Origin of the sequence: Marinobacter sp. F3R11, assembly GCF_003318275.1 — a bacterium.
In the GTDB taxonomy this organism is placed as follows: domain Bacteria; phylum Pseudomonadota; class Gammaproteobacteria; order Pseudomonadales; family Oleiphilaceae; genus Marinobacter.
On sequence record NZ_QOCH01000017.1, the window covers coordinates 55,498 to 97,741 of the forward strand.

Below are 42,244 nucleotides of genomic sequence, written 5' to 3' on the forward strand. Positions count from 1 at the left end.
ACGCACGAGCTCTGAGCCGAGCCTGCCACGGACACGGATCATGTAGTCTTCGAATTCCGGCATGTTCGGAGGGCTGTACAGTGCAGCCATTTTGTAACGGGATGAGAAAAACAAGCCTGCCAGTTCCCAGTTTCCCAGGTGGGGCGCGAGCAGGATCAGTCCGCTGCCGTCAGCCATTGCTTCATCTATGAGCTCAAGGCCTTCTGTTTCCCGAACCAGATTAAAGCATTTTTCAACCGGCCACTCCCACATCAAAGGGACTTCAAGCATTGTCATCCCCGTATTCATCAGGGATTCTTTTGCCATGGCGGCGTGATCGGTTTGTGAGAGTTCTGGAAAGCAAATGGAGAGGTTAATGTCAGTAACCTCCCGAGGCTGGGTGGGGAACCTCCACATAAGCAGGCCCACCAGTTTGCCTATTCTCTGGGCATTAGCGAGAGACAGCCAGCCCGCCATGCGAAGAAGGCCTGCAACAACAAAGTATTTCAGCTTGCTCATTTTCTGCCGTACCGGTCTTCGTATCTGACGATGTCATCTTCGCCAAGATAGGAGCCTGATTGCACTTCAATCAGTTCCAGATCGATAACGCCCGGGTTTTCGAGAGAATGTATCTGGCCTATGGGAATGTATGTGGATTGGTTTTCCGTAACCAGATAGGTTTTTTCACCATTGGTTACTCGTGCGGTACCACTGACGATAATCCAGTGTTCGGCGCGATGGTGATGCATCTGAACGGATAGCTTTGCGCCGGGCTTTACTGTGATTCGCTTCACCTGGTAACGCGCACCGTTGTCTATCGAGTCGTAGATACCCCAGGGACGATAAACTTCCCGGTGATTCATATGCTCATGTCTGCCATCACTGCGTATTTGCTCCACCACAGCTTTCACGTCCTGCACCTTGTCTTTGTGCGCGACAAGTACCGCGTCTTTGGTCTCGATTATCACGAGATCATCAACTCCGATCGTCGCCACCAGACGACTGTCAGCGCGAACAAGGGTATTGCGGGTTTGGTGGGCTATTACGTCGCCGTTCAGGCTGTTTCCATCGGAATCTTTTTCGCTGACATCCCAAAGCGCCGACCAGGATCCAATGTCACTCCATCCTGCGTCGAGGGACACTACCGCAGCATGATCGGTTTTCTCCATGACCGCGTAATCCACAGATTCAGAAGGGCATTTCTCGAACAGCTCTGAGTTCACCCGGATAAAGTGAAGATCCGCATGGGTGTCTGTCATAGCTTCGCGACAGGCCGTCAGAATATCGGGGCGGTGTTGCCCGAGTTCTGCCAGATATTGCCGCGCGCTAAACAGGAACATGCCACTGTTCCAGAGATACTCTCCGGATGCGAGATAGTTCTTAGCTGTCTCAAGATCAGGTTTTTCCACAAAACCATCAACGGAATAACAGTCAGCCGCAAGTTCCCTGCCGCGATGTATATAACCGTATCCGGTTTCCGGTTGCTGGGGAACAATTCCGAAGGTTACAAGTTTGCCCTCGTTGGCCAGAGGTACAGCTTTTGCCACGCCTTTCTGGAAGGCATCTACATCGGTGATCAGATGATCGGCTGCAAGTACCAGCATGAGCGGATCTTCGCCATTCGCATTTTCGTACAACTGGAGCGCCGCCAGTGCAATAGCCGGTGCAGTATTGCGTCCGCAGGGTTCAAGAATAATGCAGCTATCCTCGTGGCCGGATTGTCGCATTTGTTCTGCAGCCAGAAAACGATGCTCTTCATTACAGATCAGGAGTGGCTTTTGTACCTCCATTCCATCAAGCCTGGCCACTGTAGACTGGAGCATCGAGAGCGGGCCGTCTGTCAGTTTGAGAAACTGTTTGGGGTTCAGTTGTCGTGACAGCGGCCAAAGTCGCGAACCGGTGCCGCCAGCCATAATGACGGGGTGAATCATGAGCATACTCCGGGCTTGAGTGTGTGGAGGCTTTTGTAAACAGTTGGCTGAAGTGCGGAATCTTACCATATGGATTGATTATCAACAGCGAGCCCGCACCGTATTGCCGTGACCCTGAAAGACTTACAGCCGTTGTGATGCTTCCCAGCTCTCTTTTTTGTCGCTGAGCTCCCAAGTAATACGCTTGTAAAAGCGCCTGATTCGCCGCGATATATAACGTTTTCGCCAGGCTGGAATTGTTGACAGACTGTTCTGCATATTGGGCGCCCCGAGTCCATCGACCAGAAAAAGTTCCGGTTGGTTGTTGCGTTCGACTACAACCAGATTGTGAGGCAGGAGGTTTCTGGTGAGTATGCCCGTTGCTTCAAGCCAATCACAAAAGCGCGCTGAAGCCGCCTTTATGGGTTCGTCAAAGCCGTGGTTTTGCAGATAACTCTCAAGCGTTTGGGCAGGGTTGCCCTGGTCATCCACAAGCACTTCGCTTTCGTTTGCGATGCCCAGGGATGTCGGGGTTTCGCCGTAGAACCTGGGGAGGTGTTGCCAGACGGTGCTTTCATGGCCCTGGCTGATTAACGATACAACCGCACTCTGCTTATGTGCGAGCTGTTCCTGCTTATTGTCGTTCAGTCTGGATTTCCCCAGGATTTTCTTGAGGGGCTGTTGCCTCTCGTACCTGGCTTCAATGTTCTCCGGGCGGATTACCTTGAGGCATCGGCCGGGATTTTCCGGGTGCCAGTAGCAGTGGCGGTTGTAGCCAGAGGCAAAGGGCTTCTGTTCTGAAAGGTCGATCACGGCAGAGCTTTTTCTCCAGGTGTTCTATCATGGTTGCCACTGTTTAATGCTTAACCGTTCTGATAGCGGCAGGAGCTTGATGCAATGAGTGTAATGATGGCCGGTAAAGGTTGTGTGGCGTTTGGAGATTGTAACACAGAGGGTTTCCGGACCCTTGAAGGGCCTGTGTGGGCTCAGCATGTTGCAAGCGCACTGAAGTTGGAGCTGGAAAATTGTGGTCATACCATGAGCACCACCCGGGAGCTGCTCGAATACGCCAGAGAATTTCCGCCGTCGGCATACCCCTTTGTGTTCATCCAGTACGGGCTGGTTGACTCATGGCACACTTTTCGTGGTGCTCCTTACGTTCTTTACTACCCGGACAGTCCACGCCGGAAACTGGCAAGAAAACTGGTCAAGAAGCTGAAAAAATGGGCGCGTCATCTCAAGCTCCAGAAGAGGCTGGGGGCTGTCGAAGTAGTGCCTTTAGATGAGTATATTGAAAACATAAGAGTCGTGCTCAGGTCAGCACCGGAGAGTCAGTTTGTTCTTGTGGCGACGGCGCCGAATCTCGATATTTCCCGGAACCCCGGAATTCAGCAATATAACGAGGCTCTTTCCACTCTTGCCAGCGAGGAGCATAACGCAACCTGTGTCGATGCCTGGGATGATCTTTGGGGCCAGGCGGAGGCCTGTCTGATGGAAGACGGTACGCATCTGACATCCCGGGGCCATCGCCTTATTGCTGACAGGGTGCTGGATGCGCTCAGGAGTGAGACTTCCCGTTGAGAAGCTCGAAATAGAAAGCTTCTGTCCGGCTCGCCATTGCCTCCAGTGTCAGCTCTCGCGAGGCATATTCAAAACATGCAGCCTGGCTCGTTTTCAGTTCTTCCAGGTCTGACAACTGTTCTGAAAGCATTGTTTTCAGTGCGCTCAGGTCTGTTGCCTTTGCAAGACTCTCTGCGGGAAGGAGGTCGATCGCCCCATTTACCGGCGTCGACAATACCGGGCACCGGGCAATCAGTGCTTCTATCAGCGAATAGGGGAAACCTTCCCGTTGGGAACTGACCACACATACAGATGCACGGGTAAGCCAAGCGGCCGGATTTTGCTCATAACCGGGGAGCTTTATAAAGTGCCCGGCGCCAAGCTCCTGGATCAGGGCCTTTAATCGGGGAGCTTCCGAGCCCTCACCCAGAATATAAAGTGGTATTGGCGGTTTGATATATGCCCATGCAGAGATAAGGTTATCAAATTGTTTGACGGGCTCGAGGCGTCCTATGGCCAGCGCAAACACAGGCACTTCGGGAAGCGGGAAGGTGGTTTCAGCGCCTATGTTCTGCGGTTTGATTCCATTGTAAATGAGTTTTGCGTTGAGGGGCTGCAGCGTCTGGCAGATTCCTTTACTCACGGCGATCACGCCATTAAGTTTACGGAAGGCTTTGTGACTGGATTTGGTTCCGTGGACAGTGCCAACCTTGATGCTCCGGGATTCCCTCGTGCCAGACAGCAGTGCTGCTGCCTTGTTGCCCTGGGCGTGAACCACGTCGGGAGAGAGCTTGTTGAGCGTTTGCCTTAAGCGTAAGGCCAGCCAGGGGTTTCGCCGCCCCAGGTGGAGCGGTAAAGACTGAAAGTTCACAGTGGCGGGAAAACGCTGTTGGTAGTCCGGATGCGCAAGAACATGCACCCTATGGCCGCGGCGGGCAAGCTCCCCGGACAGGTCCGCTGTATGCTGCTCCATTCCTCCCCAGCCTTGGCCGGGGGTAGCAATGATCAGAACGATGGTGAGTCTGCGCGGAGTGGTCATTAAGGCATAGTCGAGGGCTTAGGATGCGTCAGCTGGGGCTTTCCCAGCACTTTCCGGTAGACCTCCAGCGTCGATTCTGTTTGCGCCTGAAGGCGAAACCGGAACGGGATCTCGATATTCGATGTTTCTGCATTCAGCAGTCTGAGCGCAACCTGGGCGAATTCATGGGTGTCATCCGGCGTTACAAGGCCGTCCCGGAAACAGGCCTGAAGTGTTTCTGCTGCCCCTCCACGGTTAAATGCAACGACGGGCGTACCGGATGACAGGGCTTCGGTAACTGTGCGGCCAAAGGGCTCCGGTTTTGTCGACATGTGGCAGACAAGGTCAGAAAACAAGTAGAGCTCTGCCATGTCATCCCGCTGCCCGAGGAAGGTAACTTTGTGGGCAAGCCCAAGCCTGGCCCGGTGCTGTTCAAGCTCTTCCATAAAATGCTCTTTGCCCGGTTCTGCACCGCCGACAATGATGCCGTGGCAGTCGGGTTTTTCGCGGGTAATTTCTGCCATCGCCTCAAGAAACTGAAGTTGGCCTTTCCATCGGGAAATGCGCCCGGGCATCATCAGGATATGCTTGTTCTCAAGCTCCGGGAACTGTGTAACCAGTGCCTGCTGCCAAACTGTGCTCAGTGCCCGGTGCTGAAAATAATCTACATCTACGCCGCGCTGTATCACCGTCAGGTTTTGTTCCGGAACCTGAAAATTACGCAGTACATAGTCACGAACACAGTTTGAAACCGCAATCACGTGATCTGATTTCGCCATGATGGCGCTGTATGGGTTAACGGAATACATACCGTGAAAGGTTGAAACTATCGCAGGGCGTTGATGCATGGGTAAGCCTTTCCATGCGAGGCGTACAATCCATGCAGGCATGCGAGAGCGTACGTGAATAATGTCTGGCTGCAGATCCCGGATCAGCTTTCGCATAGGCAGGATCTGACCGAACGATGCGGGCGATTTACGGTGAATTGGCATCTGGATATGAGTCGAGCCCTGTTCTTGCAGGCGCTTTGCCAGCGGGCCACCGTTGGACACCACAAACGATTCATGGCCGTGTCGTACCAGATCAGATGCAAATTCCACGGTTCCTCTTTCCACTCCGCCACTGTATAGGGCCGGCAGTGCCTGAAGAATTCTCAAGTAGTCTTCCTCTTTTGTTCTTTTCGTTTTTTACCTGCATCCGGAGAGAACCAGCGCTGGATTACCCATTGCGCCGCCCGGTCCGCCTCCCATAGAGCCTTCTCCTGGCCGAGTTTTCCGCCCATTACCGTAGCATGATCACTCCAGCGCGCCACATAGCCGGCTTCGACCAGGCGTTGGACGCCGCTTGCAACCCGGCTGCCTGACCGTTCAGGTAGCTGGAATAGTCCAGTGGGCACACCGGATGTTGCGGCTTCACACACCATAGACATGCTGTCCGGTGTTACCCAGATGGCCCTGGATGCAGCAACGCGATGGCTGAGCCAGTCTTCATGGGTTCTGTCGGGGTCTGCCACGGTGATCCGGAGACCTGCAAGTTCATTCAGTCTTGCTCTGAGAGCTTCCGGTGTTCGTCTTGAGCCACTGATTGTCCAGCGCCACTGGGGGTATTCGCCAATCAGGTGAGTGATCTGTCCGAAAACAACGTCATCGTCCCAGTCAAAATGCGGCGAGGGCCCGCCCAGTAACAACAGGGCCTCGGGTTTGTCAGTGATTCTGGCCAGGGGGGTGACCGTGTTGATGACGCCTTCTGTAACAAGAGTATCCGGGTTCTGGGCTACCCCGTCATGGGCTGGAATAATTGCGCCGTCGACCCAGATGCGCGGGAACCCTGGTTTCATAATGACCAGTGATTTTGCCTTCTTCAGTCGTCTTAACGCTAGCAACAGCCGGTGAGTGCCGGTACCGGCAGCGATGATCAGATCCGGGTGGGGAAGTGTTTCATCCAGTGGGGGCGGTATGGCCAGTAAAGCGCGCCACAAGGGCACGCTAATGTCGTCAGCATTGACCCAGAACAGGCTGGCACCGGCTTTGACCCGCAGCCGGTTGCCCAGGCCTCTTAACTGATTCCGGTGCCCGGGTTTATTGTCTGTGAGCAGCCAGATTACGGGTGCTGCTGATGCTTTATTTGTCGCCATAAAAGCCCGGGTCGTCCTTGTCCGGTCGCGTTTTAAAGCGCCGGTGCATCCAGAGGTACTGGTCTGGGGCGCGCCGTATCTCCCGTTCAATAGTCTCGTTGATCACAGTTGCGTCCTGAAGATCATCACCACTGGGGAATGATTCCAGCGGGGGATGAAAATAGATATCGTAACCGGGTTTGTCTTCTCGCCGGAAGTGGCTGAAAGGCACAACCTTGCAATGGCTCCGTGCTGCAATTCGTGATGCAGCGGTGATTGTACCTGCCGGAACGCCAAAGAATGGCGCAAATACAATGTCCTTACGTCCATAGTCCTGATCAGTCGCATACCAGACAGTGCGGTTGTTCCGCAGGCTTCGGAACAGGCCGCGAAGGTCCCTTGCCCCCAGGACGGTTCCATACCGGCGCTCCCGTGCGCGGGTCATGACGGCATTCATCAGTGGATTGTTGTGGTCTCGCTGCATTACATCTGCGTCAATGTACTCGGTAACCAGGCTGCCGCCGAGATCCAGTGTGCTGTAGTGGCCTCCCAGCAACAGGACACCACTGCCTTCCGCAAGAGCCTTATCAAGATGCTCCTTGCCATGAACTTCCGTAATGCCTGTGAATTCCGCAGGATTCCGGAACCATGCAATTCCGAGCTCAACCAGGCCTATGCCATTTGCGATAAAAGTCTTGCGAACCAGAGCATCCTGCTGCGCACGGGTAAGCTCCGGGAAGCACAAGCGGATGTTCACTTCGGCGATATGGCGGCGCCTGGGGGCAAAGCGCCAGGCCAGCATGCCTGCCAGCTTGCCGAGCCACCATTGAAACCGGATAGGGAGTTGAGCCACGCACCACATAACTGCAATCCCGGCCCAGGTTGGCCACCAGCGCGGATGGCGATAAGCAGAGTAATCGGTATTGCGTGGCTGCCGGCGGTATTTCTTTTTCACTGAAAGCAGATCCCGGGAGGTTAATGAATGACTTGTCTGGCTATGGTGCCCGGCAGGGTCAGTCAGAAGCAAATCAACAGGGTTTAAGATATGATAGCGCACTGGTTTGCCGGGAGTCCTGCGTGCTTCAATTTATCTATTCACAGCTTATACGGTTGCTTCTGCCATTTATTCTGTTGCGTTTGTGGTGGCAAGGCCGTCAGGCCCCGGAGCTGCGACGGAACTGGCAGCAGCGTCTTGGGTTTATTCCCAGAATCAGTGGCACAGTGGTTTGGGTGCATGCGGTGTCGGTTGGCGAGACCATTGCTGCTGCACCAATGGTGAGGCGCCTGCTTGCCCGCAGCCCCGGAATTACTATTCTGATGACTGCCATGACAGATACAGGCCTTACACAGGCCATGAAAATGTTCGGTGATCAGGTGCAGTATGCATACGCACCCTACGACACTCCCGGTTCGATCCGTCGTTTTCTGAATAGGGCTAATCCTAAAATTCTGGTTATCATGGAAACCGAAATATGGCCGAACATGATACGCCAGAGCCGCTCCCGGCGTGTACCCGTATTTCTTATCAATGCCAGGCTTTCAGAGCGCTCTGCCCGGGGTTATGAACGGGTTAAAGGTCTCGTTGCTCCGATCATGCGCAGTATCAGTTGGGTGGCAGCGCAGGCTGACAAGGACGCGGAGCGGTTTCGCAGGATTGGTGTTGCCGCCTCGAAGGTGGCGGTTACGGGAAGCGTGAAATTTGATGTGGATATTCCTGAAACTGTCCGGGAGGCTTCGCAAAAACTCAAAGTATCTTTTGCCTCACGTCCGGTCTGGGTTGCCGGCAGTACCCATGAAGGTGAGGATGCACAGATATTGGCTGCCCACCGGCAGCTTCTTAATGATCATCCGGATGCTTTGTTGATTCTGGTACCTCGTCACCCGGAGCGTTTTGAACCAGTTGCAGGCAAAGTGACCAAGCTGAAATTTTCTCTGGCACGAAGATCCCTTGATGAGGATCCCTCAGGTGCGGAGGTTTATCTTGGGGATACCATGGGTGAACTGATGATGCTTTATGGCGCCGGCGACGTGGCATTTGTGGGTGGTTCGCTGATTGAGCGGGGAGGGCACAATCCGCTGGAGCCTGCAGGCTGGGGAATCTCCGTTATCTCCGGGCCCCATGTATTCAACTTTGAAACCATTTATCAGCGGCTTCTCGACGATCGCGGGGTGACAATGGTCGAAGGTGCTGATGAATTATATCGTCGCCTGCTGGTTCTGTTTAATGATGCGGATGAACGCGAGGCCAGCGGTCAGCGTGCACTGTCTGTAGTCAGCAAGAACAGGGGAGCGCTGGACAGGGTGGTTGACGGGATTATCGAGAGGATCTGAGGCGGTCAGCTCTTTAATGGTTAAGAGCTGGCTCCGGGTGAGGAAGTTCACTCCTCACCCGGTTTTCGCCACTCTGCCGGTATAAATCAGCGACTGGGATCTTCCAGGGTCTCCTGGTCATTGGCCAGAGCTTCTATGCCGGGGGCGGTGGCGCTCAGCCAGTTGTTCAGTTCAATCAGATCTCTCGGGCTGAGCGTGCCCGCAGCCTGCTTCAGCTGAAGCGAGTTGTTCACATAGTCATAACGGGCGTTGGCGTAATCGCGCAGTGCTACATAGTAGGCCCGTTCCGCATCCAGCACCTCAACGATATTCCGGGTGCCGACATCGTAGCCCGCACGGGTGGCATCCAGAGCACTACGGCGGGAAATAATGGTGCGCTCCAGAGCCGATGCGGTTTCAATGTTGTTGTTAATGGTCAGGTACAGGCTACGGGTGTTAACCCGAACGTCGCGACGAACGGTGTTCAGGGACTGCTCTGCGACGGTTACCTGTGACCGCTGCTGGCGAACACCGGCCTGGATGCCGCCACCGGCATATATCGGGACACTCAGGGTCAGGCCGACGCTGCCCTGAGTGCCGTCGAACTGACTGGTGGTACCGTTAGCAATGCTGGTATCACTATAGGAAGCACTCAGATCCAGAGTCGGATAATGCCCGGCTTTGGCTTCTTTCAGGAGGGATTCGCTGGCATCAAGCAGGTGTAGGGTAGACTGAATTGACCAGTTCTGCTCCAGAGCGGTGGCTTCCCAGGCGGCAGGATCCATTGGTTCCGGGTGACTGAGAGGGAAATTCTGGCGTAGGTTTTCAAGTTCCTCCGGGTACTCACCAGTCAGCCTTGCCAGTTGTTCCCGGGCAATGTTCAGCTGGTTCTCCGCTGCAATGCGCTGGCTTTTGCTGTCGTCGTAACTGGCTCGCGCTTCGTACACTTCGGTGATGGCGATCAGGCCCACATCAAAGCGTTCTTGTGCCTGTTCGTATTGGCGCTGGATGGCGGCTTCGGTGGCACGGGCTGTGGTGACAGTATCCTGGGCCCGGAGCACGTCGAAGTAAGCGGTTGCTACATCCAGAATGAGCTGCTGTTGCGCGAGGTTATAGTCGGCTCGGGCTGATTCCGTCTGAAACTGGCTGGCGTCATAGCGGAACCAGTTGCCAGCGCGGAATACGGGTTGGGTCAGCTGAATGCCGTAGGTCAGTTCGCGGTAGCTGTAATCTGCAGTAGGGCCGCCGTCGAGGTCAACCATGTTTCCTTCACCATAGGCGCTGATCTGAGGTAGCAGGTAGCTCTGGCTGACGTCGCTGGCTGCTTGCTGGGCCTCATAGCTCGCGCGGGCCGCAGCAATGCCAGAGTCATAAGAGAGTGCTTTCTCGTAGGTCTCTACCAGGTTCAGGGAAAGGGCCGGCTGTGCCGTCAAGAGGCCAATCAGTCCGGAAAGCAGTCGTTTCTTCATCATTACTCCTGAATACATGTGCGCATCTGCGCCCACCCGGGGCGCTGAAAAGGAATGCCGGATCGCTCCTGGTGACATGGAGGCGATACCATTGGTGGCATGAGTAAGTCGAGCCGGCCGAAACAGACCCGTCATTATGGCCAATTATCGCTCTCAGCTCTACAGTTGCGAGCAGCATTCGTGTAGTTTGCTACATTGTTCGAGCTCGTGCTTGCAATAAATGACTTCAAGCGGCTATCGTTCGAAATCCAGTTGTGGTCAGGATGAATGATGATCAAGCCGTTTCAGTTCAAAGCCAGTGATGTCACAGTCGAAAAGCGCGAAACCGTTTTCCGGGGTTTCTTTCGTATGGATAAGCTGTGGCTGACGCATCCGCGCTTTGATGGCAGAAATATGCCTGTGTTTACCCGCGAGCTTTTCCTGCGCGGCGATGCAACCTGTGTCTTGCCCTACGATCCCGAACGCGACGAAGTTGTTCTGCTCGAACAGTTCCGGCTCGGCGCGCTGGGGCGCGACCAGTCTCCGTGGTTGCTGGAGCTCGTCGCGGGAATGAACGAAAGCGGCGAGAGCAGTGAGGACGTTGCCAGGAGAGAAGGACAGGAAGAAGCCGGGCTTAGCTTCACAAAACTTGAAAAGATCTGTGATTATCTTGTCTCTCCGGGCGGGTCCACCGAAATGATTTATCTTTATTACGGCCAGGTCAGTACCGAGGAAGCCGGTGGTCTATATGGCCTCGAGCATGAGCACGAAGACATCCGGGTTCACGTGGTTTCGGCAGATGAAGCTATCGCTATGGTCGGTGATGGCCGTATCAATAATGCTGCGGCTATTATCGCCATTCAATGGTTGCAGCTTAACCGGGCCAGATTACGTGCAGGGTGTCAGTGATGGGTGACTGGGCAATGAAACCCAAACGATATGTTCCGGATTTGCGCCAACTCGGCGCCCTGTGTGAGGGTAACTATCATCGTCTTCGCAGATTGCGCCAGCTCCGGGTTGATGGGCAGCCCGTGTGCGAAATTGAGCTGCGCCGGGAAAATGAGTACCTGGGCCGGGTGCGGGTCCAGGTGCTGCAAACCGCCCGGTTTACCGATACCCTCCTGCTTGAGCAGATTCATAACAGCGGCCGCTGGCTCAATAATCCGCAGATGACCGTTCGGGTATACCACGATGCGGTCATGGCGGAAGTTATCAGCTGCTACCGGGACCGGCAGATTGCGCCGGTCAACGACTACCCCAATCGTTTTATGCACCATCCTGACGAAAAAGTGCAGGTTAACGGTTTCCTTGCTGACTGGCTTGAATATTGTCTGAAATTTGGTCACTTGCCACTAGAGCATGCAGCCTGGACTGCCGGTGGGAAAAACGAGCCTATTTGTTAAATGATGCAATATTTCTCCCGATAGCTCTCCAGAATGTGACGTCGGTTGCAAAGGAAAGAGATAGATCCGGAAGCTGACAACGTACACTGGTCTGGAATCATATAATTTAAGTTTCACAAGTGATGGCAACGGGTAAAACAAGAGCATCATGACTTCAAAGGTAACAGCCCGGCCATTCCGGGTTCTGCAGTTAACGGATCCGCACCTGATGATCAGTGCGGATGGAGCGTTGCTGGGTGTAAATACCCGTGACAGTCTTGATGCTGTTATTGCAGAAGTGCTCAAGTCCCATGGTCAACCCGACCTGATTCTTGCCACTGGAGATATTGCCCAGGACGCTACGGAAGAAGCCTATCATGTGTTCGGTGATCGTCTTGGTGCTTTCACTGCCGGGTCGGCCTGGATTGCCGGGAACCATGACCATGCCGGGCGTCTGGCCAAAGTTGCAGCCTTCTATGGTTCTGATCGCCGGCACATTGTTGAGGGCGGCTGGCAGTTTATTCTTCTGAATTCTTCTGTACCGGGGGAAGTATTCGGGAATCTTGCTGAGTCAGAGTTGGAATTTCTGGCAGAAATGCTGGAGCAGCATCCGGATTTGCCCACGCTTGTTGCGTTGCATCATCACCCGGTTGATATCAGTGCGGAGTGGATGAGAGATATCGGGCTGAGGAATCGTGAGGATTTCTGGCAGGTGATTGATCGGTTTCCGCAAGTGAAAATGGTGCTATGGGGTCATATTCACCAGACCCATGAGAGGCAGCGAAATGGTGTGCAGTTGCTGGCGACTCCTTCCACCTGTATTCAGTTCACCTCTGGATCACGCAAATTTTCTGTAGAAGATCTGGCGCCGGGATACCGTTGGTTTGAACTTGAGGCTTCCGGCAACTTCACCACTGAAGTGTGCCGGGCCATGGATTTCAAGTTCGAACTGGATCAGAACAGTTCCGGTTATTGAGCCTCCGCAGCAAGTTCCCGTTCTGAAGTAGTGCCCTCGGTTTTTTGTGCCCGTAATTCCCTGGCCGCAGAAACCATGGCTTTGAGTGCTGGAATAACTTCCTCCCAGCGTCGGGTTTTCAGTCCGCAATCGGGGTTTACCCACAGGCGGTCTGCCGGAATTCGCTCTGCTGCCTTGTTCATCAACGTCGTCACCTGCTCCATTTCCGGAATGTTTGGGGAGTGAATGTCGTAAACCCCGGGGCCAATATCATTGGGGTACTCGAAACCTTTGAACGCATCAAGCAGTTCCATGGCAGAGCGAGAGGTTTCGATGGTAATCACGTCTGCATCCATGCGGGCGATGGCATCAATGATGTCGTTGAACTCCGAATAACACATGTGGGTATGTATCTGGGTGTCGTCCTGCACACCATTAGCGCTTATACGGAAAGCTTCAATGGCCCATTCCAGATAACTGTTCCAGTCTGACCTGCGCAGAGGCAAGCCTTCCCTCAGGGCGGCCTCATCAATCTGGATGATACCTACGCCGGCTTTTTCCAGGTCTTTCACTTCTTCACGCACGGCCAGCGCCAGCTGCAGGCAGGTATCCCTGCGTGGCTGATCATCCCGTACGAAAGACCAGTTCAACATGGTTACGGGGCCGGTCAGCATGCCTTTCACCGGCTTGTCTGTCAGCGACTGGGCGTATCTGATCCAGTCGACAGTCATAGCACTCGGTCGAGTAATGTCTCCAAACAGAATAGGTGGCTTTACGCACCTTGAGCCATAGGACTGTACCCAGCCGAAGCGACTGAATACGTAGCCTTCCAGTTGCTCGCCAAAATACTCCACCATGTCGTTACGTTCTGCTTCGCCATGCACCAGCACGTCCAGGCCAAGTGCCTCCTGTTGTTCCACGCAGTAGGCAATTTCTTCATGAATCCGCGCGGCATAGTTCTGCTGGCTCAGATTTCCCTGGCGGTATTCTTTGCGAACCTGGCGTATTTCGGGGGTTTGCGGGAAGGAGCCAATGGTGGTTGTAGGGTAGTCGGGAAGCCGGAACCTCTCGTGCTGCAGTCTGGAGCGGGTGCTGAAGGGGCTCTTACGTTCACCGTGTTCCGGGGTTATGGATGACAAGGCCTGTGCAACCGCCGGGTTGTGGACCCGGGGAGATGTGCTGCGGCTGTCTACTGCACACTGGTTGTCTGCCAGCTCTTGAGCAACGGCTTCCCGGCCCTCGTTCAGTGCCGTCGCCAAGGTGTTTAATTCCTGTAGTTTCTGCCGTGCGAACGCCAGCCAGTTGCGGACTTCAGGGTCCAGAGTGGTCTCACTTTCGAGGTCAACCGGAACGTGCAAGAGTGAACAGGAGGGCGCGAGCCACAGGCGGTCGCCGAGTTTCTGCGCTATCGGCTCCAGCCAGTCGAGCGCAGCGTTCAGGTCCGTTTTCCATATGTTGCGCCCGTTGATAACGCCCAGAGACAGAATCTTGTGGGCTGGCAGCCAGTCGGCCAGTCGTGGAACTTCCACGGGGGCGCTGACGGCGTCGAGATGAAGTCCTGCCACCGGCAACTCGCAGGCGAGTTGAAGGTTCTCCCGCAATTCACCGAAGTAGGTTGTCAGCAGCAGCTTAACAGGTGCCGTTTTAAGTTCGTGGTAAGCAAGTACAAACGCATGACGCCAGTCAGCATTCAGCTCCGTGACCAGCGCGGGTTCGTCGATCTGCACCCACTCCGCTCCGGCGGCTGCGAGCTTTTCCAGCAGCTCGTTGTAAACCGGGAGCAATGTTGGCAGCAGGTCCAGAGGATTTGATCCATCTCTGGCCTTGCCCAGCCAGAGGTAGGTGACCGGGCCGATGATGACGGGTTTGGTATTTACACCTAGTGCATGAGCCTCGGCGAGTTGCTCCAGCAGGCGCTCGGCATTGAGGCTGAAGCTCGTGCCGGCACTGAATTCCGGCACAATATAATGGTAGTTGGTGTCAAACCATTTGGTCATTTCGCCTGCATGCACGCTGCCGCAGGCGCTGTCGTTGGGGGAGCGGCCCCGGGCAACACGGAAGTACTGATCCAGTGCAGTGCCTTCACGGGCACGGGATCGCTCGGGCAGATTTCCGAGCGTGGCGCTCATATCCAGAACCTGATCGTACAGTGAAAAGTCGCCCACAGGCGCGAACGTCAGGCTTGCCTGTTCTTTCCAGTTCCGCTCACGTAGCTCAGCGGCAGTTTTGTGCAGTGTGTCTTCACAGGAATTACCATGCCAGAGGGATTCCAGTGCAAATTTGAGTTCCCTGCGGGGGCCTATGCGGGGGTAGCCAAGGCTGTGGGTTGTAGTCATCCGATACTCCTGATTCTGTATCTTGTTTATCGTTGAAAAGAGCGAACAGATTAGCTGTCAGAAAACATGAAAAATAATGGTATTATTTCAGGGTTCCATTAATTTATTTCATAGGTTGTCAGATGATTGAACGTAGTCACCTGGAAGTTCTCCGGGCTGTGGAGGCGGAAGGTTCGCTAACGGCAGCAGCCAGCCGGCTTCACCTGACTCAGTCCGCGCTCAGCCATTCGGTTCGTAAACTGGAGCAGCAACTCGGAACGCCACTCTGGTTGAGGGAGGGGCGCCAGCTTCGGCTCACGCAGGCGGGTAATCACCTGCTGGCGCTGGCCAATCGCCTGTTGCCCCAGTTCGAGCACGCTGAAATGCTGATTGAGCAGTTTTCCAGAGGGCAGGCCGGTACCCTGCGTATCGGAATGGAATGCCATCCATGCTATCAATGGCTGCTGAAAGTCGTCGGCCCCTATCTTGAGCTGTGGCCGTCAGTGGATGTGGATGTGAAACAGAAGTTTCAGTTTGGTGGTATTGGTGCATTGTTCGGGCATGATATCGACATGCTGGTAACCCCTGATCCGCTGCACCGGCCGGGCCTGGTGTTTGAGCCTGTGTTTGATTATGAGCAGGTGCTGGTGGTTGCAGCGGATCATCGCCTGGCCGGCAAGCACTGGGTTGAAGCTGAGGATCTGGAGCGGGAAACCCTGATTACTTACCCGGTGGCAATCGAACGGCTGGATGTATTCAATCACTTGCTGGTTCCGGCAAATATGCGCCCGGCCCGGCACAAAACCATCGAGACCACGGATATCATGCTGCAAATGGTGGCCGCCGGTCGCGGAGTGGCGGCATTACCCCGGTGGCTGGTAAATGAATACAGTGAACGGCTGGCTCTTGTTCCCGTAAAACTGGGAAGGGACGGTGTTTCCAAACAGATCTTTCTGGGCTGCCGTGAGCGTGATGTAGGGGTAGAATACATGGATTCGTTTATGAAGCTGGCACGAGAGGTTCGCTGGCGCTAGTCTCTTCGGTTAAACTGCGCAAAAATTTATCAGGAATTACCCTCATGAGCGAAATCCCTTCAGATCTCAAGTACATTGAAACGCACCAGTGGGTGCGCGTGCACGCTGATGGCACTGCGACTATCGGCATCACTGACTTTGCCCAGGAGCAGTTGGGTGATGTGGTGTATATCGGCGTTCCCGAAGTAGGGGAAATGGTTACCGGTGGCGAGGAGGCCGGCGTTGCTGAGTCGGTAAAGTCGGCGTCTGATGTGTTCAGTCCGGTAACGGGAGAGGTTCTTGAGGTCAATGAGAGCCTGGAAGATGAACCTGAAAAGGTCAATGAGGCCCCATACGACGATGGCTGGCTGTTCAAGGTAAAACTTGCTGATGAGGGTGAGATTGATGGCCTGATGGATGCCGTGGCTTATGCGGAGCATGTAGCGGCCGCAGAGTGAGTCGATCAGGGGCTGTCGAGCACAGCTTTCCAAAACACGCTCCTTGCGGCACATCCATGTGGCGCTGGGGCTCCGCCATCCATGGCTCCGCACAGTTTTGGAAAGCTGTGCCCGACGGTTCCATACTCCCGGCTCAGGTGCGCCGGCATTCCCTTCATGTATAATCCCCGCCCTGAATTTCTTTCCTAGGTGGTCGCAATGAATTTCCCGGTTTTATACTTACGCAAAGGCGCAGAGCGCAGGCTTCGGGCTGGCCATCTGTGGGTTTACAGTAATGAAGTGGATATTCAGCGCTCACCGCTGGCGCAGTTTGAGGCCGGTACTCAGGCAGAGCTGAGGGCGTCGAACGACAAGCCGCTCGGAGTGGTTTTCGTGAATCCCCACGCTCTCATCTGCGGTCGCCTGATCAGCCGTGATGCAGCACAGGGTATGACGCCAAACCGGTTGACTCAGCGTATGGAAACGGCACTGGCGTTGCGGGAGCGGCTTTTTGATAAACCCTTTTATCGCTGGGTATTCGGCGACAGTGACGGGCTTTCAGGGTTAGTAGTGGATCGGTTTGGCGATACTGTGGTGGTGCAGATTTCCACTGCTGGTATGGAACAGATGAAGGAGTCGATTGTTCGGGCGATTCAGCGGTTGGCTCATCCTGCGGCCATTATCCTGAAGAACGACGGCAAGATGCGGAAGGTTGAAGGGTTGGACACCTACGTTGAGCAGGCTCATGGCCCGGAGGCGACCTTGCTTGAAGTGGAGGAAAATGGTGTTCGCTTCGAAGTGCCTCTTGAGGGCGGCCAGAAAACCGGTTGGTTTTACGATCACCGCATGAATCGTCAGCGTCTGCAGGCCTATGCGCCGGGCAAGCGGGTGCTGGATGTGTTCAGTTATGTCGGTGGCTGGGGTATTCAGGCAGCATGCGCAGGCGCGACTCAGGTTACCTGTGTGGACAGCTCCTCTGGGGCAATTGACTCGGTACACCATAATGCCAGGTTGAATAGTCTGGACAATGTGGAAACCATTGAGGGTGATGCATTCGAGGCATTGAAAGCGCTGGCGGACGAAAAAGAGAAGTACGATATCGTTGTGCTGGATCCGCCTGCGCTCATCCCCCGCCGCCGGGATCAGAAAGCCGGTGAGCAGGCGTATGCGCGCCTTAATCAGCTTGGGTTACGGTTGCTGGAGCGGGATGGCATTCTTGTTTCTGCATCATGTTCCATGCACCTGTCACAAGAAAAGCTGATTGATATCATCCGGGGTAGCGGTCGCAAGATTGATCGTTTTGTGCAGCTCCTTGAGCAGGGGCATCAGGCGCCGGATCACCCGATTATTCCGGGGATTCCGGAAACGGATTACATCAAATCCTGTTTTGTTCGCTCGTTGACCGGCTTTATGTAAAGGCAGGCGTCCCTGGCTTCAGGGCCGCCTGCCTTGCGCGGATCACCCGCGAAGGCTGATTACCTGCCACCCCTGTTTTCTTGCGTGTTTTTCCAGCTTCGGATCCGGGTCGACCGCAATCGGATTGCTCACCTTTTCCAGTAGTGGCAAGTCATTGTGTGAATCACTATAGAACCAGGAGCCGTCCAGGCTTTCACCGTTGGCCGTCAGCCAGTCGGCCAGCCGTGTGACCTTGCCCTCCTGAAAGCTTGGCGTACCTGCAACAGCTCCCGTGTAGCGGCCGTCAATCATCTCGGGGTCGGTGGCAATCAGATGCTCAATGCCCAATGCCTCTGCGATGGGCTCGGTCACAAAGCGGTTGGTGGCCGTGATGATCATCAGGGTATGGCCACGCTCCCTGTGCCGTTTCAAAAGTTCATCTGCCTTTTGTTGCATCATCGGGCGCACTTTCTTGTCCATGAAGACGTTGCGCCATTCGAGCAATTCATCCATGCCATGAGTTGACAGGGGCTGAAGTGCAAACTCAAGGTAGTTCAGTATGTCCATCTCGCCATTCAGGTACTCCTGATAGAACCGATCGTTCGCCTTGCGATAGGTCTCGGCGTCCACGATGCCTTCTTCTACAAGAAATTCACCCCATGCGTGATCACTGTCACCAGCCAGCAGAGTGTTGTCGAGATCAAAAATTGCGAGCGTCAAGCGGTTACCTCCAGAGACACGGAACTTCGGGAAGGACAACATCTTATCATGGGTACGGCTGTGCAGCTGCGTTTGCCGAAGCCTTGGGATTCTGTAAGAATGAGCGCAACTTGGAAAAATCCGACCGGTAAATATCTGACCGGTCAGCCGACTTTATTAAGAGGACTGTGCCGTGATCGATTCAGACGGTTTCAGACCCAACGTCGGAATCATTCTGGCCAACCACCAGGGAGAGGTTCTCTGGGCAAGACGAATAGGGCAGGACTCCTGGCAGTTTCCCCAAGGCGGTATCAATAGTGAAGAATCGCCGGAAGAAGCACTGTACCGGGAGCTTGGAGAGGAGATTGGCCTGGGTGCCAATGATGTCGAAATCATCAGTTGTACCCGGGGCTGGCTGAGATACCGCCTTCCCAAAAGGATGGTACGGCATCACTCGCACCCCGTCTGTGTGGGCCAAAAACAGAAATGGTTCCTGCTGAGGATGTTATCACCGGATGCGCGAGTACGCGTTGATGGTACGGATTCCCCGGAGTTCGACGGTTGGCAGTGGGTAAGCTACTGGTATCCGTTGGGTCAGGTGGTTTCCTTCAAGCGTGAAGTGTATCGACGTGCGCTGAGAGAACTTGCGCCGCGCCTGTTCTATAACATGGAACAGTGGCACAGGGGCGAGCATAACCGGCGTTTAAAGGACCAGGCGAAATGACGGACTGACACCCCCATGCTGAGTATTCTGCGAAGTCTAGTACAAGAGGTAAACGGTGCCCGGGACCTTCATGAGGCACTGGGTATCATTGTTTCGCGCGTACAGAAAGCCATGGGGACCGAAGTCTGTTCCGTTTACCTGCTGGATCCGGCCTCCAACCGCTATATTCTGATGGCGACAGAAGGTCTGTATCTGAAGGCCATAGGCAAGGTAAGCCTTGCCTATTCCGAAGGGCTGGTCGGTCTTGTCGGTTCACGGGAGGAACCGATCAATCTGGAAGATGCCCCGTCCCACCCCCGTTATCGTTATTTTCCCGAAACTGGCGAAGAACGCTTTCGCTCGTTTCTTGGGGTCCCCATTATTCACCATCGCCGGGTGCTTGGTGTTCTTGTAGTCCAGCAGCGTGAGAGCTCCAGGTGCTTCGACGAAGGCGAGGAGGCTTTTCTGGTCACGGTTTCTGCGCAGCTCGCTGGTGTTATTGCGCACAGTGAAGCGACGGGCGCGATCAGTGGCCTTTCGATTACCGGTGAAGAAGCCCTTGATGTCAGCTTTAACGGGGTGCCTGGTTCCCCTGGAGTAGCTATAGGTCACGGTGTGGTTGTGTATCCGGCAGCTGATCTGGACGTGGTTCCTGATAAGCCGGCTGAGAACATCGAGCAGGAGCTGGAGCTTTTCCGGTCGGCTGTTCAGGCAGTCTATGAAGACATCGAGCAGGTTGCAAAACGACTGACATCACGGCTTCGTCCTGAGGAGCTGGCACTGTTCGATGTCTACCTTCGCATGCTGAGCGACGGGGCTTTGCCCGGAGAGGTTAACAACCGTATCCGCGAAGGCCTCTGGGCCCAGGGTGCGCTCAAACAGGTAGTCCAGCATTACGTTCGTCACTTTGAAATGATGGATGATCATTATCTGCAGGAACGAGCCGTTGATATTCGGGACCTTGGCCGCCGTCTGCTTTCCTATTTGCAGGAAGGCGAACAAAAGGATCTGAATTATCCCGAACGTACGGTTCTGGTCAGCGAGGAACTGACTCCTGCCATGCTTGGAGAGGTTCCCCGGGGTCAGTTGGTCGGACTGGTTTCGGTAAAGGGCTCCAGTAATTCCCACGTTGCGATACTGGCCCGGGCAATGGGCGTGCCCACTGTTATGGGGTTGGTTGATATTCCGGTTAATCAGCTTGATGGAAAGGAGCTGATTGTTGATGGTTTTGAAGGGCAGATTTTTGCTTCTCCATCAGCGGACCTGCGTGCGTTCTATCAGGAAATCTGTGATGAGGAAGATGAGCTTGACCGTGGGTTGGAAGCGCTTCGGGACAAGCCTTGTGTAACAACGGACGGGCATCGGGTGCCGTTGTTGGTTAATACCGGGCTGATGACCGATGTGGTGCGTTCTCTGTCCCATGGGGCAGAAGGTATAGGTCTATACCGCACTGAAGTTCCTTTCATGATCAAGGACCGTTTCCCTTCGGAGCAGGAGCAGCGTCAGTATTATCGCGAACAGCTGGAAGCTTTTGCACCCAATCCGGTGACCATGCGGACTCTGGATATAGGTGGAGATAAAGCGCTGACCTATTTCCCTATAGAAGAAGAAAATCCGTTCCTGGGCTGGCGGGGCATCCGGGTAACGCTGGATCATCCGGAGATTTTTCTGGTACAGGTACGTGCTATGCTCAAGGCAAGTGAGGGCCTGAATAATCTTCAGATCATGCTGCCCATGGTCAGCAATATCTCCGAAGTGGAAGAGTCCCTGCACCTGATATACCGGGTTTACCATGAGGTACGGGAAGAGGGTTATGACATACGCATGCCCAAAGTGGGTGTCATGGTGGAGATCCCAGCCGCGGTTTACCAGATTCGCGAGCTGGCCGACCGTGTAGATTTCCTATCGGTAGGCTCCAATGACCTGACTCAGTACCTGCTCGCGGTAGATCGCAATAATCCCCGTGTTGCACAGCTCTACCATTCATTTCATCCGGCGGTGCTGCAGGCATTGGTCCGGATAGCCCAGGATGCCCATGCGGTGGGCAAGCCGGTGGGTATCTGTGGTGAGCTGGCGGGGGATCCTGGCGGAGCATTGCTGCTTATGGCCATGGGTTACGACTCACTGTCGATGAATGCGGCCAGCTTACCAAAAGTGAAGTCTGTGATTCGCAGTGTCAGTCGGGAATGGGCAGTGAAGCTTCTGAAAGATGTGCTTTTGCTGGACTCGCCTCATGTTATCAAGAGCTGTGTGGAGCTTTCGCTACGCAATGCAGGATTCGGTCGCTACCTGCGACCGGGTAAATCCACGACAGCAGCTCTTGCCGGAAAGGTCGGGGCCTGATTTGCGGCTTTTCAAATCTAGTGTGATTGCTCTAAATCAGGTTGCTACCTTGTCACTTGTGAGGACCTGAAAGGCCGGGAGTTCCGCACAAGCCATTTATCCGGAAAAGGGAAGGTTATGAAAGAGCCAATCGATCTGAAACCTGCTCCACGCATCGGGCTTGCGCTTGGTGGGGGTGGCCCTTTGGGCGGTATATATGAAATTGGCGCGCTTCGGGCATTGGATGAGGCGCTGGATGGGCTCGATTTCAATAATCTTGATGTGTATGTGGGCGTTAACGCCGGTTCTTTTGTTGCGGCCAATCTGGCAAACCAGATGACCACCGCGCAATTATGCCGGATCTTTGTCCGGAACGAGGCTGAGGTTCATCCTTTTCACCCGGATGTGTTTTTCCGCCCGGCGCTGAAGGAAGTGGGGAACCGCCTGCTGGCTATGCCCAGGCTGTTTTCCACTGCACTACGGCGCTTTGTCAATAACCCATACGACCAGAGCCTGCTCGAAGCTCTCACTTTGATGGCCCAGGCGGTCCCATCCGGGCTTTTTGATAATGAAGGGTTGCATGAATACCTCAGGCGCGCATTTTCCATGCTCGGGCGCTCCAATGATTTCCGGCAGTTGAAGCGCAACCTCTACATTGTGGCGGCGGACGTGGAAAACACTGAAGCGGTATGTTTTGGTGCTCCCGGATTTGACCACGTACCTATATCCAAGGCTATTCAGGCAAGCATGGCGTCGCCCGGTTTGTACGTACCTGTGGAGATAGGTGGCCGCTACTATGTGGATGGCACCTTGCGCAAAGGCTTGCACGCCTCTGTGGCTTTCGAAGATGGTGCTGATCTGGTTTTTGCCGTCAACCCGCAGGTGCCGATTGATGCCAGTGCCGCCATCAGGGCCGGGACTATGGCCCCGGGAGAGCTGACTCAGTCGGGGATGCCCAATCTGTTGTCACAGATGTTCCGTACCATGGTGTATTCACGCATGAAGTCGGGGATTGAAAAGTACGCGACGGACTACCCGAATAAAGATATTTTGCTGTTCGAACCCACCAGGGACGATGCCAAACTGTTTTTCTCGAATGTCTTCAGTTTTCAGTCACGGAGAATGGTTTGCGAACATGCTTATCAAATGACGCGTCGGGATCTGTTGCGTCGGGCTGATGAGCTGGAGCCCAGGCTTGCGAAATATGGCATCAGGTTGCGCCGGGATCGTCTTGAGGATGAGCAGCGTACTATAAGTACCAGTCTATACGGTGAAATGCTCCCGCTGTATGTGGCCAGGAGCCGGAAGAAAAAAGCAGCAGGGAAAGGCCGGCTTGCGACCGGACTGGAAAACGTCACGCAACTGTTTGCAAAGGCAGAATAAGCCCCCGGATCAGCTGCCTTTTGCGTATTTGATCCGGGGGCTGATTGGCGGAAAACGCAAATCAGAGGATATAACGGCTCAGATCTTCGTCTTCCGACAGTTCTCCAAGTTTCTCATCGACATAGTCTGCGTTTACTTCAAACGCTTCGGTTACTCCGTCGCCGGCATCAAACGACAGGCTTTCCAACAATCGCTCCAGTACTGTGTGAAGACGTCGTGCACCTATGTTCTCAGTCGTCTCGTTCACCTTCCAGGCAATCTCTGCAATCCGGGCAATGGCACCCTCACTAAACGTCAGTTTGACCCCTTCGGTGGCCATCAGTGCTTCATACTGTTGAACCAGAGAAGCATCCGGCTCCGTGAGAATACGCTTGAAATCGTCTGGGCTGAGAGCCTGCAGCTCCACACGGATTGGCAGGCGGCCCTGAAGCTCCGGGATCAGGTCCGATGGCTTCGACAAGTGGAACGCTCCGGAGGCAATGAACAGGATGTGATCCGTGCGCACCGAGCCGTATTTCGTGCTCACGGTGCTACCTTCGATCAGGGGCAGAAGATCGCGTTGTACCCCTTCCCGGGACACATCGGACGAGGTGTTCTCCGAGCGCTTGGCTACTTTGTCAATTTCATCAAGAAACACAATGCCATTTTGCTCAACGGCGAGAATAGCTTTGTGTTTAATTGATTCTTCGTTGACCAGTTTGGCTGCTTCTTCTTCCTTTACCCGTTTAAGGGCATCGGATACCTTCATTTTCCGGGGTTTGGATTTCTCAGCAGCCATATTTGAAAACATGCTCTGTAGCTGGCTGGTCATCTCCTCCATGCCCGGGGGAGCCATAATCTCTACGCCGGCGCCTGAGTTGTGAAGATTGATCTCTATTTCCTTGTCATCCAGCTCACCTTCACGAAGCTTCTTTCTGAATAGCTGGCGGGTGGATGAATCTTCAGAAGACTTCTCGCTATCTTCGCTGAAACTCCGGGGCGGTGGGATCAGAGCATCCAGAATCCGCTCTTCTGCGGCGTCCATAGCCCTTTCTTCATGGCGTTTCATTTCCTTTACGCGCAACATTTTCACAGCCATATCCGCCAGGTCACGAATGATGGACTCCACATCGCGCCCAACGTAGCCTACCTCGGTAAATTTGGTGGCTTCCACTTTCAGGAAAGGTGCGTCGGCTAACCTGGCCAGGCGACGGGCAATTTCGGTCTTGCCTACACCGGTGGGGCCGATCATCAGAATATTCTTGGGCGTGACCTCGTCGCGAAGGCTGCTGTCCAGCTGCATCCGGCGCCAGCGGTTTCTGAGCGCGATTGCGACGGCTCGCTTGGCCTCTTGCTGGCCCACGATGTGTTTGTTGAGTTCGTGGACAATCTCACGGGGTGTCATTGCAGACATGTTTGCTCCGGATCAGTCGTTTTTGGAGGATGTGTCTTGGGCGGTTGCACCGTTGGAGAGATCTTCAATGGTGCGATTGTGGTTTGTGTAGATACAGATGTCCGCTGCTATATCGAGGCCCTTTTCCACAATTTCATGTGCAGAAAGTTCGGTGTTCTCAAGGAGTGCGCGTGCAGACGCCTGAGCGAAGGGGCCTCCGGAACCAATTGCTATCAATCCCCGTTCCGGCTCAATCACATCGCCGTTGCCGGTAATGATCAGAGAGGCCGTTTTGTCTGCAACGGCCAGTAACGCTTCCAGTCGCCGCAGAGCCCGGTCTGTGCGCCAGTCTTTGGCCAGCTCAACGGCGGCCCGTGTCAGGTTGCCCTGGTGCTTCTCAAGCTGAGCCTCGAATCGTTCGAACAGAGTGAAAGCATCTGCAGTACCACCTGCAAAACCTGCGATCACCTGGCCGTTGTACAGGCGCCGGACCTTTCGGGCATTGCCTTTCATTACGGTATTTCCCAGAGAAACCTGGCCGTCGCCACCCATGGCAACTTCGTCATCGCGTCTGACGGAAAGAATGGTAGTCATTAGGGCTCCATTTGCCTGATAAAAATCGGTATTGAGCAGTAATGGAGGCGGGAAAGGAGAATTCAAGTGGTTCGGAGGAAGAGGCAGCTCGCGGCTGCCTCCCATGGATTTAGTGAGCGCTTAACCCTGTTTGGGGATTTTCCGGATGAGCGGCTGGATGTTAATCGATACAAGCTTGTCGATGGCAGAATTCATCTGGCTGCGTGATTTGAACGGACCTACGTTTACGCGGTACCAGACGGAGCCGCTATCAAGCTCTATGCGCTGCACTGCGGCCCTTAGCCCCTGGAAAGCGATCTGGGCGCGCTGGCGCTCGGCATCTTCCTTACTGCGGAAGGATCCGGACTGTACCAGGTAATCGAAGTCCTGTTTTGTCGGGCCCGGAGTGTACTCCTCAACCTTCGGGGGGATAACTTCCGATTCCGGAAGCATCTCATAGAACCTGAATCCCGGCTTTTTCTCTACCTGCTGCGTGGTTGTTTCAGGCACTTGCCGGGCTGGTTTTTCTATCACCTGCTGCTGTTGCGGAGCATCACTCGGCGGGATGGAATTGAGGTAGACGATAAACCCGATAAACCCGCCGACCGTAGCTAATGACAGAATCCACTTCAACGATAATCCTCCATGTTGAGAACGGGCTGGTGCCGCAGGCTTTGTGCGCTTTTTCTGCGTGCGCGCAGGCCTGGCCGGCTTTTTCTTTGAAGTGGCTGATGGCGTGCCTGTCCGGCTTTTGCGAGCATAATCTCGGGGCATTGTCGTTTGTTACATCTCTTCCGGTGCGCTGACGCCCAGCAGGTCAAGGCCATTGGCGATCACCTGACGCACGGCCAGGTAGAGACTCACACGGGCATCTCGCACTGCCGTATCTTCAATCAGCACTTTGTGTGCGTTGTAATAGGTGTGGAATTGTCCCGCCAGATCTCTCAGGTAGTGTGTAAGGTGATGCGGTTCGCGCTGGATAGCGGAATTGGCAATCAACTCCGGGTATTTTGCCAGTTGATTAGCCAGATCTTTTTCTTCATCCAGAGTCAGCAGGGACAGATCGCCCACAGACTCATTGAATCCGCGGTCGACACCCTCAGCTGCGAGTTTCCGCATCACGCTACAAATGCGTGCATGGGCATACTGAATGTAGTACACCGGGTTTTCATTGGTCTGGGAGCGGGCCAGGTCAATATCAAAGGTCAATTGGGAGTCGACACGCCGTGCAGCCAGGAAAAAGCGGGTCGCATCCCGGCCTACTTCGTCGATCAGGTCGCGAATGGTCACATAACTGCCGGCACGCTTGGATATTTTTACCTCTTGGCCAGACCGGGTAACCATGACCATCTGATGCAGTACATAGTCTGGCCAGCCTTGTGGGATCCCCGCATGCAATGCCTGCAGCCCGGCGCGAACCCGGGTAACGGTGGAGTGATGGTCGGCACCCTGTTCATTGATTACGGTGGTAAATCCACGCTCCCACTTATCCAGGTGGTAGGCGACGTCTGGCAGGAAATAGGTGTAGCCACCGTCTTTCTTGCGCATTACCCGGTCTTTATCGTCGCCGAACTCCGTGGTTTTCAGCCATAAGGCACCATCATCTTCGTAGGTATAGCCATTCTCCTGCAGGCGCTTGACCGTAGCTTCAACCTTTCCGTCTGCATACAGGGATGATTCAAGGAAGTACACATCAAACTGGACGCCGAAAGCTTTAAGGTCCAGGTCCTGCTCCCGGCGCAGGTATGCCACTGCAAACTCTTGTATGGCTGCGCGATCGTCAGGGTCTCCGCAGGCAGTTACTTCACGGTCATCAGCGGTAACCGTCTCGCCGGCCAGATACGCCTTGGCGACGTCGCTAATGTAATCTCCCCGGTAGCCGTCTTCCGGCCAGTTCTCGTCCTCCGGCGTCAGCCCTTTAACTCTGGCCTGAACCGAGAGAGCAAGATTGTTGATCTGGGCGCCAGCGTCGTTGTAGTAGAACTCACGGGTAACGTCGTAACCGTTCGCTTCCAGCAGCCGGCAAAGACAGTCGCCAATGGCAGCTCCCCGGCCATGGCCTACATGCAATGGCCCCGTTGGATTAGCGGAAACGAACTCCACCTGGACCTTCTCACCTTTGCCTCGGTTGTTGCGACCAAAGTGCCCGCCCTCATTCAGAATGGTGTTCACAACCTCAAAAGCACTGGCGGTGCTCATGAAAAAGTTGATAAATCCGGGGCCGGCAATCTCCACTTTTTCCAGAGCGCTACTCTCTGGCAGCTTTTCAATCAGCATCTCCGCCAGTTTTCGGGGTGCGCAGCCAGCTGCTTTGGACGCAACCAAAGCAATGTTGCAGGCATAATCACCATGGGATTTATCCTTGGTATTGCCTACTTGTGGCGTGTACGTCTGATCGGCAGGCAGCGTACCTTCTGACTGAAGGGCGGCCAGTGCGGACTGGAGGAGGTCGGAAACGGTCTCTTTCATGCTGTGAGATGGCTCGGTTTACTGGAAAGTTGAATTGGGGCCGGGCGCCCTGTGAAAACAGAAGGCGAGCATTATCGCGGAAAGTCGCTCTGCAAGCAAAAGCAGGATGATGCTTAGCCGGTTTCCTGCGGGTCTACATCAATCATCCATCTTGCGCTCTTTGGCATTTTTTCCTGCTCCAGTGACTGGCAGGTAGCGGCCAGCACTTTGTTGAGGCGACGCCGATTATCTGTGTTGAGTACGAGCTGCGCTCTGTGCCTGTCAGCCCTCCGTGCGATCAGCGCAGGTAGTGGTCCCCATATTTCGATGCCGGGCATATTTGCAAGCGGTTTAATGCTGTCCAGTATTTTCAGGCTTTGTTCCATTGTGTCGGCCTCGGCACGGAAAATAGCCATGGCACGAAAAGGCGGAAGCTGGCCGCTTTCACGTTCCTCCAGGAGTTGGTCGGCTATGTCCAGGTAGCGACCGTGGCAGAGCTTTTTTAGTAGAGGGTGGTCGCTGTGGCAGGTCTGTACGACCACTTTTCCTGCTTTTGTTCCCCGACCGGCTCGCCCGCTTACCTGAAGTAAGGTCTGGATCAGTTGTTCCGGGGCCCGGAAATCGACGCTGAAAAGTCCTCCGTCCGCATTAACCACCACCACCAGGGTGACATCGGGGAAATCGTGTCCCTTTGCCAGCATCTGGGTTCCTACGAGAATACAGGGTTTTCCACTGTTTACCTGTTTCAGAATGTTCTGGATACTGCCTTTGCGCTGGGTGCTGTCACGATCTACACGAACCACCGGAGTATCCGGAAAGCTGGCCGCGAGAATGTCTTCCGTTTGCTCAGTTCCCTGGCCGACTGGCCTGAAAGCTTCGCTTGCGCATTTAGGGCAGGTTTCGGTTGCCGGAGCCTGGTAATCGCAATGGTGGCATCGCATTGCCCGGTCGCGGCGGTGGTAGGTGAGCCGTGTATCGCAGCGTGGGCACTCAACCATGTGGCCGCAGTCAAAACACATCATAACGGGTGCAAACCCCCGGCGATTGACAAACACCAGTGCCTGGTTGCCGCTATCAAGAGTTTGCCGGATTGCCTCCAGGGCGGGGCGGGAAAGCCCACCTTCGAGTGGTCGGCTGCGTATGTCGAGCAAACTGAGGGTTGGTGGTAGTGCCTTGCCTGCTCGTTCTTCAAGCCGGATAAGCTTGTATTTGCCGCCGAGGGCGTTGTGGTATGACTCGAGCGAAGGCGTTGCCGACCCCAGGATCACCGGGCAGCCGTTCAGATGAGCCCGGTATACGGCAAGGTCCCGTCCCGAATAACGGAAACCCTCTCCCTGCTTGTATGAGCTGTCATGCTCTTCGTCTACGATCAGTGTCTTCAGGGCGGTAAACGGAAGGAGTACGGCGGAGCGCGTGCCAATAAGTATGACTGGTTCGCCGTTACGGATTTTCAGCCAGGCGCTCAGGCGTTCACTGTCGTTCAGTGCGGAGTGCCAAACCAGAATGCGTTCGCCGAAATAGTGTTGAAAGCGAGCAACCGTCTGGGGTGTAAGGTTGATTTCCGGAACCAGTACCAGTGCCTGGTCCTGATCCGTAAGGTTTTGCTTTAGGTAGTGCAGATAGATCTCGGTTTTTCCACTACCTGTAATTCCGTATAAAAGGGAGGCGCTGAAGCCGGCTGTTGGTGGTGGCAGTTCAGAAGCGGCGTCAAATTGTGCCGCCGATAATTCCGGGGCTGCTATGGATTCATTGTATCTCTGGCTTTGGGGGCTTTCGCTGTCAGGGGCTGTAGCCTGAATGAGTTCTTTGTCTCTCAGCGCTTTGATTTGTGGGCGAGTAAACCCGGCCTTTATGATGTCGCTACCTTTTACCCCTTGTTTGTGTTGGGCTATCCAGTTCAGCAGGGTCTTCTGTTTGTGGGCGTTTGCCGGCAGTGCTGCGCCGCTGCCGCAGGCCTGCCACCAATCGTCGGTTTTTTCGATAGCCGGACGGCCCCGACGTAGTGCTGGTGGCAGGGCAGTGAACAGGCATTCTCCTAACGGGTGCTGGTAATAGTTGCTGGCCCAGCTCAGTAGCTGAAAGGTTTCGTCTGGCAGGCTGGGCCATTCCTCCAGCGCACTATGGACTGGCTTCAGCGTGATGCCTGCCGGTGGTTCAACGTGTGTATCCACGACCAGACCAATAGCCTGCTGGCGTCCGAAGGGAATCTTTACACGCTGTCCGGGTTTCAGGGTAAGCCCTTTGGGTACGAGATAGTCAAAGAGTCTTCTGAGCGGCCGGTTCAGCGCAATGCGGGCTGTGGATGGCACTGAGTGCTCCCTAGTGATGTTGGGCGTTACGGTATCTGCTTATCCTGCCGGCCAGCAGTATGGCCGGGTTCATGAAAAGTGCAAGATCAGGGCGTGCGTAACGCTTGCCTGTAAAGGTAATTGCAAGTAAGATTCGCGGTCTGTTTACGGCAGGGCATGATTGTGCCCCGTCTTCTCCATTGATTCAAACATGCGGTGCCTGGCACCAGGGCGTCATTTATCGCCCCGTGATCAGGTAGCGGCATGACCCACAGAGGTTCGCCATGAAAGAAGGTATTCACCCCAAGTACGAAGAAATCACCGCAACATGTTCCTGCGGTAACGTGATCAAGACCCGCTCTACTATTGGTCATGATATACAGCTTGACGTCTGCTCCCAATGCCATCCTTTTTACACCGGCAAGCAGAAAGTTATGGATACAGGTGGCCGTATCGATCGCTTCCAGAAGCGTTTTGGTGGTCGCATCGCAGGTAAGAAAGACTGATATATCTGCAGATTTGAAAAAAGCGCCTCAGGGCGCTTTTTTTTGTGCCAGTTAAAAAACAGATTTTTTTGATTATAAGCAATTTGCCGTATTGACTGGTCAGGTTTTGTTCGGCTCGCTCTTGTCGTTTTGGGGCGGGGGGGCCATAATGTCGGGCTCCTTCAGGCAGGCGTATGCCGTCTGTGGGCCTATTACCTTTAAACGTGACAAACGGAACAGTGGCAATGTCTCAAGATCTGAAAGAAGCAGCCCTTGAATATCACGCCAAGCCGCGGCCTGGAAAACTCAGTGTTGAAATCAGCAAGCCAACAGCGACCGCCCGCGATCTTGCGCTGGCATATAGTCCTGGGGTTGCTGAGCCGGTCCGCGAGATCGCGAAGGACCCGGAGAACGCCTATAAGTACACTGGCAAGGGCAACCTTGTGGCGGTCATCTCTGATGGTACTGCGATTCTTGGTCTGGGCAATCTGGGCCCGCTCGCAAGCAAACCGGTAATGGAAGGCAAGGGCGTACTGTTCAAGCGTTTCGCCGGAATTGATGTGTTCGATATCGAGGTTAATTCTGAAAGCCCGCAGGCGTTCATTGAAACAGTTGAGCGCATTGCTGAGACCTTCGGTGGGATTAACCTTGAAGATATCAAGGCGCCAGAGTGTTTCGAAATTGAGCGCGAACTGATTAAAAGATGCAACGTGCCCGTCTTTCATGATGATCAGCACGGTACAGCGATTGTTACAGCAGCCGGTATGATCAATGCTCTTGAGTTGCAGGGCAAAAAGATTGAAGAGGCGAAAGTGGTTTGCCTTGGTGCTGGTGCGGCAGCCTGCGCATGCATGAAGCTTTTGATCAGTTGCGGTGTTCGTTCTGAAAACATCTTTATGGTCGATCGCAAGGGTGTGATCCACTCTGGTCGCGATGACCTGAACCAATACAAGGCCATGTTCGCCAATAATACTGATAAGCGGACCCTGGATGATGCGGTGGATGGGGCTGATGTATTTGTCGGCCTGTCAGGTCCAGACCTGCTGAGTGGCGAACAGCTCAAAAAGATGGCACCGAACCCGATTGTGTTTGCCTGCTCAAATCCGGATCCGGAAATTGATCCCGCGCTGGCTCACTCGGTTCGTGACGATCTGATCATGGCTACAGGCCGTTCAGATTACCCTAACCAGGTAAACAACGTTCTTGGTTTCCCGTTCATTTTCCGTGGTGCGCTTGATGTTCGCGCAAGCTGTATCAACGAAGAAATGAAAGTGGCTGCAGTAGATGCTATTCGCAAGCTTGCCAAGGAGCCGGTGCCGCAGGAAATCTGCGAGGCTTATGGCGCTGAAAGCTTCGAGTTTGGTAAAGAATACATTATTCCGAAGCCTATGGATGTGCGGCTGCTGGAAGTTGTTCCGGCTGCCGTAGCCCGGGCTGCAGTGGATTCAGGTGTTGCTCGTAAAGATTATCCTGCGCACTATCCGCTAAAGAGCATGGATGACATCATCTGATTGATGGTGTGATGTATCCACAAAAAAACCGGCGGTGATCCCGCCGGTTTTTTTGTGGAGATTTATCTTCCGTGTTTCTCGGTGGTATCGCCATTCAGAAAATCTGGCGAGAAAGGTCGTCCCCGTTTCCGTGTGTTCCATCCGGATTCGTGTCATCTGCAGCGAGAGGTGCGGGTGCATCTTCTTCTTTGAAAATCTCGAAAACACCCTGTTCTCCAGGTCGTGCGCGTCTCCCTGTTTCGGGGTTGATGCGGATGTTGACGATGCCGTTTGGTCGGGGCATGAAGGCTGAAGGTGCTCCTTCCAGTGCTACTTTCATGTAGTCGACCCAGATGGGCAGGGCAGTACTTGCTCCAAACTCTCTGCGACCTAGTGGGGCGGGTTGGTCAAAGCCGACCCACACGGTGGTCGCAAGGTTGTGATTGAAGCCGGCAAACCAGGTATCTCTTTGTTCGTTGGTTGTGCCTGTTTTACCTGCAATATCATCTCGTCCCAGTGCCAGGGCGCGACGCCCGGTTCCGCGTTTGACTACGTCCTGAAGCATTGAGTGCAGGATATAGACAGAGCGCTCATCTGCGAGCCGTCGCATGACTCGTGTTTCAGGAACTGTTTCACTTGTGATCGCCGGAGAGTTGTTGGCTTCGTCGTCGGGATTTGCTGGAGTGTCGTCTTCCGTCGTATCGCAGTTTCGGTCACAAAGAACGACTTCCGGGGCCTGGTAAACTGTGTTGCCGTGGACGTCTGTGATGCTATCGATCAGGAAGGGCTCAACATCGTAGCCTCCGTTGGCTATGACGGCGAGACCACGGGCCAGCTCCATGGGGGAGAGTTGGCCGCTACCAAGAGAGAGTGACAGGTCTCTGGGCATGTTTTCGGTGGGCACTTTGAGTTGCTTGAGATAATCCAGGGTCTGGGGAATGCCGATATCCCTGAGTAGTCGGATAGATACCAGGTTCCTTGAGCGGTACAGCGCTTCACGAAGCGGGGTGGGGCCATAGAATTGCCCGGAGGAGTTTTGTGGCCGCCAGGTGCTTTCGAGCGCTGAGTCGTCAAATACAATGGGGGCGTCATTGTAGATAGTTGCGGGCGACATGCCACTTTCAAGGGCCGCCAGGTATAGGAATGGTTTGAAGGTTGAACCTGGCTGTCTTCTGGCCTGAATGGCGCGGTTGTACTTGCTTTGGCGGAAGCTGTAACCGCCGGCAAGTGCTTCAATGGCACCAGTTTTCGCTTCAAGAGAAATAAGAGCACCTTCAGCTTTGGGGACCTGCATGAGTGAGACTCTTACCGGCTGTTCTATTCCCGGGAGTGTGTCACTCTCGGGCAAGCTGGCCTCAGGCGCTTCGGTTGCGGGTGCTTCGGTTTCCGTCGAGGGTGCTTGTGGCAGTTCTTCAACGCGGACATATACAACGTCGCCAACGCTTACTACGTCAGAGGGTTTGTCCGGTTTGGGGCCGGTCCGGTTTTCCGATTTGTAGCGCGAGGCCCACTGCATGGATTCAAAGGGCATGGTGGCGGGGCCGAATCTGCGTACGTGAGCAAGGGTCTCTTTTGTATCATCGTTGACTGATGTTATGACGGCAGGCATCAGGGATTCGATTCGCGGGTAGCCTTGTATGACCTTTGAAAGGTTCCCACCGGCCAGGGTTTCTGCATCGATCTGACCGATGGCTCCGCGAAACCCATGTCTGCGGTCATATGCTTCGAGCCCTCTTCTCAGAGCGTCGGTGGCAGTTTGCTGATCCCTGCTGTCGACGGTCAGTGTGACTTTGTATCCGTCAGTATAGGCTTCTTCGCCAAAGCGTCTGACCATTTCAGCGCGCGCCATTTCAGCAACGTAGTCGGCGTCTACTTCTGCCTCGGTGGCATTGTAGGTGGCTGTGAGTGGTGCTTTTACCGCTGACTCATACTCCTCCGGGCTGATAAAACCCAGCTCCTTCATTCGGCCGAGAATCCAGTCTCTGCGAATCTGTGCGCGTTGGGGGTTTGCCAGCGGGTTATATGCGGAGGGGGCCTTTGGCAGGCCGGCCAGCATGGCCATTTGCGCAAGGGAAAGTTCGTTGACCTGTTTGTTGTAATAAACCTGCGCAGCGGCAGCAATGCCGTAGGCGCGGTTGCCCAGATAAATCTTGTTCAGGTACAGCTCCAGGATCCGGTTTTTGTCCAGTTCACGCTCTATCTGAACTGCCAGAAGTATCTCATTGAACTTGCGGATAAAGGTCCGATCGCGTGACAAAAAGTAATTTTTTGCAACCTGCATTGTGATCGTGCTGCCGCCGGATTGGATCGAACCGGTAGAGATCAGTTCGATGGCAGCCCGCGCCAGGCCTTTGATGTCGACCCCGAAGTGTTCGTAGAATCGAGAGTCTTCCGCCGCCATAAAGGCTTGTAACTGAATTGTGGGGATCTGTTCGATTGTGATCGGTGCCCTTCTCTTTTCACCGAATTCTGCTATTAATCTGTTGTCTTTGCTGTATACCCGTAGAGGTGTCTGGAGTTTTATGTCCAGGAGTTGCTCTACAGGGGGGAGGCCCGGACGCAGGTAAAGATAGAAGCCTGAGCCAACGATAACGGCGACACTCAGTCCGGTGAGAAAGAACCATGCAAAAAGGCGAGAAGTACGCAACAAATGAGACATTTTTTTCTGACAACTGTTGGATATAGGTCTATCATTTGAGAAATTGCTTTAGGAAGGATGAGTCGCTTCACCGTTGCAATTGTTCTCAGCTGAAGAAGAGCGGACATTGTAAACGGAATAATGAAGAAATTCTCTTAAATAAAAAACACATAACACATGTAACCGGGTGCTTTTAGCCAGGTATAGGGTGAGCGCGTGTTCGGATTGTTTGGAAAGAAATCCAGTGCAGTATTGGGCGTCGATGTGAGCTCCAGCTCCGTCAAGCTCCTTGAACTGTCAAAACAGGGCGGCCGCTACAAGGTCGAGAGCTACGCAGTTGAGCCGTTGCCGGCAAATGCTGTCGTCGAAAAAAACATCACGGATGTAGAAGCCGTTGGTGAGGTCCTCAAGCGGGTGGCTTCAAAATCCCGTACCAGCGTCAAGCAGGTGGCGGTGGCAGTGTCCGGATCAGCGGTCATTACCAAGGTCATCCAGATGGATGGAGGGCTCAACGAGTTTGAAATGGAAGATCAGATAGCCCTTGAGGCTGATCAGTATATTCCATATCCGCTTGATGAAGTTGCGATCGATTTTGAGGTGCAGGGACCATCGGAAACCAATCCGGATCAGGTTGATGTACTTCTTGCAGCCTGCCGTAAAGAGAATGTTGATATCCGCGAGGATGCGCTGGAAATCGCATCGCTCAACACAAAGGTTGTCGATGTCGAGGCCTATGCCCTGGAGCGGGCTTACGCTCTGATCGAGTCGCAACTGGACTCCCATGGCGAGGACCTTGTGGTGGCTGTTGTTGACATTGGTGCCACCATGACGACCTTAAGTGTACTGGCGGAAGGCAAAACGGTTTACACCCGGGAACAGATCTTTGGTGGTAAACAGCTTACCGAGGAAATTCAGCGTCGGTACGGCTTGTCTGTTGAAGAAGCGGGGCTTGCCAAGAAACAGGGCGGGCTGCCTGATGACTATGAGTCCGAAGTGCTTACTCCATTCCGTGAGGCTGTTGTTCAGCAGGTTGCGCGTGCACTTCAGTTCTTTTTCGGAGCCAGTCAGTACAATGCGGTGGACTACGTTGTACTCGCCGGTGGTACCGCTTCGATTCAGGGGCTGACGGAAATGGTGGAAGAGAAAACAGGAACGCCGACACTGGTCGCGAATCCCTTTGCAGAAATGGCAGTTGGTTCGCGGGTAAATGCATCGGCTCTGAGTAATGATGCGCCCTCGCTGATGATTGCCTGCGGGCTGGCAATGAGGAGCTTCGACTGATGGCAAGAATTAACCTCAGGCCCTGGCGCGAAGAGCTCCGGGCAGAGAAGCAGAAGCAGTTTGTTGTGATGGTCTTGGGTGCTGCCATTATTGCGGGCGGGCTCACATTTCTTTGGAAAACACATGTTGATAGCAGCATTGCCTATCAGCAGTCCAGAAATGCCTACATTGAATCCGCTTCCAAAAAGTTGGACGAGCAGATTCGTGAAATCGAGAGTCTGAGGCGTAAGCGTGACGAACTCTTGGCGCGCATGAAGGTTATCCAGGATCTTCAGGGCAAGCGCCCTGTGATCGTGCGGGCCTTTGATGAGCTGGTTCGTACCTTGCCCGACGGTCTGTTCTATACGGATCTTAGAAAGGTGGGCGACAGGGTGAGTATTGTGGGGATGGCGGAATCGAATAGTCGCGTCTCAACGCTCATGCGACAGTTTGAGGAGTCTGACTGGTTCGCCAGTCCAAACCTCTCGAATGTATCGTCTGCAGACAGCCAGCGAGCGGGATACAGTCAGTTCAATATGACTGTTGTACAAAAAACACCTGAGCCCGAAGGGGGGGACAAGTAATGAGCCTCGCGGACTCTTTAAAAAGCCTCAATGAATTTGATATCAATGATCTTGATATAAACAATGCAGGTATCTGGCCGGCACCAATAAAGGCCATAGTTGTCCTGATTGTTTTCGGCCTGATTATGGGTGGCGGCTATTGGTTCTTTATAAAAGATCAATATGTGCAGCTCGAGCGGGTAGAAAAGATCGAGCTGGATTTGCGTAAAAAATACGAAGAGAAGGCTTATCAGGTAGCTAACCTTGAAATCTTCAAGGCACAGATGGTCGAGATGGAAGAGACCTTTGGTGCTCTGGTGCGTCAGCTTCCAAGCGAGACCGAAGTGCCAGGGTTGCTGGAGGATATCACCAATACGGCTCTGGGTAGTGGTTTGGCTCTTCAGGAAGTGAAGCTCCAGGCTGAGCGGAAGCGTGACTTTTACTCCGAATTGCCGATCAATATTCGTGTTACCGGCACCTATCATGAACTGGCGTCATTTGTGAGCAGCGTCGCAAGCCTTCCACGGATTGTAACTCTGCATGATTTAACTATTAAACCAACTAGCGGAGACGGTGAGCGGCTTGATATGAGAGTTGTTGCTCGTACCTACCGCTACCGGGCTGGAGAATGAGCATGGCAGCAAAGCATGCGGGAAAAGCCTGGCTGGGTATTTGTCTGGTATCGCTCCTGACGGCCTGCTCGCAGGGTAGCGGCTTTTCCGATCTGGACAAGTTCATGGCAGACACCCGAGCCAAGCCTCGAGGATATGTCGAGCCATTGCCGGAATTTAAGGCTTACGAGGCATTCAGTTATTCTGCGGCGGATCGGAGGGCACCTTTTGAGCCGCCAATAGATGTTCAGCTGACCATGGTTGATGAAAAACCAGTCAGTGACATTGAGCCTGACCTGGATCGGCCGAATGAAGTTCTTGAGAATTTCGATCTCAAGGATCTCGGGATGGTTGGTACTCTGCAGGGTGTATCGGGTGGTCTTTATGCACTGATCCGGGACAACACAGGTGGTATTCACCGCGTTCGGACCGGGAACTATATGGGGCAGAACTACGGCCGCGTTGTTGGTGTTAGTGAGGCCCGGATCGAGCTTATCGAAATCGTTCCGAATGGCCGGGGTGGTTGGGTAGAGCGTCCTCGCTTTCTGACTCTTGATGAAGACGCAGGCTAAGGAGCGGCTGGATGAAAATTGAAAGAAAAATGCATATACAAAAAAGTTTAGGGTCGAGGCTAGCGATGTTCAGAAAACTCAACGTATACGTCAGCGTGGTTACTTTTGGGTTGTTCTCCAGTCTGGCCAGTGCGGTCACGCTGGAGGACGTTTCGTTTTCGTCATTGCCGGGTGAGCGCCTGGAAGTGACACTCAAATTTGATGGTCAGCCTCCTGAGCCGTCGGGTTACACTATTGAGCGTCCTGCGCGCATTGCAGTAGACCTGAGCGATACTACCAGCGGCCTTGATAGCCGCAGTATCCCTCTGGGGTCCGGTAATGCCCAGAGCATGACGGTAGTAGAAACCAAGGATCGTACTCGCCTGATCTTCAATCTGGTTGAGTTGGCTCCGTATGAAACGGTTCGCAATAATAACTCCCTGGTAATGACTATTGGCGGAGAGTCGATCGGTGATTCGGTAACCACAACCAGCACCCCGATGAGCTCCGGTTCAGTTTCGGCGAAACCTGCAGCAGCTCCGAACACGCTTGCAGGTGTTGATTTCCGTCGCGGAAAGGATGGTGAAGGTCGTGTGATTGTAGATCTTGGCAGCTCGTCTACCCCGATAGACCTGTCGGAACTCGGCGGCAAGATTCGCCTGACGATGGATGGCCTTGCCGTACCTTCAGATCTGCGCCGTCGTCTTGACGTGACAGACTTTGCTACACCGGTCAGCCGGATTGACACCTTTGTTGAAGATGGTAATGCAGTCGTCGAGATTCGCCCGGAAGGCAACTATGACTACATTGCCTATCAGTCGGGTAGTGAGTTCACCGTCAGCGTAGAGAAACTTACGGAAGAAGAGGCTGAATCCCGTCGCGAGGAGAAATTTCCGTATACGGGCGACAAGCTGTCCCTGAATTTCCAGGATATTGAAGTTCGCTCTGTGCTGCAGTTGATTGCTGACTTCACCGGTTTGAATCTGGTAGCGAGTGACACAGTTGGTGGCAGCATTACCCTGCGTTTGCAGAATGTACCCTGGGATCAGGCTCTGGATCTGATACTCAAAACAAAAGGTCTGGATAAGCGCCAGATTGGTAACGTGCTGCTGGTTGCGCCGGCAGATGAAATTGCTGCCCGTGAGAAGCTTGAACTCGAAACCAACAAGCAGATTGCTGAGCTTGCACCAGTTCGGTTGGATATTGTTCAGGTTAATTATGCCAAGGCGGCGGATATCGTTGCTCTGATTCAGGCGGATCAGGAACTGATATCCGATCGTGGGTTTGTGTCCTCGGATGTTCGGACCAATACCATCAGCGTTCGTGAAACCTCTGATAAGCTGGAAGAAATTCGTCGCCTGGTGTCTACCTGGGACGTCCCGGTTCGTCAGGTTTCGATTGAGGCACGTATTGTACGCGCTCAGAATAACGTTGCTGAAGAGCTTGGCGTAAGCTGGGGTGCGGCTGCCAGTGGTGACGCTAACGGAGGTTCAAATAACGTCGTGGTTGGCGGGTCTCAGAGTGGCTTGGCCAGTACTGCTGCTGGTGTGCTGGGTTTCCCTTCTGACCTGAACGTAGATCTCGGTACTACCCGGTCTCCGGCTGGTTCTGTGGCGTTCGGTTACATCGGCACAGATTTCCTGATTGATATGGAGCTCTCCGCATACGAAAGTGATGGCCAGGCCGAGGTTGTTTCACAGCCGCGCGTGGTTACCGCAGATCGTCAGACAGCCTCGATCAAGTCAGGTGAAGAGATTCCTTATCAGGAAGCATCTTCAAGCGGCGCTACCTCTGTTTCATTCAAAGAAGCTGTGTTGTCTCTTGAAGTGACTCCGCAGATTACTCCGGATGACAAGATTATTATGGATCTGGTGGTCAACCAGGATTCGCGTGGTGAAGTTACAGAGGGCATTCCGTCAATCAACACCAACGAAGTTACTACTCAGGTGCTCGTGGGCAATGGTGAAACGGTTGTTCTGGGTGGAATCTTCCAGTCTGAGGTTGCTACTACGGTGGTCAAGACTCCGGTGTTGGGCGATATCCCCTATCTTGGGCGCTTGTTCAAGCGTACAGAGAAGATCAATGAGCGTAGTGAGCTGTTGATCTTTATCACCCCCAAGATCATCAAGAACGACCTGATCCAGTAACCGGAGCAGGTAGAAAAAGCCGCCGCGATAAACCGGCGGCTTTTTTTTGCCTGCATATCCGGCCCAGCTGAAGCTTATGCAATCCGCAGCCCTGTGATATTCTCACCCGCCTGAACACTATTGAGCGGAAGATATGTCTTTGCCCAAACGCATCGTCCTGGTTGGCCCCATGGGCGCTGGTAAAAGTACAATTGGCCGGATGCTCGCCCGGGAGCTGGGGTATCGATTCCTGGACTCCGATCGCATCATTGAAGAACGTTGCGGGGCAAATATCCCCTGGATATTCGATGTTGAAGGTGAGGATGGGTTCAGGCAGCGGGAAACGGCAATGCTGGATGAGTTGTCTGCTGAGTCCGGGACGGTTCTGGCAACAGGTGGTGGTGCAGTTATGCGTCCGGAAAATCACCCGATGTTGAAAAAAGATTCGGTTGTGGTCTATCTCAGAACTTCAATAGAGCAACAGGTTGAGCGCACATGCAAGGATCGTAACCGGCCATTGCTGCAGAGTGACGACCCTGAAGGGGTTTTACGCCGGCTGTTTGCTGTCAGGGATCCGCTATACACTGAACTTGCGGATATTATTATGCATACAGATCGCAAAAGCCCGCGGCTTGTAGTGCGTCAGCTCGTCAATCGCATAAACCCCAAAACGCCGCGACAACAAAGGCAGGTACGAAAGGAAGGCCGCAACCATGTATAAGTTGCTTCACGAGCTCCAGGTTTGTCTGGGCGAGCGCAGTTACCCCATCGTAATCGGGGAAGGCATGCTGGGTAAGTATGATCTTTCCCGTTACGTTTGTGGCTCCCAGGTGATGATCGTAACCAATGATGTGGTTGGTCCTTTGTACCTGGAGAAGGCCAGGGGGTGTTTCCCGGGTAAGAAGGTAGATGTCGTCGTGTTGCCTGATGGTGAACGGCACAAAGACTGGCGGACGCTGAACCTGATTTTTGATGCCCTGCTGGAAAAACGGCATACACGTAAAACCACACTTGTGGCCCTGGGAGGCGGTGTTGTTGGTGATATGACGGGGTTTGCGGCAGCCTCGTATCAGCGTGGAGTGCCGTTCATTCAGATACCGACAACGCTTTTGTCCCAGGTTGACTCCTCAGTGGGTGGTAAAACAGGCATCAATCACCCGCTAGGAAAAAATATGATTGGCGCATTTCACCAGCCGGAAGCCGTTCTGATTGACACAGATACGCTTCAGACTCTGCCGCCCAGGGAGGTTTCTGCCGGGCTTGCAGAAGTTATCAAGTACGGTCTGATCCGGGATATTGGCTTTCTCGGTTGGCTGGAGCAGGAGGTCGACCAGCTGGTAGCTCGTGACAATGAGTCTCTGGCCGAGGCCATATTGCGGTCTTGCGCTTGCAAGGCAGATGTGGTCGCTCAGGATGAACGTGAAAGTGGGCTCAGGGCGACGCTGAATCTTGGTCATACCTTTGGCCACGCGATAGAGACATTTGCCGGATACGGTAACTGGCTGCATGGAGAAGCGGTTGGAACGGGCATGGTGATGGCCGCCGACCTGTCTGAGCGGGAAGGTTCAATCAGTCATGCGGATTATGATCGCATTGTCCGGCTTATTGGGCGGGCCAGCCTGCCAGTTTTACCTCCGGAAAATATGACGCAGGCCGATTTCATGAGTCTCATGGCTGTCGACAAGAAAAATCTGGACGGGCGGTTGCGACTGGTATTGCTCCGGTCCGTCGGGGATGCCGTTGTTACGTCTGACGCCTCTCCGGAAAACCTTGCTGCAACACTGGCGGCCTTCTGTCGACAGGAAAACTAAGGAAAGGTTGTAACATTGAATCGCAGGGAATTTTTGTGACAGACGATAGTTTCAACAGTCTTGATGGTGGCGGGTTGTTTCCCCGGTTACAACAGCGATATGGCTTGAGGGACAACCCTCTGGAGATGGATGCGCCATTTTTTCCGGACGCGATGCGTCATCATGCGCTGGAGGCTCTGCGACATCTTTGTGGGTTTGGTGATATGGCGCTGCTGCTTACCGGTGCGCCTGGCTCAGGTAAGAGCAGATTACTGGCTGAGTTGGTAAGAAGTGAGTCATCGCGGTTGGCGTTTCATTGCCTGTCTTCCGCTGCACTGACAAGTTTGAATGCGCTTGTAAGAGACCTTGGGCAGGTTTCTCGTTCTGGAGCGGGCGATCCTGAAAATCCACGTGAGGCTGTATATCGGTTTTTCAGGTGGTCGGAAAGTCGGGTCGAAAAAGGCCAGCGTATGGTGCTGCTTGTCGACGACGCTGATCGTGCTCCCCCTGATATCCTCAGGCTGATTCTCGACGCTTTCCTGGCGGCGGATCGATCCAGGGCTGCGGTTCCGGTGTTCGCTGGTGAGGATCGCCTTGTAACCCTGATGAATCTTGAAGATTCATCCGTTTCCGTTCACCAGATTCATTTGCGCCCTCTGACCAGAGAAGAAGTTTTTTCCTATCTTGAGCCGCGAGTCCACAGGGCGGGCGGCAAGGTGAACGAACTCCTGAGCCCTGTCCGGCTGGCAAGAATACACGAGCTTAGCCAGGGCAGCTTTTCCCGCCTGAAAAGGGTAACACCCGGTATCTGGATGGACATTGTTTCCGATGCTACGAAAAAGAAACCTTCTCAGGGTATCAATTTTAAGCAGTTCCGACTCCCTGCGCTGGTTCTCATACTGCTGGGCGGTTCCTGGTGGTTTGTATCTCAGCAATATGATGAATCGGTAGCCCTTGAGCAGGAGGTTGTTCCCGGGCCGGACCGGATCCGCAAGAGCATTACGATTGGTCCCGGAACAACCGAAGATGAGGCTCCCGATGAGCTTCCTTCGCCATTGACAGAACCCGTGGCTTCGCCGGATACTCTTCCTGAGCCTGAGCCTGAGC

The 42,244-nt window shown here is 54.0% G+C and carries 37 protein-coding genes (1 of these 37 cut by a window edge); 21 read left to right on the forward strand and 16 right to left on the reverse strand.

The genetic code is table 11. The annotated features are described in order from the left end of the window. The 3 genes from DS878_RS14830 to DS878_RS14840 form a co-directional block, all read right to left on the reverse strand. Window positions 1-498, reverse strand: partial view of a lysophospholipid acyltransferase family protein gene (locus DS878_RS14830; protein ID WP_113816778.1) — the 5' portion only. The gene continues 408 nt to the left of window position 1, outside the view; 498 of the gene's 906 nt are visible here — the first part of the coding sequence; it begins with the start codon at window positions 496-498; the stop codon falls past the left edge of the window. Beyond that, complete coding sequence (locus DS878_RS14835) at window positions 495-1,910, reverse strand: mannose-1-phosphate guanylyltransferase/mannose-6-phosphate isomerase (RefSeq protein ID WP_113816779.1); 1,416 nt, start codon at window positions 1,908-1,910, stop codon at window positions 495-497. Before DS878_RS14835 ends, DS878_RS14830 begins: the two co-directional genes overlap by 4 nt. Window positions 1,911-2,033: 123 nt before the next feature. Next, window positions 2,034-2,702 carry a YrbL family protein gene (locus DS878_RS14840; protein WP_113816780.1) on the reverse strand — a complete coding sequence of 223 codons (669 nt, stop codon included), beginning with the start codon at window positions 2,700-2,702 and terminating at the stop codon, window positions 2,034-2,036. Window positions 2,703-2,786: 84 nt separating this feature from the next. On the opposite strand from DS878_RS14840, the gene DS878_RS14845 reads away from it, so the two are divergent. Next, window positions 2,787-3,470: an SGNH/GDSL hydrolase family protein gene (locus DS878_RS14845; RefSeq protein ID WP_113816781.1), complete on the forward strand. Its 684-nt coding sequence runs from the start codon at window positions 2,787-2,789 to the stop codon at window positions 3,468-3,470. Here DS878_RS14845 and DS878_RS14850 read toward each other — a convergent pair. From DS878_RS14850 to lpxL, 4 genes are all read right to left on the reverse strand, one after another. Further along, a complete protein-coding gene (locus DS878_RS14850; RefSeq protein WP_261977929.1) occupies window positions 3,448-4,422 on the reverse strand; it encodes a glycosyltransferase in 975 nt (324 codons plus the stop codon). The genes DS878_RS14845 and DS878_RS14850 overlap by 23 nt on opposite strands. Window positions 4,423-4,487: 65 nt before the next feature. After that, complete coding sequence (locus DS878_RS14855) at window positions 4,488-5,624, reverse strand: glycosyltransferase family 4 protein (protein WP_113816783.1); 1,137 nt, start codon at window positions 5,622-5,624, stop codon at window positions 4,488-4,490. Then, window positions 5,621-6,601, reverse strand: coding sequence for a mitochondrial fission ELM1 family protein (locus tag DS878_RS14860; RefSeq protein WP_113816784.1), 981 nt, complete (start codon window positions 6,599-6,601; stop codon window positions 5,621-5,623). Before DS878_RS14860 ends, DS878_RS14855 begins: the two co-directional genes overlap by 4 nt. Further along, window positions 6,588-7,535 (reverse strand): LpxL/LpxP family Kdo(2)-lipid IV(A) lauroyl/palmitoleoyl acyltransferase, encoded by a 948-nt coding sequence (lpxL, locus tag DS878_RS14865; protein WP_113816785.1) that lies wholly within the window; start codon window positions 7,533-7,535, stop codon window positions 6,588-6,590. The genes DS878_RS14860 and lpxL overlap by 14 nt, the downstream gene beginning before the upstream one ends. Before the next feature lie 122 nt (window positions 7,536-7,657). Here lpxL and waaA point away from each other — a divergent pair, with 122 nt between their 5' ends. Further along, the gene (waaA, locus tag DS878_RS14870; RefSeq protein WP_113816859.1) at window positions 7,658-8,911 is read left to right on the forward strand and encodes a lipid IV(A) 3-deoxy-D-manno-octulosonic acid transferase; all 1,254 of its coding nucleotides are present in this window, start codon (window positions 7,658-7,660) and stop codon (window positions 8,909-8,911) included. Window positions 8,912-8,997: 86 nt separating this feature from the next. Here waaA and DS878_RS14875 read toward each other — a convergent pair whose 3' ends face one another. Continuing rightward, window positions 8,998-10,359, reverse strand: coding sequence for a TolC family outer membrane protein (locus DS878_RS14875; RefSeq protein ID WP_113816786.1), 1,362 nt, complete (start codon window positions 10,357-10,359; stop codon window positions 8,998-9,000). 270 nt (window positions 10,360-10,629) lie between these two features. Here DS878_RS14875 and DS878_RS14880 point away from each other — a divergent pair, with 270 nt between their 5' ends. From DS878_RS14880 to cpdA, 3 genes are all read left to right on the forward strand, one after another. After that, window positions 10,630-11,247 (forward strand): NUDIX domain-containing protein, encoded by a 618-nt coding sequence (locus DS878_RS14880; protein ID WP_113816787.1) that lies wholly within the window; start codon window positions 10,630-10,632, stop codon window positions 11,245-11,247. Continuing rightward, on the forward strand, window positions 11,247-11,741 hold the full coding sequence (locus DS878_RS14885; RefSeq protein ID WP_113816788.1) for a DUF1249 domain-containing protein: 495 nt from the start codon (window positions 11,247-11,249) through the stop codon (window positions 11,739-11,741). Before DS878_RS14880 ends, DS878_RS14885 begins: the two co-directional genes overlap by 1 nt. 148 nt (window positions 11,742-11,889) lie before the next feature. Next, complete coding sequence (cpdA, locus tag DS878_RS14890; protein WP_113816789.1) at window positions 11,890-12,696, forward strand: 3',5'-cyclic-AMP phosphodiesterase; 807 nt, start codon at window positions 11,890-11,892, stop codon at window positions 12,694-12,696. On the opposite strand, the gene metE is transcribed toward cpdA, so the two are convergent. Beyond that, a complete protein-coding gene (gene metE, locus DS878_RS14895; RefSeq protein ID WP_113816790.1) occupies window positions 12,690-15,011 on the reverse strand; it encodes a 5-methyltetrahydropteroyltriglutamate--homocysteine S-methyltransferase in 2,322 nt (773 codons plus the stop codon). The genes cpdA and metE overlap by 7 nt on opposite strands. A 122-nt stretch (window positions 15,012-15,133) precedes the next feature. Here metE and DS878_RS14900 point away from each other — a divergent pair, with 122 nt between their 5' ends. The 3 genes from DS878_RS14900 (at window position 15,134) to DS878_RS14910 (ending at window position 17,856) form a co-directional block, all read left to right on the forward strand. Next, window positions 15,134-16,024 (forward strand): LysR family transcriptional regulator, encoded by an 891-nt coding sequence (locus DS878_RS14900; RefSeq protein ID WP_113816791.1) that lies wholly within the window; start codon window positions 15,134-15,136, stop codon window positions 16,022-16,024. A gap of 44 nt (window positions 16,025-16,068) precedes the next feature. Continuing rightward, on the forward strand, window positions 16,069-16,461 hold the full coding sequence (gene gcvH / locus DS878_RS14905; RefSeq protein WP_113816792.1) for a glycine cleavage system protein GcvH: 393 nt from the start codon (window positions 16,069-16,071) through the stop codon (window positions 16,459-16,461). A gap of 198 nt (window positions 16,462-16,659) precedes the next feature. Continuing rightward, window positions 16,660-17,856 (forward strand): class I SAM-dependent rRNA methyltransferase, encoded by a 1,197-nt coding sequence (locus DS878_RS14910; RefSeq protein ID WP_113816793.1) that lies wholly within the window; start codon window positions 16,660-16,662, stop codon window positions 17,854-17,856. A 42-nt stretch (window positions 17,857-17,898) separates the two neighbouring features. Here DS878_RS14910 and DS878_RS14915 read toward each other — a convergent pair whose 3' ends face one another. Further along, a complete protein-coding gene (locus DS878_RS14915) occupies window positions 17,899-18,555 on the reverse strand; it encodes an HAD family hydrolase (RefSeq protein WP_113816794.1) in 657 nt (218 codons plus the stop codon). A gap of 172 nt (window positions 18,556-18,727) precedes the next feature. Here DS878_RS14915 and DS878_RS14920 point away from each other — a divergent pair, with 172 nt between their 5' ends. The 3 genes from DS878_RS14920 to DS878_RS14930 all read left to right on the forward strand — a co-directional run bounded on the left by DS878_RS14920 (window position 18,728) and on the right by DS878_RS14930 (window position 22,942). Beyond that, on the forward strand, window positions 18,728-19,258 hold the full coding sequence (locus DS878_RS14920) for an RNA pyrophosphohydrolase (RefSeq protein ID WP_113816795.1): 531 nt from the start codon (window positions 18,728-18,730) through the stop codon (window positions 19,256-19,258). A 15-nt stretch (window positions 19,259-19,273) separates the two neighbouring features. Next, the gene (gene ptsP / locus DS878_RS14925) at window positions 19,274-21,580 is read left to right on the forward strand and encodes a phosphoenolpyruvate--protein phosphotransferase (protein ID WP_113816796.1); all 2,307 of its coding nucleotides are present in this window, start codon (window positions 19,274-19,276) and stop codon (window positions 21,578-21,580) included. 117 nt (window positions 21,581-21,697) lie between these two features. Then, complete coding sequence (locus DS878_RS14930; RefSeq protein WP_113816797.1) at window positions 21,698-22,942, forward strand: patatin-like phospholipase family protein; 1,245 nt, start codon at window positions 21,698-21,700, stop codon at window positions 22,940-22,942. A 61-nt stretch (window positions 22,943-23,003) separates the two neighbouring features. Here the strand turns inward: DS878_RS14930 and hslU are convergent, their stop codons facing one another. The 5 genes from hslU to DS878_RS14955 all read right to left on the reverse strand — a co-directional run bounded on the left by hslU (window position 23,004) and on the right by DS878_RS14955 (window position 29,644). Then, complete coding sequence (gene hslU / locus DS878_RS14935) at window positions 23,004-24,335, reverse strand: ATP-dependent protease ATPase subunit HslU (RefSeq protein ID WP_113816798.1); 1,332 nt, start codon at window positions 24,333-24,335, stop codon at window positions 23,004-23,006. 12 nt (window positions 24,336-24,347) lie between these two features. Then, the gene (gene hslV / locus DS878_RS14940; protein WP_113816860.1) at window positions 24,348-24,908 is read right to left on the reverse strand and encodes an ATP-dependent protease subunit HslV; all 561 of its coding nucleotides are present in this window, start codon (window positions 24,906-24,908) and stop codon (window positions 24,348-24,350) included. Window positions 24,909-25,028: 120 nt separating this feature from the next. Then, on the reverse strand, window positions 25,029-25,661 hold the full coding sequence (locus DS878_RS14945; RefSeq protein ID WP_113816799.1) for an SPOR domain-containing protein: 633 nt from the start codon (window positions 25,659-25,661) through the stop codon (window positions 25,029-25,031). Between the two features lie 9 nt (window positions 25,662-25,670). After that, entirely contained in the window at window positions 25,671-27,356 is a 1,686-nt protein-coding gene (gene argS / locus DS878_RS14950; RefSeq protein ID WP_113816800.1) for an arginine--tRNA ligase, read from the reverse strand. 113 nt (window positions 27,357-27,469) lie between these two features. Continuing rightward, window positions 27,470-29,644: a primosomal protein N' gene (locus tag DS878_RS14955; RefSeq protein WP_113816801.1), complete on the reverse strand. Its 2,175-nt coding sequence runs from the start codon at window positions 29,642-29,644 to the stop codon at window positions 27,470-27,472. Window positions 29,645-29,907: 263 nt separating this feature from the next. Here DS878_RS14955 and rpmE point away from each other — a divergent pair, with 263 nt between their 5' ends. Both rpmE and DS878_RS14965 read left to right on the forward strand, forming a co-directional pair. After that, window positions 29,908-30,129: a 50S ribosomal protein L31 gene (gene rpmE, locus DS878_RS14960; RefSeq protein WP_113816802.1), complete on the forward strand. Its 222-nt coding sequence runs from the start codon at window positions 29,908-29,910 to the stop codon at window positions 30,127-30,129. 224 nt (window positions 30,130-30,353) lie between these two features. Then, entirely contained in the window at window positions 30,354-31,619 is a 1,266-nt protein-coding gene (locus DS878_RS14965; protein ID WP_113816803.1) for a malic enzyme-like NAD(P)-binding protein, read from the forward strand. 94 nt (window positions 31,620-31,713) lie between these two features. Here the strand turns inward: DS878_RS14965 and DS878_RS14970 are convergent, their stop codons facing one another. After that, on the reverse strand, window positions 31,714-34,257 hold the full coding sequence (locus DS878_RS14970) for a penicillin-binding protein 1A (RefSeq protein ID WP_113816804.1): 2,544 nt from the start codon (window positions 34,255-34,257) through the stop codon (window positions 31,714-31,716). Between the two features lie 195 nt (window positions 34,258-34,452). On the opposite strand from DS878_RS14970, the gene DS878_RS14975 reads away from it, so the two are divergent. The 8 genes from DS878_RS14975 to DS878_RS15010 form a co-directional block, all read left to right on the forward strand. Further along, complete coding sequence (locus tag DS878_RS14975; protein ID WP_113816805.1) at window positions 34,453-35,517, forward strand: pilus assembly protein PilM; 1,065 nt, start codon at window positions 34,453-34,455, stop codon at window positions 35,515-35,517. Beyond that, window positions 35,517-36,080: a PilN domain-containing protein gene (locus DS878_RS14980; protein ID WP_113816806.1), complete on the forward strand. Its 564-nt coding sequence runs from the start codon at window positions 35,517-35,519 to the stop codon at window positions 36,078-36,080. The genes DS878_RS14975 and DS878_RS14980 overlap by 1 nt, the downstream gene beginning before the upstream one ends. Next, the gene (locus DS878_RS14985) at window positions 36,080-36,691 is read left to right on the forward strand and encodes a type 4a pilus biogenesis protein PilO (protein WP_113816807.1); all 612 of its coding nucleotides are present in this window, start codon (window positions 36,080-36,082) and stop codon (window positions 36,689-36,691) included. Before DS878_RS14980 ends, DS878_RS14985 begins: the two co-directional genes overlap by 1 nt. 2 nt (window positions 36,692-36,693) lie before the next feature. Then, on the forward strand, window positions 36,694-37,242 hold the full coding sequence (locus DS878_RS14990; RefSeq protein ID WP_113816808.1) for a pilus assembly protein PilP: 549 nt from the start codon (window positions 36,694-36,696) through the stop codon (window positions 37,240-37,242). Between the two features lie 65 nt (window positions 37,243-37,307). Beyond that, window positions 37,308-39,368, forward strand: a complete 2,061-nt coding sequence (gene pilQ / locus DS878_RS14995; protein WP_187298816.1) for a type IV pilus secretin PilQ — start codon at window positions 37,308-37,310, stop codon at window positions 39,366-39,368. 133 nt (window positions 39,369-39,501) lie between these two features. Then, on the forward strand, window positions 39,502-40,068 hold the full coding sequence (gene aroK, locus DS878_RS15000; RefSeq protein ID WP_113816810.1) for a shikimate kinase AroK: 567 nt from the start codon (window positions 39,502-39,504) through the stop codon (window positions 40,066-40,068). Continuing rightward, the gene (aroB, locus tag DS878_RS15005; protein ID WP_113816811.1) at window positions 40,061-41,158 is read left to right on the forward strand and encodes a 3-dehydroquinate synthase; all 1,098 of its coding nucleotides are present in this window, start codon (window positions 40,061-40,063) and stop codon (window positions 41,156-41,158) included. The genes aroK and aroB overlap by 8 nt, the downstream gene beginning before the upstream one ends. A 35-nt stretch (window positions 41,159-41,193) precedes the next feature. Beyond that, a partial coding sequence (locus DS878_RS15010) for an ATP-binding protein (protein WP_261977933.1) occupies window positions 41,194-42,244 on the forward strand: 1,051 nt, incomplete at its 3' end.

Coding starts and splice junctions, on each gene's coding strand:
- ptsP (WP_113816796.1), top strand. CDS start 19,274: ATGCTGAGTATTCTGCGAAGTCTAGTACAAGAGGTAAACGGTGCCCGG.
- hslV (WP_113816860.1), bottom strand. CDS start 24,908: ATGACTACCATTCTTTCCGTCAGACGCGATGACGAAGTTGCCATGGGT.
- rpmE (WP_113816802.1), top strand. CDS start 29,908: ATGAAAGAAGGTATTCACCCCAAGTACGAAGAAATCACCGCAACATGT.
- pilQ (WP_187298816.1), top strand. CDS start 37,308: ATGTTCAGAAAACTCAACGTATACGTCAGCGTGGTTACTTTTGGGTTG.
- DS878_RS14910 (WP_113816793.1), top strand. CDS start 16,660: ATGAATTTCCCGGTTTTATACTTACGCAAAGGCGCAGAGCGCAGGCTT.
- DS878_RS14900 (WP_113816791.1), top strand. CDS start 15,134: ATGATTGAACGTAGTCACCTGGAAGTTCTCCGGGCTGTGGAGGCGGAA.
- aroK (WP_113816810.1), top strand. CDS start 39,502: ATGTCTTTGCCCAAACGCATCGTCCTGGTTGGCCCCATGGGCGCTGGT.
- gcvH (WP_113816792.1), top strand. CDS start 16,069: ATGAGCGAAATCCCTTCAGATCTCAAGTACATTGAAACGCACCAGTGG.
- DS878_RS14875 (WP_113816786.1), bottom strand. CDS start 10,359: ATGAAGAAACGACTGCTTTCCGGACTGATTGGCCTCTTGACGGCACAG.
- DS878_RS14980 (WP_113816806.1), top strand. CDS start 35,517: ATGGCAAGAATTAACCTCAGGCCCTGGCGCGAAGAGCTCCGGGCAGAG.
- DS878_RS14930 (WP_113816797.1), top strand. CDS start 21,698: ATGAAAGAGCCAATCGATCTGAAACCTGCTCCACGCATCGGGCTTGCG.
- DS878_RS14845 (WP_113816781.1), top strand. CDS start 2,787: ATGAGTGTAATGATGGCCGGTAAAGGTTGTGTGGCGTTTGGAGATTGT.
- aroB (WP_113816811.1), top strand. CDS start 40,061: ATGTATAAGTTGCTTCACGAGCTCCAGGTTTGTCTGGGCGAGCGCAGT.
- DS878_RS14985 (WP_113816807.1), top strand. CDS start 36,080: ATGAGCCTCGCGGACTCTTTAAAAAGCCTCAATGAATTTGATATCAAT.
- DS878_RS14880 (WP_113816787.1), top strand. CDS start 10,630: ATGATCAAGCCGTTTCAGTTCAAAGCCAGTGATGTCACAGTCGAAAAG.
- DS878_RS14860 (WP_113816784.1), bottom strand. CDS start 6,601: ATGGCGACAAATAAAGCATCAGCAGCACCCGTAATCTGGCTGCTCACA.
- argS (WP_113816800.1), bottom strand. CDS start 27,356: ATGAAAGAGACCGTTTCCGACCTCCTCCAGTCCGCACTGGCCGCCCTT.
- DS878_RS14885 (WP_113816788.1), top strand. CDS start 11,247: ATGGGTGACTGGGCAATGAAACCCAAACGATATGTTCCGGATTTGCGC.
- cpdA (WP_113816789.1), top strand. CDS start 11,890: ATGACTTCAAAGGTAACAGCCCGGCCATTCCGGGTTCTGCAGTTAACG.
- DS878_RS14945 (WP_113816799.1), bottom strand. CDS start 25,661: ATGCCCCGAGATTATGCTCGCAAAAGCCGGACAGGCACGCCATCAGCC.
- DS878_RS14965 (WP_113816803.1), top strand. CDS start 30,354: ATGTCTCAAGATCTGAAAGAAGCAGCCCTTGAATATCACGCCAAGCCG.
- hslU (WP_113816798.1), bottom strand. CDS start 24,335: ATGTCTGCAATGACACCCCGTGAGATTGTCCACGAACTCAACAAACAC.
- DS878_RS14835 (WP_113816779.1), bottom strand. CDS start 1,910: ATGATTCACCCCGTCATTATGGCTGGCGGCACCGGTTCGCGACTTTGG.
- DS878_RS14850 (WP_261977929.1), bottom strand. CDS start 4,422: ATGGAGCAGCATACAGCGGACCTGTCCGGGGAGCTTGCCCGCCGCGGC.
- metE (WP_113816790.1), bottom strand. CDS start 15,011: ATGACTACAACCCACAGCCTTGGCTACCCCCGCATAGGCCCCCGCAGG.
- DS878_RS14990 (WP_113816808.1), top strand. CDS start 36,694: ATGGCAGCAAAGCATGCGGGAAAAGCCTGGCTGGGTATTTGTCTGGTA.
- DS878_RS14970 (WP_113816804.1), bottom strand. CDS start 34,257: ATGTCTCATTTGTTGCGTACTTCTCGCCTTTTTGCATGGTTCTTTCTC.